This window comes from Nonomuraea sp. bgisy101, from assembly GCF_057708945.1.
Genome location: NZ_JBYITD010000054.1, coordinates 1 through 51,331, shown reverse-complemented (window position 1 = coordinate 51,331; position 51,331 = coordinate 1). Strand labels below are relative to the sequence as shown.

Here is a 51,331-nt window from a genome sequence, read left to right as displayed (position 1 = left end):
GGCGATCTGCTCGCGGAGGGAGGCTTCGACGGTGTGCAGCGCGTTGTTGGTCATGAAGCCATCGTCGAAGGTTGCCCCTGGGGCAAGGTCAAGCCAGGAGCAGAGAGAATCGGTGAGCTTCTTTGTCGTCGAGGCGAACGCTGACATGGAGACCGATCGGGCCGGCAAGGTCTGGATCCCGCGGCCTCCCGTGGCCTGACGGCCACCCTGGAACCGCGACCGGGCACGGGCACTGGCAGCGGAGTGCGACTTCGCGCGGGCCGTTGAACGGCGCCAGCGACAGCACCGTCTTCGAGGGCCGCAGCCCCTCGTTCTCCGCGAACAGCTTCCGCGCCGCGTCGAAGGGGACGTCGTCACATGCCACCAGGGAGGCGTGGTCGTACAGGTCGCGGATCGCGTCTGTCACCTCGCCGTCGGCGCCCCTTCCCGTCCCCCAGGTGTCCCACAGCAGCGGCTCCACCTTGCGGTCGCGCACTTCTCAACCGCAAAGCATCTACTTGAACGATAGTTGAGTACATGCTAGCTTGGCGAGTACATGATCAAGGGAGGAATGATGAACGCCCCTTCACCGGCTCAGGCACTGCAGGAGATCCAGCGCGTCGAGGGCCGCGTGCGCGCCGCCGAACGCCGTTTCGGCGCGATCTGCCTCGCGAGCGGCATCGGCGCACCGCTGTACTGGGCCGGGATGCTGTTCGCCCCCACGTTCCGCACTCCGGTCACGCTCGCCTGGATGCTGCTCACCCTGGTGCTGTGCGGCCTCATGCTGCGCATCGGCGTCACGGGCCGGCGCCTCACCCAGATCGCGTACTGGGTGGCGGGCGGCGACCTCGTCCTGTTCCTTCTCCCCGCGGCGCTGTTCTTCCTCTACGGGCCCGCGCCTCTCCCCTCATCGTGGACGGTGGCCGGCGTCGCGCTCTGCGTGGCCAGCGGGCTGCCGATGCTCTACGCCGCCCGACGGCTGACGAGGGCGTGATGAGCGCACATCCACGGCACGAACTCGACGAGATCATCCACGCCCCCGTCCGCCTGTCGATCATGGCGGCGCTCGCCGCCGCCGACCGGGCCGACTTCCGTTTCCTCAAGGAGACGATCGAGGTCAGCGACTCGCTGCTGTCCAAGCACATGCTCATCCTCGAGGAGGCCGGCTACGTGAAGGTGTCCAAGGGCTTCGTGGGAAAACGGCCCCGCACGTCGCTGTCCCTCACCGACGAGGGCAGGGCCGCGTTCGCCACCTACACAGCCGTCCTACGGAGGATCACAGGTGCCTGACCTCGCTGCCGGAGGACCTCAACCGCTTCCACCAGGCAGTGCTCACCGGCCGGCTGATCGGCCAGGCCCGGTCGGCCGAGATGCGCACGACACCGAGGACGGGGACAGGCAGGCCTCCTCCGACATCACCATGACCTGGCACCCGCCGTGAAGCGCCGACCTTCACCCGAGAGGCCGCGGTCGCGGCTCATGACTCCTCCGTGTCCGGCGCCGGAGCGGTCGTGGCACCGGCCGACAGCAGTCTCTCCGCCAGCACGCGACAGCGGTTCGCGAGCTCTGGAGGGTCGAGCACCTCGAAGTCGTGCCCCAGCAGGAGCACGTGCATGAGCACGAAGTCGAGGCTGACCGCGCCACTGAGCACCTCGCACCGCTCGCTCCCTCGCCGTCGTACGACGGCGGCCGACGCCGGAATCTGCGCGCGCACCGTGTCGGCCGGCGCGTGCACGAGGAAGCGCGCCTGGTGCGGGTAGACGCGGCTCGCCACGGCCTCCTGCACGTACGGCGCCGCGTCGGGCGCCGCGCGCGGGCGGAAGCGCCAGGTCCGTGCGCACACGTCGGACATCCGGTCGACGCGGAAGCTGCGCCAGTCGTCGCGATCGAGGTCGTAGGCGAGCAGGTACCAGCGCCGGTCGGAGGCGACCAGGCGGTAGGGCTCGACCCGTCGCGGTCGTACCTCGCCACCGGACGGGTAGTCGAAGCCCGCCTCGACCTCGTCGCGGCAGGCTCTGGCCAGCGCCATGAGCACCTCCGGGTCGACCGGTATGCGGCCTCCGCCGAAGGACTCCACCGAGCCGGAGAGCGCGCGCACCTCGTGCCGCAGCCTGGTGGGCAGCACCCGGTCGAGCTTGGTCAGCGCCCGCAGCGCGGCGTCGCCGGCGCCGGCGACCGCGCCACCCGCGCCGGCGAGCAGCGAGACGGCGGTGGCGATCGCCTCCTCGTCGTCGAGAAGCAGCGGCGGCAGGTCCTGCCCAGGGCCGAGCTGGTAGCCGCCGCCGACACCCTGGCTGGCATGTACCGGATAGCCGAGCGCGCGCAGCCGCTCCACATCACGCCGTACCGTGCGCGGCGTGACCCCGAGCCGGTCGGCGAGTTCGGGGCCGGTCCAGACCTGGCGCTGCTGCAGCAACCCGAGGAGGGTGAGCACCCGCTCCGTCGTCCCCCGCTCCTCACCGCTCGCCCCGTCCATGCCGCCCACCCTGCCATAGATAGCGGACCGATCCTGTCCGCTAGCGGTGTCAGAGTGGCTCCATGGATGCAGACGAACTCGACTGGAACCGGACGCTGCGCGAACAGTGGGAGTCCCACTGGGACCGTCAGCTCCGAGCCCGGCTCGACGGCCTCACCGATGACGAGTACTTCTGGTCACCGGTGCCGGACGCCTGGAGCGTGCGGCCGCGCGGCAGCTCGACAGCGCCCGTGCAGGCCGGTGCCGGGGACTTCACGGTGGACTACGCCTTCACCGAGCCGGTCCCCCCGGCCTTCACCACGATCGCCTGGCGACTCGGTCACGTCATCGTCGGCGTGCTCGCCGCGCGCAACGCGGCGCACTTCGGCGCGCCTGCGGCGTCGTACGAGACCTGGGAGTACGCCGGCAGCGCGGCCACCGCGCTCGACCAGCTCGATGCCCAGCTCGACGTCTGGCTGGCCGGGGTGCGCGACCTCGGCGAGGCCGGGCTCCGGGTCCCGGTCGGCGCGAAGGAGCCGTATCCCGAGGCGTCCATGGCCGATCTGGTCCTGCACATCCACCGCGAGCTGATCCATCATCTGTCCGAGGTCTGCCTGCTGCGCGACCTCTACCTGCACACCGACCCCGCCACGAAACGAGCGCCCCGATGAGCCGCCACATCCAGATCACCTTCGACGCCCACGACCCGCGGGCGCTGTCGTCCTTCTGGCGCGACGTACTGGGCTACGTCCACCCCGGCCCGCCCGGAGTAGACCTGCCCGAGGGCGCCGACCCGCTTGCCGCGTGGGACGACTTCCTCGCGCGGGTCGGCGTACCGGAGGAGCAGCGCAACACGAGATCGGCCATCGAGGACCCTGACGGGCACGGCCCGCGGCTGTTCTTCCAGCAGGTGCCGGAGGACAAGGTCGCCAAGAACCGCGTCCACCTCGACGTCCGTGCGGCTCCCGGACTGCAGGGAGAGGAGCGGATGGCGGCGCTGGAGGCCGAGTGCGACCGGCTCGTCGCGCTGGGAGCGAAGCGGATAGCTCGCCACGAGCCCGCTCCCCCGATGAGCGCCGGCTTCATCGTGATGGCCGACCCCGAGGGCAACGAGTTCTGCCTGGACTGACGCGGCTCGGCCGTGGTCGCCGAAGCCTCGGGTCTTTCGAGCGACGGGCATGGATTCGGGGGCGGCGCCTTCCTGCGCCGCCCCCGAACCCTGCGGCGTTATCGGGACGCGGTCGGGCAGAACTCGGCCGACAGCACGTCGGTGAAGACGCTCAGGCCGCTCCAGTCGCCGTTGAGCTGGCTGGTGAGCAGGTGCTCGCCGTCGCGGGAGCCCATGGCGTAGGTCCACGATCCGTAGGTCGCGCCGGCGTTGCCCCAGACGGTGACGCCGCAGGGCAGCTTCTGGGAGAAGACGCCCAGGCCGTAGCGGGTGTCAGGGATCCAGGGGACGGGGCCGGTGGTCGGGACGGTGGTGAACATCTCGCGCTGCTGGTCGGCAGGCAGCAGGCGGCCGCCCAGTAGCGCGCCGAAGAAGCGCTGCAGGTCGCCGGTGGTCGAGATGATGCCGCCCGCCGCCCAGGCGAAGGACTGGTCCATCTCGGTCGCGTCGTAGATCTTGGGCGTGGCATCGGCGGAGAACAGGGTGGAGTAGTGCGCCGGGTGAGGGCCGTCGATCTTGGGGTCGGTTCCGGGCAGCGAGGTGCCGGTCAGGCCGAGGGGGCGCAGGACGGTCCTGGTGAGTTCCTGGGCGAAAGTCCTGCCCGTCGCCTTTTCGACGATCAAGGCGGCCAGGAAGTAGTTGGTGTTGGAGTAGAGGAACGCCTCGCCCGGCTTGAAGGGCGGCGGGGTGGCCAGGCCGATCCTCACCAGCTGCTCGGGGGTGTAGGTGTCGTAGCGGTGCTCGAACCAGGCGGCGCCCACGCCCTTGGCGAAGAATTCCGGGTCGTTGCCGTAGTTGAAGATGCCGCTGGTGTGGTTGAGCAGCTGCCGGACGGTGATCTCGCGGCCGTCGTAACCGTTGCCCTGCACCAGACCGGGCAGCCACTCCTCCACCGTGTCGTCGAGGCTCAGCTTGTCCTCGGCCGCCAGCCGCAGGATCACGGTGGCGGTGAACGCCTTGGTGGCGCTCCCGATCCGGAACCTCTCGTACGGCCGGCGCTTCTGTCCGGTTTCGGTGTCGGACACACCCGCCGAGCCGAACCATCTGCCGCGGCGGTCGCGGACCTCGGCGACCATGCCGGGAGCACCGCCGGCGACGGCGCTGTCAAGAGCGCGTTGCACCTCGGCGTGGTCGGGAGCGGAGGGTGTGGCTGCCGCGGGGGCCGCCACGGCGCCCCCGGTGATCATCACGGTGGCGAGGAGCAGTCCCGCCTTGGCGGAGTAGGACGCGGTCATGTCAGTCTTCCTTCAGGGGTCGGTTCTTCAAGGTCAAGAGAGCTGGTCAGTGCGTCATCTGGTGGTGCCGGGGGGCCTGCACGGCGCTCGCGCGCCTGGCGCTGACGATCACCCCTGCGGTGGTCGCCGCCGTGAGCAGCAGCACCGCGGCCAGGGCGAGGAGGGTGCGGGCGTCCGGGTGGATCAGGGACTGGCCGCGCACGGCCTGCCAGGTCACGACCGCGACCAGCCCGGTGTAGCCGAGGGCGGCGCTGCCGACCAGGCGGGCGCGGACCTTCTCGGCGCGCAGCCAGGCGTGCTTGGCGGCCAGCGCGGCCAGTACCGCGGCGAGTACGAGGAGCACCTGGATGCCGTGCAGAGCGAAGAAGTGCGGTACCCGGAAGTCGCCGCCGGTCACGCTCCAGCCGGTGAGCGGCATGCCGTGGCCGTCCGGGTCGCCGATGCCGTGGCCCTGGTACATCGGCACCTGATGGCCGTTGGCGTCGGTCACCGTGCGGGGGGTGATCTCGGCGACCAGCCAGTAGACCGGCACGAGCATGCCGAAGACGGCCAGCCCCAGCCCGGCGCGGATCGCTCGGTTCAACGCGGCCCCGCCGGTGCGCTGGATCAGCAGGACGATCGCCAGGATCAGTTGCGTGACGAGGATGATCATCACGCCGAAGGTGAGGATGGGGACCAGGGCCACGGTGACCGGATCGGTCTGGTCGGCGTTGAAGTGGCTGAAGGTGCCGCGCGCCGCCTGTGCGGTGATGGCGCCGACCTCGACGGTCGCGGCCAGCGCGAAGACGCTGCCGACCCACCAGCCCAGCCGCCTGCCCTTGCGCAGCTTGGTCAGCAGCCAGGCCAGCGTGCCGGCGTAGAGGGCGAAGGCGAAGCCGAACTTCAGCGGCTTGACCCACACCGACTCGTCCAGCAGGGTCCGGCCGTCCACGACGAGCCCGACACCGGCCGCGAGCACCAGAGCCAGCATGAGGAGCGCACAGGCCACCAGGGGACGGTGCCAGGTGCGCACGGGGGTGAGGAAGGACGACATAGGGGGCTCCGATCACAGCTCGCCAGTTTGCGAACAGGTCCGTTCGCTTGTTTGCGAATACCTAAAAGCTAATTTGCTTTCACAGATCAGTCAATGTCAGATAGGCGAACTGCTCACCTATTCCCAGGTGAAAACCCACATATTCTTGCAATGACGATGAAGGTGAGCGCAAAAGCAAGTACGGGCGACTTGCAATGGTGTGACGGCGAACGCAATACTGGCCGCACCGCAAGACCGATACGGAAGGCAGAACCGATGCCCGGAGGCAGGCTGACCCACCAGGACCGGCAGAAGATCGCCGAGGGACTGGCCGCAGGACTCACCTACACCGAGATCGCCGGCGGTCTGGGCAGGCCCATCTCCACCATCACCAGGGAGGTGGCCCGCAACGGCGGCCCCGGCGACTACCGGGCCGGGCGGGCACAGCAGGCGACCCAAGGACGGGCCCGCCGCCGCAAAGCGAGCCCGGTCAAGGCCTCGCCCGCACCCGCCGCCACGGACCACGGGCGCGACCCGCAGGCGGTGAACGAGCTGGAGGAACAGTTCACCACGATGCTGGTCGGCACGGGTCTGCCGCGGATGACGGCCAGAGTGCTGACCTGCCTGTACGTCACCGACGGCGGCAGCCTGACCGCCGCCGAGCTCGTCCAGCGCCTCCAGGTCAGCCCCGCCTCCATCTCCAAGGCCGTCGGCGAACTCGAACAGCAGGAGCTCATCAGGCGCGAGCGCGACCCCCGCCGGCGGCGCGACCGGTACGTCATCGACGCCGACGCCTGGTTCCGCGGCTGGATGGCCAGCGCCCGCCAGAACACCATGCTGGCCGACTTCACCCGTCGAGGCGCGCAGATCCTCGGCGCGACCACACCCGCAGGCACCCGGATGCAGGACATCGGCCAGTTCTTCGAGCACGTCGGCACGGCCATGATCCAGGCGGCCGAGGAATGGCGGCGGGAGCATGCCGCACGGCGAACGCCACCCGATCCGACGGGACCGTGAATCCGTCGGATCACGCCGGACCCGTCGGGGCACGGCAGGCCGAGAAGTAGGCGACCGCGCCGTCGTGGTCGAGCTCGACACGGTCGAAGCCCGCCTCTTCCAGCCAGCGTGACAGGTCACCGGTCGTACCCACGGTGGCGAAGGCGCCGATACGGCGCATGACCCGGATCCACGTGTCCTGGCGCAGGCCGCTGCCCCGCACGATCGCGTTCCCCCGCAGCCGGCCCGCGGGGCGCAGGACGCGTGCCATCTCGGCGAGCGCCGTCGCAGGATCGGCGAAGCAGTGCAGGCCGAAGTAGCTCAGGCACCGGTCGAACTCGCCATCCCCGAACGGCAGCCCGGTCACGTCCGCCTGGAGGAGGCGGATGCCGTGCAGCCCTCGCCGCCGCGCGCGCTCCTTGGCCATGCGCAGCATCAGCGGGGACAGATCCAGCGCGACGTAGCCACCGGCCCCGGGCTTCAGCCTCCTGAAGGCGGTCCCGCCTCCGCAGGGGACGTCGAGGATCCGTTCGCCGTCCGCCGCCTTGTGGAGACGGTCGAGATCGCGGTAGAAGCGCCGCATGTCCGTGCCCCACAGCACCCTGCCGCCGAGCCTGCCGATCGGTTCGTGCGTGATCCCGAAGTCGTAGACCATCGCGGTGAGGCGGGCCCGACGCCAGTGGTTCATCCGATACCTCCACGCCACGCCGCTCTCGCGTCCCGGAGTTCGGCGACCCTCGCGGCACGTGTCCATCAGCTCTCCTTCAGTATGCGAGCCCGGCTCACCCCACGGCATAGGGTGTCCGACACGCATTCGACGAGGATCGCGCCCGGGAGCGGCCCGCTGACCCTCACCGCCTTCCGCGGACGGCCGGATCGCACCGCGAGTCGAGGCCTGGGAGATCAGCATGGCTCGACGGCCTCTGGGGAGGGACAGCGTGAAGGTCACGAGAGACGCACCGTCGAGCGTAGGGGAGCGGCGATGAACTCCGAGGCTTGGATGGAGGCGTCACACGCGGACTACCCGTCGATGGCCCGGCTGGCGCGGGCGCTGTACGAGACAGGGCTCGGCCCGCGCGAGGTGCTGCGCGAATGCTACGGCGTCACCTTTCCCGAGGAGCTCTTCGTTGTCGTCGACGCCGGGCTGTGGTCCCTGGACCTGCTGGCGTACTTCACCGACCAGCCCTGGGAACTGGCCATCCCACCCGACCGGGGCGGCCCTGCGGACACGCCCGGCTCCATGGCCGACACCGAGTCGCTCATCGTGGCCCGCGACCCCGACCTGATGCCGCTCCTGCAGATTCCCGCCGCCCAGGCCCACGAGGAGGACCGCATCGTGTGCTACCGGCTGGAGGAGCTCAGGGCGGGCCGTCCCACGGTCTTCTGCCTCGGGGCGGAGGCCTACCCCAGCGGGCAGGTGCGCGAGGGTGAGGCGGTGCGCTGCGGCGAGTCCATGCTCGCGGTCCTGTACGAGGAACACGCCGCCTCCCTCCGCTCGCTGGAGGAGGAGGTGCACCGTCCGTGGAACCGGGGTGCGGGCTCGGTCTCCTGGGACGAGGTCGAGCAGGCGCGCGAGTCCCTGGCACTGGTCGCGGAACTGCGAAGGCGAGCGGTGGTCAAGGACGACGGCGCCGGACTCCAGCCCCATCCGGCCACTCCGGTGGGACCGCGGATCGGCCCCGCGGGCCGCTAGTCCTGACGGCCGAGGTCGATGCCCGGCAACTCGGCGCGCGACGAGATGCCCAGCTTCGGGAACACCTTGTACAGGTGGAAGCCCACCGTCCGTGGGCTCAGGAACAGCTGGGCGCCGATCTGCCGGTTGGTCGCGCCGGTCGCCGCCAGCCGTACGACCTGCAGTTCCTGCGGGGTCAGCGCGTCCAGCGGCCGGACCTCGGCGCCGAGTTCCGGCAGGTCGGCGCGGGAGCCCGTCGCGGCCAGCTCCGTGCGGGCCCGCTCGGCCCAGGGCGCGGCCCCCAGCGCGGCGAAGCGGCGCATCGCGGCGCGCAGCCGCGCTCCCGCGTCGGCCCGCCGGCGTTCCCGCCGCAGCCATTCGCCGTACAGCAACTCCGTCCTGGCCTGCTCGAACGGCCGCCCTTCCCTGGCGTGCCACTCCAGCGCCGCCCGGTAGTGCGGCTCGGCCTCGCCGCGCGGCGCGAGGAGGGCGCGGCAGCGGTGGGCGACCGCGGCGGCCCATGGCTGCCCGCTGGCCGAGGCCCAGGCCTCGAACCGGGCGACCTCCCCGGCCAGCCGCAGGCACGTCTCGTCCTCGCCCCGAAGGGCGGCGAGCCGCGCCAGGACGCCTTGCAGGTGCCGCAGCCGTCCCGCCTGCCCGGTGTCGTGCGCGATCTGCCACGCCTCGGCGCCCGACCGCGCCGCCTCCGCGTACCTGCCGCGCAGGATCTGCGCCTGGGTGAGCAGTTGCAGCGCGTGCGGCAGCGCCCCGATCTGTCCCTGCTCGCGGCAGGTGTGGACGCGGGCAGCCGCCAGCTCGCACGCCGCGGCGTCGTCGCCGGTCATCAGAGCGCAGAACACGGCGTACGTCCCGACGACCCGATCCGCGGCCGTGCGCAGCGAGGGGATGGCGGCGCGCAGGAGGGGCAGCCCCGCTTCGGGTCGCCCGAGGCGACCCGTTCCATACCTCGTACCGCCTGCGTCAGTGGCGCCAGCCGGGGGCCGGGCCTGAGGGATTCGAGCTGCTCCGCGGCCTGCCCCAGCGCGGCGTGGTCGCCGGCGAACCACGCCTCGCCTGCGGCGGTCGCGAGCAGGGACGTGGCGTCGTCCGGCGCGCTCGCGGCGATGCCGGCGGCGGCGTCGATCAGCGTGCGCGCGGGTGACGCAAGGCCCGCATGCTCGGCGTCGACCGGCGTGCGCGCGGGTGACGCAGGGCCCGCGTGCTCGGCGTCGACCGCGGCGCGTACCGCGGCCAGCCGGGCCACGACCGCGGGATCGCCGGTCAGGCGCCGGCCCCGGTCGGCCGCCGCGCCGGCGCGGGCCAGCTGCCCGGCCCCGATGGCCGCCTCGGCGGCGTCGGCCAGCCACCGGGCCCGCCGCTGCCGGTCCACGGTGAGCTGCGCGGCACGCTCGTAGGCACCGGCAGCCGAGGCGTGGCTGCCCCGCCGCCGCGCCCGCTCCCCGGCTGCGGCGAGCACGGCCGAGATCTCCTCGTCCGGCCCCAAGGCCGCGGCCGACAGGTGCCAGGCCCTGCGGTCGGCGTGCTCGTCGTCGTCGAGGGCGGCGGCCAGCGCGCGATGGGCGGCCACCCGCTGGGCGACGGGCGCCTCATGGTAGGCCGCGGTCTTGACCAGGGGATGGCGGAACCGCAGCCGGCCGCCGGCGACTCCCACCAGGTGGGCGCGCTCGCCGGGCTCCAGGTCCTCCAGCCGGTGCGCGCGCTCGCCGGGCTCCAGGTCCTGCGGCCCGGCCTCGAAGCCCTCCGCCGCCCGCAGTACCAGCTCCAGGCTGCCGCTGCCCTCCGCAGCGGCGATCAGGAGCAGCACCTGTGTACGCCGGGGCAGCCGCCGGATCGCCGTCCGCAGCGACTGCTCCAGCCGCCCGGACAGGGAGAGTCCTGGCGGTTGCAGGGGCAGCGGATCGAGCTGTCCCGACCGCTGCTCGGGCGTGAGCGTCCCCGCGAACTCCAGGAGCGCCAGCGGATTGCCCTCGGCCTCCTCGATCACCCGATCGCGCACGTCAGGTACCAGGTCGGCGGCCGCCTCGGCGAGCAGCGTCTCGCAGTCGGTCCGGGCGAGGCCGGCGAGCCGCAGCTCGGCGACGCCTTGGCAGGGCGACTCCGCGCCGTCGTCGCGCACGGCGAAGATCATGGTGATGCGCTCGGCCCCCAGCCGGCGGGCCGCGAACACCAGCGCGTCCACCGAGGCGCGGTCCAGCCACTGCACGTCGTCGACGAGGCACAGCAGCGGGCGTTCGTCGGAGAGGTCCGCCAGCAGGGTCAGTACCGCGAGCCCCACGAGGAAGCGGTCCTGGGCGCCGGTCCTGCCTTCGCCGAACGCGCCGAGCAGCGCCTGCCGCTGCGCCTCCGGAAGCCCCTCGACGAGATGCCGAGCCGGCCGCAGCAGCAGGTGCAGGGCCGCGAAGGGCAGTTCGGCCTCGGCCTCGACGCCGGTGACCCGCAGCACCAGCAGGTCGTCGCCGGCGCCCTGAACCGCTTCTGCCAGCAGCGCCGACTTGCCGATCCCTGCCTCGCCGTGCACGACGACCGCGTGGCCCCGCCCCTCGCGGGACTCGGCGATCAGCCTCTTCAGGGCGGCGATCTCCGCGTCTCGGCCGATCATGATGCCCTGACCCTACCTAAGCGGTGACCGATCCCCGGCAGGAGCCCGGTCGCCGTGACTTATCCGGCTCCCGAGGCCCGCCGCTACGGTCGTGAGCAGTCGCCCTGACCTCAGGAGGAAGCCCGTGAGCGACATATTCGCAGAGCCCGTGGGAACCGTCGTCGGCGGGCGCACCGAGGCGTTCGACGACGACTGGAACACCGAGGAGGCGCTGATCCGCCTGGACGGGACACGCTTCGGGCCGGACTCGCTCGCGGGTCTCGACGCGTTTTCGCACCTGGAGGTGGTGTTCCAGTTCCACCTCGTGGATCCGGCCTCGGTCCAGACGGCGGCCCGTCGTCCCCGGGGCAACCCTGACTGGCCCCTGGTGGGCATCTTCGCGCAGCGGGGGAAGAACCGGCCGAACCGGCTGGGCGTCTCCCGCTGCCGCCTGCTCGCCGTGGATGGTCTCGACGTGCGCGTGCGCGGCCTGGACGCCATCGACGGGAGCCCGGTCCTCGACCTCAAGCCGTACATGGCGGAGTTCGGCCCGCAGGGCGAGGTCGTGCAGCCCGCGTGGGCGACCGAACTGATGCGCAACTACTACTGAGCCGAGGGGATGTCGATGGAGCTTCCTGCGCGCACGGACGTGCTGATCGTCGGCTCGGCGAGCGACGAGCTGGTGGCGCGCGGCATCACCGTGCCGCGGTTCACGGTCCGGGACCGCGACCGGGTCCTGCTGACGGTGGCGTTCGACACGTTGCCGACCGATTTTCCGTACACGCTGCTGGTGCCCCAGGACGTCACCGAGCGGGTGCTGCTGGACCGGCTGCGGGCCGCCGGCTGTACGGTGCACCGCCCGTACGAGGTGAGGGCCGTCGAGCAGGACTCCTCGGGGGTCACCGCCACGACGGCGGACGGCCGGCTGATCCGCGCCTCCTACGCCGTGGGCGCCGACGGCATGCACAGCACGGTGCGCGAGCACGCCGGGATCCCCTTCACGGGCGACACCTACGCGCAGTCGTTCGTCCTCGCCGACGTCCGGCTCGACTGGGCGGGAGCCTGTGACGAGGTGGCCCTGTACTTCGCCCCGGAGGGGGTGACCGTGATCGCCCCGCTGCCTGGCGGCCGCCACCGGATCGTCGCGACGGTCGAGGAGGCTCCCGAGCACCCAGGCGTCCCCGACATCCAGGCGCTCCTCGACGGTCGTGGCCCGCGGGCTCATCCGGCCACGGTCACCGACCTCGTGTGGAGCTCCCGGTTCCGCGTCCACCACCGGCTGGCCGACCACTACCGGTCGGGCCGGTTCTTCCTGGCAGGGGACGCGGCCCACGTGCACAGCCCGGCGGGCGGGCAGGGCATGAACACCGGCATCCAGGACGCGCTGAACCTGGCGGGCAAGCTCAGCGCCGTCCTGCGCGACGGCGCGCCCGAGACGGTGCTGGACGAGTACGAGGCCGAGCGCCGCCCGGTCGCCGAGGAGGTGGTGGCCTTCACGCACAAGATGACGAGGATCGCCACGGTGGGCAGCGGCCCGCTCCGCTCCCTGCGCAACACGGCGCTGAGGGCTCTGGACTGGATTCCCGCCGTCCACCGCACGATGGCGATGAACCTGTCGGAGCCGGCGACCGCGGACAGGCACTGAGACGGCCGGGCAGGGCCGGCTGCAGGAGCTCACCGGGAGACGCCTGCCCTGCCCGTCGCCCTGCTAGGCCGGGCGGAGGAGGAACGTGACGCCCTCGTGGCCGGGCTTCTCCACCACGAGTCCCGTGTCGGCCAGCACCTCCGCGATCAGCTCCCTGTCGCCGGCCCACTGCAGCGCGAGGACGTCGACCAGGTCGCCCCTGGCGTCGAAGCACGACGTGTGCGCCTGGGTGGTCCAGAAGACGGCCTTGGGCGGTTCCCCTGCCCTGGTCACGTCGTGGACCTGCTGCCAGCCTCCGGAGGAGGTCGGCCACAGGTCCGGCTCGGCGAGGTAGCCGTGCGCCGCCAGCCGGTCGAAGGCTCGCACGATCCGGCAGAGGTCGGAGGGCCGGTCGGTGGCCAGGCAGGTCACGATTCCTTCCTCCGGCTTGTTGAGGCCGTGGACCGCGGCGAACAGCGCGTCCATCGCGGCGTCCGCCTGCCTGCTCAGTTCGTCGGCGTCCATGTCCATCAGCGCGTCGTCGTCGCCCTGGTCGGCCTGCCAGGGAACGGAGAGCACGAGGGCCTCCCGGGCGAACACCGACTGGATCCTCGAGGGGAGCCCGCCTCTCCACGCGATCGTGACGTCCTTGACGAGCGCGCCGTCCGGAGCGAAATGGTCGGCGAGGTCCGCGGGCGGGCTGAGCAGGCCGCTGGTCTCCGTGGCGGACGCGAACCGCTCCGCGTCGACGATCTGCCAGCCCTCGTCCTCCAACCGGCTGAGCGCCTGGTCGAAGCCCTCGCGGTGCGACCGGTGGGACGGGACGGACGCGGGCGCGGTGGCCTGCCCGGACGGCGCGCCGGCGACCTCGGCACGGCGCTGCGCGAGGAACGCGCGGGTCTCGGCGATGAAGCCCCGGTCCATCAGCGTGTCCATCACCATCGACCACCAGGATTCGGCGCCGCGGAAGGCGTCAGGGTCCAGCTCCTTCAACGAGAGCCACAGCTTCTCCGTGTACGGCTTGGCGACGTCCGGAGACTCGCCGTTCAGTTCCTGCTGGCGCAGCCTGAGCCGGTAGAGGAACTCGACGAAGTGCTCCAGTGAGCTGTTGACCTTCTCCGCCTGTGGCTCGTCGTCGAACGAGAGCAGGCCGACGACGCCGTTCCCGATGTCGAGGAAGTAGCGCATGCCCGTGTCCCCCGACGTCCCGCCGAGCGTGAGGACGTCGACGTCCCCGCCGCCCGTCCGGAACACCACGAGTGAACCCACCCGCGGCTCGTCGGCGACGGAGGTGGTGAATGCCAGGTCGGCGCGTACCGGCAGCCCGACCTCGCAGAGGATTCGCGCGTCCTCGTCGGAGAGCCCTGTCTCGCGGCACCACTCGCCGTCCATCAGCAGCAGGCCCTCGTCACCGAATGCTTTGATCATCTGTTCGCGTGTGACCACGATGCGGCACCTTGTCGTTGCGGGCGGCCCGCGGTGTCCGACGCCGGGCCTGAAGATCAAGTTCGCGTAAAGCGTACTGAAGAACGATCACGGACTTGAGCGGAAGCCTCTAGCTGCCGATATTCGTGTTGCGCGTGGCCATGACTGCTGATGTCATGACCACCGGCCGGGGCGCCGCGCCGCGGAACACCCTCACAGGTCACTCCCCCCGGAATTCATGGATGATCACATGCCGCGCCGTTCGCGCGGAGACGAAGGAGAACAATGACGATCGACCACGTCGGTGTCGCCGGTGGGCGGCTCGTCGTCGAGACGGCCGGTGCGGGCGAGACCACGGTGGTGCTGCTCCACTCGGGCGTGACCGATCGCGCGATGTGGGACGGGGTCGTGCCCGCCCTGCTGGAGAGCCACCGAGTGGTGCACTACGACCTGCGCGGCTACGGCGCCTCAGCGCCGGCCGCGGCGCCGTACCGGCATACCGACGATCTGCTGTCCGTGATGGACGCGCTGGAGGTCGGGCGCGCCGTGCTGGTCGGAGCCTCGTACGGCGGCCGGGTGGCTCTGGAGTTCACCGCCTCGCATCCCGGCAGGGTCGCCGGGCTGGCGCTGCTCGCCCCGCCGCTGCCCGGATACGACTGGTCCGCGGTGATGCGCGGCTATGGCCAGGCCGAGGAGGCCGCGCTGGAGAGCGGCGACCTCGACGCCGCCGTGCAGATCAACCTCGACATGTGGGTACGCGGGCCGTCGCGCGCGTGGGACGAACGGCTGCGCGATCACGCCGCGTCGGTACGGGAGGCCCTCCGCGTTTCCCTGGCCAACCAGCACCTCTCCGACGAGTGGGAGGAGAGCGGGAAGCCGGACCTGGTCGAGGTGCTCGGCGAGATCAGCGTTCCGGCACTGGTGGCGGTGGGGAATGACGATGTTCGGGACTTCCAGGACATCGCCGAACGGCTGGCCGTGACGCTCCCCCAGGCCCGCCTGGAACGGCTGCCTCACACCGGCCATCTGATCGCCCTCGAACGGCCGGCGGAAACCTCGCGACTGCTGCTCTCCTTCCTCGCCGAACTCGGCACACCGTGACGACCACGCCGCGGGTATGTGACCGGTGCCGGCGGATGGGATGACGGTGCTGATGGCGGTGGGGGATACGGTGGTGGATCTGGTGCCGGGGCCGCCGGGCTCTGGCTGACCCGGCGTCCGGAACGGACAGGAAAGGGGGGCCTGTTGTCCCGCGTGAGCTTGCGTCCGATCGCCGTCCACGATCAGGACGAGTTCCTCGAACGGGTCCGTGACAGCGTGGACCTGCACCATCCGTGGATGTCCCTGCCCGCCACACCGCAGGAGTTCAAGGCCTACCTCGAACGGTTCGACGACCCGCGCTCGTCCGAGGGCCTGCTGGTGTGCGTGCGCGAGACCGGTGCCATCGCGGGCATGGTCAACATCAACAGCATCATCCGCGGGCGCCTCCAGGGCGCCTCCCTCGGCTACGCGGCCTTCGCCCCCACCGCCGGCCAGGGGTACATGACCGAAGGCCTCGGCCTCGTGCTGCGCCACGCGTTCGAGGAGTTGCGCCTCCACCGGCTGGAGGCCCAGATCCAGCCGGGCAACGACGCCTCCCTGAAGCTGGTCCGGCGTCTCGGTTTCCGCTACGAGGGCTACTCGCCCGGCCTGCTGTTCATCGACGGCGAGTGGCGGGACCACGAGCGGTGGGCGATCACCAGCACGATGGTCGACGGACTGTCCTACGAGCCGCACCCGAGCCTGCCCGCCCGCTGACCCCGGCCGCGGGATCCGCCGGCAGGCCCGGCGCCTCAGGTTCCCGCGGGGCTGTCGGGGCAGGTCGTGTCGCGGGCCGGCAGGACGCCTTCGATCAGGTAGCGGTTGACGGCCGTGTCGATGCAGGCGTTCCTGGGGGCGAACAGCCCGCCGTACACGGTGTGGCGGAAGGCGCCGCGCAACGTGACCAGCCGGGATCCTGTCAGGGCGCGGTGCGTGACGAGCTGGCCCTCGTAGGGGGTTCCCGGGTCGCCGGTGGTGCCGACCATCAGGAGGGGGACGGAGTTGCGGACCGCGGTGGGAGGTTCGGCGGGGGCGGCCGGCCAGAACGAGCACGGGCTGATGTTGCGGATCAGCGGGCCGAACAGGGGCTCGTCGGCGCGATGTGCCTGGATGTCGCGGTAGTACGTCTCCGGGTCGCGAGGCGCCGCCCGATCGGCGCACATGATGGCGGTCTGGGCGCTGACCGATCCGTCCGCGTCCGGGGAGGACAGGCCGGTCAGGACCGCGTCCAGGGTCGGGGTGGGGGTGACCGTGAGGCCGCGGGCCGCGTCGTGCAGGACCCGCAGGTCGGCGGCGAACCCGGCGTACGACTCCTCACTGTCCCCCGCGGTGACGCCGAACAGGATCACCGGCAGGACGCGTGCGTCGACGCGGTGGCGGCCGACCTTCAGCGGGGCGCGGGTGACGGCGTGGTCGATCCGGTTCACGGCGGCCAGGACGGCGGTGACGCTGTCCCCCAGGCGGTAGCGGCGGTGGTGGCGAGCGGTCCAGGCGGCCCAGTTCTCCAGGACGGCGGCCAGGGCAGGGCCCTGCGTGCTCGTCAGGTCGGGGCCGAACAGGTCGGTGTTCACGGCGCTGTCGAGGACGACCCGGTCGGCACGGCGGGGGAACAGCTGCAGGTAGACCGCGCCCAGGTAGGTGCCGTACGAGGAGCCGAGGTAGGAGAGTCTCGGCTCGCCGAGGGCGGCCCTGATCACGTCCATGTCCCTGGCGGTGTTGCGGGTGGAGGCGTACGGCAGCGCGTCCCTGTGGCGGCCGCACCGGGCCGCCAGGTCCCTGGCCAGCGCGACGCCCCTGTCGAAGGTGCGCCGGTCGGGACCCGCCGAGCCGACGGCGATGGTGGGCCACGCGCAGTTCAGCGGGGTGCTGCGGCCGACGAAGCGCGGGTCCATCCCGATCAGGTCGTAGCGGGCCGCGACGGCGGGGGCGGCCTTCTTGACCAGGAGCGTGAGGGACATCGCGGGGACGCCGGGACCTCCGGGGTTGTACAGCAACGTCCCGCGCCGGCGGGCGGGGTCGGTGGCTGTCAGCCTGGACATCGCGACCTTGATGGTCCGCCCGCCCGGACGGCTGTAGTCGAGCGGCACGGTGACCTCGGCGCACTGGGCCTTCGCGTCGTCGAGTTCCTTTCCGGTCGTGTCGCCGGGACCGCTCTGGCAGCGGTGCCAGGCGATCTCCTGCTGGTGGAACCGGGTCATCCCGTCGGCCGACGCCGGCCGTACACCGATCACGGCGGCGCATGCCAGGACCGCTGTCACGGTCCCGGCCACGGCCGTCCTTCGTCCACGCATCGCGGTCTCCCTGTCCTGCTCGATCTGTCCTGCTCGATCACGGCCCGTGGGATCACGAGCCGTGTCGAAGGTAGGGCGCGCGGACGGCCGGGCGCGTCCGCTCCCGGTCGGGCTTCCCCGGCCCTCCCGCGAGGCGGGAAACAGACCGTCACGCTGCCTCTGAACAGGGATTTCTTCCATGCCCCGCCCGGCCCGTGTACGACCACAGGCTGATATCGCCTGTTCTGTCCGCCGGTTTCCCTGGCAGGCCCACTAGGTTGGCGGCATGAACCCCGGCACCATGATCCGGCTCGCCGGGCGACGCGGGCCGGGCGGCTCGTGAGGTACGCCGCCTTCGCCTCCGCGCAGGCGGCGCGGCCGGTTCGGGCGCTGCTGCGGCTCGGCGGCCGGGTCCCGTCGGCGGCCTTCGACGCGCTGCTCGCGGCCGTCCTCCTCTTGGCGTGCGTCGGGCTCAACAACCAGGTCTACCGGGGCCCCGCCGGGCCTCTGATCCTCCACGCCGCCCTGGTGCTGCCGCTGATGTGGCGGCGGCGGGCGCCGCTGGCGGCGTTCTGCGCGGTGGCGGCCGTGGCACCGCGTCATCCCCCGTGCGGCTCGCGCGGGTGCGGCTCGATCAACGAGGCGAAGCGGCTCGCCCTGTCGGGCGAACTCATCGGGAAACGGTTGCGGCGATCTGTGGTGTTTCGAGAGGATCATCGTCTCCTGTCACCCCCCGGAAGGACGCGCGTGAGACGCCTGACGCTGGTGGCCGCCATCTCGGTGGCCGGGCTCTTATCCCCGGGAACCGCCCACGCGGCGGACGGGGTCCAGGGAGTCGACGTGAGCAACTGGACCGGCGACATCGACTGGAACAAGGCCAGGGACGGCGGCGCCAAGTTCGCGTTCGTGCAGGCCAGCGAGGGCGTCGACTACCGCAACCAGCGGTTCGACGCGCAGTTCGGCGGGGCCTCGGCGGCGGGACTGCTCAGGGGCGCCTACCACTTCGCCCAGCCGCACGAGACGGACGGCGCCGCCCAGGCCGACTTCTTCGTCGACAACGGCGGCAACTGGACCGCGGACGGCGTGACGCTGCCCGGCGTCCTCGACGTCGAGGACAACCCGTACAAGGACAAGAACGGCAAGAACAACTGCTACGACCTGTCCCCCGAAGACATGGTCACCTGGATCGGCGACTTCACCAGGCGCTACCGCGAGCGCACCAGGCGCCACGCGATCATCTACACCACCACGAGCTGGTGGAAGACCTGCACGGGCGATTCCACCAAGTTCGCGAAGAATCCTCTCTGGCTCGCCCGCTGGGGCACCGAACCCGGCGAACTCCCTTCAGGATGGAAGAAGCACTCCTTCTGGCAGTCGGCCGACAAGGGCCCCATCGTCGGCGGTCAGAACGAGTTCAACGGCACGGAGTCACAGCTCAAGGCGCTGGCCAACCCGCCTGCCGAGGTGACGGTGACCGGTGCCGCAAAGAGTAGGAAGCTCTACACGATCACGCTGAAGAACACCGGTGTCCACCCCGTCACCGACGTCAGGCTCGCGGGCCGCACGTTCGGCGGACAGAAGGTGGTCAAGGCGGGTCCCGGATGCTCGTTCAGCGGTACGGCGGTGCGATGCCTCATCCCCAAGGTCAACCCAGGACACTCGTTGCGGATCACCATCGCGACCAAGCCCGCGAAGACCAGGGGCACGGTCGGAGTCAACGTCACGGTCGGATCGGTCGAGCTCTCGCTCTCGGCGCGTTAGCCGTCCTTCTCCTGGCGGTGCCGGCGTCCATGCCGCTCCGCCAGCTCGCCATGCCGCGCATCGTGCTGCTGGCCTATCTCTACCAGGGCATCCCGTACTCGTGGGGCGGCGGGCACAAGGAGGACCCGGGGCCGTCGACTGGAACGTGCCAGGGGTACACCGGCAAGATCAAACCCTGTCCGGCGAAGCGGACGCGGGGGCTGGACTGCTCGGGGCTGGCGCGCGCGGTGTACGCGCGGGCGTACGGAGAGGACGTGCTCGGCCCGGGGAACACCGACGAGCATCTGCGGAGGATGCGTAGAGTCGAGGAGCCCAAGCCCGGGGACCTGGTGTTCTTCGGCCGGCCGCGCACCAAGCACGTGGGGATCTACATCGGGAGCGGGCGCATGATAAACGCCCCCGAGACGGGGGCCGTCGTACGCGTGGACGACGTCGACCGCCGCGACGACCTCGTCGGCTACTACCGCTTCTGAACAGCCCGCCACTGCCGCACCCCCTTCTCGCACGGCGCCTTCGCGTGCCGCTCGCGAGCGCCTCCTCCGATGTCCCACGCGCCTGTCACCCGCGTCGCCTCGCCGTGCGGGTCTGGGCGCGGGCCACGCGCCGACCCCTTGCCGCCTGCCCGCCTGCCCGCGTGTCGCGGGGCGGCAGGGTGGCCACGGAGGTCACACGCAGGCGTTTCGCGGCTTCGGTACGACATGTATCGACTTGGTATGGCTGTAACGGGTGTCACCTACCGAAAAATGAGAGACCTGAGGTCTACTCTGTGCCGCTATGGACAGGCGCTGGGTGGGCCCGGAAGGGCTGGAGATCGTTCCCGCGGTGCGCGCGGGACAGCAGGTTCTCCGCATCCGGAGGAACGGCTGGCTCGTGGCCGACTGCTTTTCGGTCGAAGCGGTCGCGATGCACGTGGATCTCGCGGATCTGTGCGAGGTGGTCGACTTCGCTGGTCGAACGAGTTCGCATCATCGCTGAGTGCCGTGTATGGTTACACCTGTCCGCAGCGCCGAGAGGCGAGACGGACAGGCCCCTATAGCTCAGTCGGCAGAGCGTCTCCATGGTAAGGAGAAGGTCAACGGTTCGATTCCGTTTGGGGGCTCCGAGTGCGAACGCCCGCTCCTCCCTGAGGTCGGGCGTTTCTTGTATGGATTTCAGGTGCGGGGGGTTCCTGAGGCATACTGGGAAGCACCTCACTCGACCCGGTGAAGTCGTGGCATGTTCGTGACTACTCCGAGGGTCGGGTATCCTTCACTGGCCGGGAGTTTCGACCGGCAGCAAGGCGGAGTAGCTCAGTCAGGCAGAGCAAACGGCTCATAATCGTTGTGTCGCCGGTTCAAGTCCGGCCTCCGCTACTACCCAAACCCGAGTCCAACGCTCGGGCACGGGTGTGTCCCAGTCCCAAACGTAGAAAGGCACTCCCACGTGGCTGCCACCGACGTTAGGCCGAAGATCACGCTGGCCTGCCAGGAGTGCAAGCACCGCAACTACATCACGCGGAAGAACCGGCGTAACGACCCGGATCGGCTTGAGCTGAAGAAGTACTGCCCCAACTGCCGCTGCCACCAGGCGCACCGCGAGACCCGCTAGATCCGCGCCAGTGGGCGCTGCACCAGAAGTACTGCCCACTGTGTCCCCGGAATCGGGCCGCTGCCACCAGGCGCACCGCGAGCACCGCGAGACCCGCTAGCCGCCGTCACCAGGCGCACCGCGAGGCCTCGCCGGGTCGCCGGTGATCCCTGAAAGGGGCAGCCGCGCTGGGGTTCGGAAGTCCAGCCCAGACGCACGGCACGGCAGACGGTGACCGGGCTCACCGCCCGGCGCTCCTGACGCAACCGAACAAACGGCGTCCTCCTCGGAGGGCGCCGTTCGTCGTTCCCGGGGAAATCCACCAGCGACAGCCGAATGTTGTTCTGTTACCGTCGGCTCAACAGCCCAGAACGCATCTAAGGAGCACGGGCACTGATGGCCTTGAACCGTGATTTCGTGGGACGGACGTACAAGTCCACCACCTCGTACGAGGTCAGCCGGGTGAAGATCAAGGAGTTCGCCGCGGCTATCGGTGACAACAATCCCATCTACAGGGACAGGGACGCCGCGCAGGCCGCCGGGCATCCCGACGTGGTCGCCCCGCCGACCTTCCCCATCGTGTTCAGCCTGCAGAGCGGCGGCGACGCCCTCGGCGACCCCGACCTCGGCCTCAACTTCGCCATGGTGGTCCACGGCGAGCAGCGCTTCGAGTACACCCGCCCGATCTACCCGGGCGACCAGCTCGTCACGACCTCGACGATCACCGAGATCCGCAGCGCCGGCCGTAACGAGCTGCTGACGATCAGAAGCGACGTCACGACGGTGACCGGCGAGCCGGTCTGCACCACCTACAACACGATCGTCGAGCGCGGAGGGGCGGGCTGAGATGGCTGCCACGGTGAAGTACGACGAGGTCGAGGTCGGCCAGGAACTTCCCGCCGTCGACTACCAGGTCCGCCGCGTCAACCTGGTGATGTACGCGGGCGCGTCGGGCGACTTCAACCCCATCCACTGGAACGAGCGCTTCGCCAAGACGGTCGGCCTGCCGGACGTCATCGCGCACGGCATGTTCACCATGGCGCAGGGCGGCCGCTTCGTCACCGACTGGGCGGGCGATCCGGGCGCGGTCGTCGACTACGGGGTCCGCTTCTCCTCGATGGTCGTCGTCCCCGACGACGACACGGGCGCGACGCTCACCGTCAGCGGCGTCGTGGAGGAGAAGCTGGAGGACAAGCGGGTGGTCATCGGACTGACCGCCAAGACCGGCGACACGCGCGTGCTGTCCAAGGCCAGGGCGATCGTCCAGCTCGTCTGATCGCCGTGACCCGGATGACCCCAGGTCACGGCGGGACCCAGGTCACGACCGGCCCAGGTCACGACCGGCCCAGGTCACGACCGGCCCAGGTCACGACCGGCCCAGGTCACGATGGGCGCAGGACCCGGGTGGCGCCCGCGATCAGTGCCGTCGCCAGGATCCAGCCGGAGGCGATCAACGCGTAGGCCAGCCCCTGTGTCCATCCCGCCGGGTCGAACAGCTCGCGCTGCCCGAAGGTGGGGAACGGCAGCAGCAGGTCGAAGGTGTAGGCGAAGGACTCGAACGCCGGGCTCTCGGCCGGTTTCAACGCCCTGGGCGGCACCAGGCCGTACACCACGGTCCCCACCACCAGCAGCAGCCCGAACCACAGCGCGGCCAGCCAAGGGCGGTAGCCGTACCCGACGGTGATGTCGAGCAGGCGGCCCCACAGCCGCCCTCCGGCGCTGAACGTGCGGCGGCGGGCGCGTTGCTTGGCCAGCAGGGTGCGGCGGGCGAGCGTGTCGTTGCCGTCGCGCAGGTACCAGGCGGCGAGCTGCTCGTACGGCTGCGGCAGGAACCCGTACGGGTCACGCTCGATCCACTCGACCCGGCGTCCGACGCCGCCGCCACGCAGCGTTTCGTAGACGAGGCCGTTCAGCCGGAGCCTTTCCGGCCACGTGTCAGGGTCGTCACTCAGGGTGCCGATGCGGGAGTGGGCGAGGCTGACGACCCCGTCGACGGGCTCGGCGTACTTCAGGTGGACCTCGCGCGCCTCGAGGTGGCTGGCGTGCAGCGCGTACGGGGTGTCGGGACTGCGCAGGACGCCGTTGATCGACAGGCTGCCGTTGACGCGTGCGCCGCGCAGCCTGACGCAGCCGAGCGCGGTGAACCCCTTGCCGGCCTGCATGACGTCCTCGACGACCATGCTGTCGGCGGTCAGCGCATTGGCGCCCGGGTTGGTGAGGGTCGCGCCGTTCATGAACAGGCCGCCGTTCAGCCGCGCGCCGACCAGCCTGAGCCCGCCGGTGACCTCGGCGTTCTCCAGGTAGTAGCCGGCGTCGACGGTGAGCGCGCCCGTGTACACGCCTCCGTCGATCTTGGTGCCGCCCATCCACAGGCCGTTCTCGAACGTCGCGCGGGCCAGCCGTACGGTGCCGGTGACATGCGCCCCCGACAGGCTGAGGTGTCCGGCGACGCGCATGCCGCCACCGCTGAAGCCGGGCATGTGGCAATCGGTGAAACGCATCGTCCTGGTGACGCTTCCGCCGAAGTCGGGCGCCTCGTCGAGATAGCAGCCGCTCAGCGCCAGTTCGTACTCCACGTTGCCGCCGCGCAGCTCCAGACGTCCGGTGATCCTCGCGCCGCGCAGCCGTACGGCGGGCACGCTGCCCACCCCCGGCTCGCGCGCGCCGAGCAGCAGCGCCACGATCACCTGCGCCCTGACCGTCCGCTCGGGGCCCCACGTCGCGCCGTCGGCGGGCGCGTTCTCCCCCGCGGTACGGCCGATGCCGACCGGATTGTTCCCCAGCTGAACCTGCGTGCCCGCGTGGAACGCTCGCCAGAGCCTGCGTTCGGCCTGGGTCATGCGCAGGCGTAATCCGTTCTGAACGACCATGGCCTGATTGTTACGCAACCTTTCGGCGGCCCGGCGCATCTACCCTGTGACGAAAGGAAGAACGATGAACCGTTCTCGCGGGTTCGCGCTGCTCGCCGTGGCTACCGCCGCCTCGGCACTGATGGTCACGCCTGCCCAGGCCGCGGCGAAGACCGAGGTCAGGTACGGATGGGTCGGCGCCTGTGCCAAGAAGGACTACTCCGTCCCGTGCGGCCCGTGGCATCTCGCGCTGAGCGGGGGCAAGGACGTCCAGCTCAAGGACGCGGTCGTCTACCCCACCGCGGCGGGCGGGAAGATCGACAAGGAGTCGAGCGCGCCGATCTCGATCAGCGGCGACGGCCGGTTCGTCGGCTACTTCCGCGCGAGCGACCGCACGTTCGTCGTCCGCGACATGGCTTCGGGCTCGGTCAAGGTACTACCGGGCAAAGCGGCGGTGGCGCCCAAGAACGTCGGCATGCTGAACGTCGATCCCACCTTCTCCCCCGACGGCCGCCGTGTCGTCATGGACTACTACGACGACGACGCCAAGCTCCCCTCGCTGCTGGTCGACCTCAAGACCGACGCCGTTCACCGGATCCCCGGCAACGAGACCGTTCAGGGCTTCAGCCCCGACGGCTCGCACCTGCTCACCACGCGCGGCACCGACGACAACACCACGGAGCTGGCCGTCTACGACGAGTCTGGCACGGAAGTGCAGAGCAGGGTCGTACCGCAGGTCGTGGCGAACAACGCGCCGATCGGGCTGGCCGACGACGGCGTCACGGTCGGGCTGGTGATCGTCAGCCCGCAGACGAACGGCAAGACGCGGCTGCGCACCTACGACCTGTCCACGGACGCGGTCTCCGACGCCGTCACCCTGCGCCTCCCCAAGGGCGAGTCGCCGACCAAGCTCGTGTGGAACACCTCGGGCGACGTCACCCTGTGGACGCTCCAGTCCGATGCCGAGGGCAACACCTCCAAGGCCGTCAGGCGCTCGCTCAACGCCGAGACGGGGGCCACGGCGGTACGGGACTCGTTCCGCATCAAGTCCGGCATCTGGACCTGGTGGTTGCCTGGAGACTGATCACAGTTATCGTGATTTATGGCGAAAATCTACGAAAAGCTCACAGATCGGCTGCGTGAGTTCATTTCCGCGCAGCCGGTCTATTTCGTGGCCACAGCCCCCGAATCCGGAGGGCACGTCAACGTCTCGCCCAAAGGCTACGCCGACACCTTCGCCGTCCTCGACGATCTCACCGTCGCCTACCTCGACCTCGACGGCAGCGGCGTCGAGACCATCGCCCACCTGCGCGAGAACGGCCGCATCACGGTGATGTTCTGCGCCTTCCAGGGCCCACCCAAGATCGTCCGCCTGTACGGCACCGGCCGCGTCGTCACGCACGGCGACCCGGAGTTCCCCGGCCTGCTCACACGCTTCGGACCGCATCCAGGCGTGCGGTCGATCATCGTGATCGGCTGCGACCGGATCTCCGACTCGTGCGGCTACGCCGTACCCTTCATGGCCTTCGAAGAGGACCGCGCACTGCTCGACCAGTGGTCGGAACGCAAGGACGTGCTGCAGAAGCGCGCATACCGGGCCAAGAACAACAGGGAGAGCATCGACGGCATCCCCGCCCTCCACCCCGCGGAAACCGACCCCGTATCCACCCACTCCTGACACCTCGCCCTCACGACCACCCGCTCTGACGCCCCTCGACGGCTCGGGCCCGGCCGGCTCTCGCCCCCCTTCAGCGGCTGAGTCGGAGCCGCCCAGCGGCCACCCGTCGAGCCCCTCAACGGCTGAGCCGGAAACGGCCCAGCAGCCACCCATCGAACCCCTCAACGGCTGAGCCGGAAACGGCCCAGCAGCCACCCGTCGGGACTTTCAGCGGCTGGGCCAAGGCGAGTCCAGCCGGTGTCCGTCGGCCCTCTCACCCACTGGCCGCTTCCTACTCCCCCGCTGCGGCTGGGCCAAGGCGGGTCCAGCCGGTGTCCGTCGGCCCTCTCACCCACTGGCCGTTTCCTACTCCCCCGCTGCGGCTGGGCCAAGGCGGGTCCAGCCGGTGTCCGTCGGTCCCCCTCACCCACTGGCCGCTTCCTACTCCCCCGCTGCGGCTGAGCCAAGGGGGCCAGCCGGTCACCGTCGCTCCCGCCCCTCAGCGGTTGGGCGTCCAGCCGACGCCCGCGCCCCCTCGGCGGCTGAGCCGAAGTGATCCACCGCCGCCTCCAGACCCCTCGGCGGCTGCGCCCGAGCGGTCGAAGCCGCCGAGAAACCCGGTCCCGGCGTTGGCCCTGTGGTTAGGGTGACGCCATGCTCGTCCCCCTCCTGGCCACCGCCTCGCTCCTCCTCAGCACCACGCCACCCGGCACAGCCACAGCCACAGCGCCCGCGACGCCCGCTGCGGCCATCCCCGTGTCTCCCGCTGCGCCCTCCCCCACGTCGCCGGCCGTGCCCCCAACTGCGCCGCCCGCTGAGACGCTTCCTGCGCGGCCCGCCGCCCTGCCTGCCGCATGGCTCGGCGCGGCGTTCCCCACGTCTCCCGCTACGGCGTCTCCTGTTACGGCGTCTCACGCATCGGGCGCCGCGGCTCCGGCTGCACCGCCCACCGGGGCACTTCCTGCGCGGCGGCCTGCGGCATCCACCGCGCTGCCAGACGCGGCCTTCCCGGCGTCTCCCGCTACGACGTCTCCCGCATCACGCGCTCCGTCGGAGGTCGCGTCGCCAGGGGCCGGCCGCGGGGCCGTTCGGTATGCGGGGTTGACGTCCTGTCCGGGCGCGAACGGCAAGCGGCGCGTCTGCGGTCCGTGGCGGTTGTGGTTGCGGGGCGGCGGGACGGTCGCCCTGCCCGACGCTCAGGTTCGTTCGCTCGATGCCAACGGACGTGAGGAGGCGCTGCGGGCTCCTATCGCTGTCGACCCTTACGGCCGATATGTCGCCTATTTCGCGGCTTCTGACCGCCGCCTGGTGGTCCGCAACGTCGCGTCGGGCAAGCGAACCCCTGTCCCAGGAGACGCAGGCCGCCTCCCCTCCGGCCTTCGCATGTCGGACGTCAAGCTACGAACAGGCCCGAACGGCCGCTTCCTCGTCCTCGATCCGACCCTCAACACCACACGCACCCCTTCCGTCATCGAGGTGGCCACGGGCAAGGCATGGACCCTTCCCGCGTATGCCGGCGTGCAGGGGTTCAGCCCCGACGGGCGGCTGCTGCGGGTGGTGCTCGACATGGAGGAGACGGCCGTCTACCGTCCTGGCGGCGCCGTACCGTCGGGTGGGGTCACGGTCACGGGCTGGAGCGCCCTGGCTCCCGACGGCGCCACGCTGGCCGGAGCCGCCCGCGAGGGTTCGCGGGTTGTCGTACGGTTCTACGCCACCGCCAACGCGATGGAGTCGCGGGCACCCGTACGTGTGAAGGCCTCTTCCCCTGAGGAGCCCCGCATGCTCACCTGGGACTCCTCCACCCGCCTCACCCTGCTGACCTACGACGAGCCGCGCACGTACGTCGCGCGCTCGGTCAGCGCGAAAACCGGCTCGGCGCGCATCGTGGACCGGTTCACTCTCGGCCGGCACACCTGGGACGTTCATCTCGCCGGCGACTGACCGCCCTACCGGTATCCCTTGGCCCGCCCCCGGCCACCCACGTCAGAGGTCAGCGCCGGTAGCCCGCCATGCGCTCCAGGCGGGCGACGCGCTCCGCCGTGGACGGGTGGGTGGAGAACATCCGGCCCAGCCCGCTCCCGCTGAACGGGTTGGCGATCATCATGTGGGACGCCGACGCCAGCCGGCTGTTCTCCGGCAACGGCAGCCGCCGAGCTCCCATCTCGATCTTTCGCAGCGCCGACGCCAACGCGAGCGGCTCGCCCGTCAGCCGCGCCCCCGACTCGTCGGCATGGAACTCCCGCGAGCGCGAGATCGCCATGTGCACCATGCCTGCCGCCACCGGTCCGAGCAGCATCATGAGCACCGCCCCGAGGAACCCGGGCCCCTCGTCGTCGTCCGAGCCGCCGAAGAACACCGACATGTAGCTCAGCCACGTGATCATCGTCGCCAGTGCTCCGGCGACGGACGAGATCAGGATGTCCCTGTTGTAGACGTGGGACAGCTCGTGCCCGATCACTCCGCGCAGTTCCCGCTCGTCGAGCAGCTTCGTCAGCCCGTACGTCACGCACACGACCGCGTTGCGGGGGTTGCGCCCGGTGGCGAAGGCGTTCGGCTGGACCGTCGGCGACATGTACAGCCGTGGCATCGGCTGCCTCGACTCGGTGGAGAGCTCGCGCACGATCCGGTAGAGGGTCGGCTGCTCGACCTCGCTCACGGGCCTGGCGCGCATGGCGGACAACGCGATGCGGTCGGAGAAGAAGTAGGCGACGGTGTTGCCGACCAGGGCCACCGCGACCGCGAAGAGGACGCCTGTGCCGCCGCCCACCCACGCCCCCACCATGACGATCAACGCGGAGAGCAGCCCCAGCAGGAGCGCCGTGCGCAGGCCGTTGTGATGCAAGGGTTCCCCCCTTCCGTGGTGTGGGCTCACCTGTACCAACGTCGATGACCGCGTCCAGCGTTCCCAGTCACGGTGACCTGTGGGAGGGGAGGGGTTACAGCGTGGCCATGCCGAGGACCAGTTGGGGGGCGACGGAGAACAGCAGCGCCACGACGAACGTGGCGCCGACCGCCACCCACACGGCCGTCGGCCGGCCGCCGCGGAGCTGGGCGTCGCCGGATGGTTCGACGGTGGGTGTGAAGAGCCGGGCGGTCCACGCGACGTAGTAGTACAGGCCGATGACCGTGTTGATCGCCATGACGACGGCCAGCCAGCCGAGGCCGCCGTTGACGATCTCGCGGAAGACGACGACCTTGGCGAACAGACCGGCCAGGCCCGGCGGGAGCCCGGCCAGGCAGATCAGGCTGAATGCGAGCGCCAGCGCGGCGGCCGGACGCCTGAACACCATTCCGCGGTAGTCGTCCAGCTCGTTGCGTGGATCGCTCCTGGACACGAGCATGACGACGGCGAACGCGCCGAGGTTCATGGCCGCGTAGAACACCAGGTAGGCCACGGACGCTCCGGCGGCAGGCCCGCGCTGTCCCGCCTCGGTGAGCACGGCGAGCGGAGCGAGGATGTAGCCGGACTGCGCGACGGAGGACCAGGCCAGCAGTCGTACGGCGGAGCGCTGGCGCATCGCCAGCAGGTTGCCCACCGTCATCGTGAGGGCGGAGACGACGGCGATCATCGGCGACCAGGTCGGCGCCTGGGCGTGCAAAGCGCTCAGCAGGACGAGGATGAGCCCGGCGAAGCCCGCCGCCTTGGAGACGACCGAGAGCAGCGCGGCCACGGGGATCGGCGCGCCCTGGTAGACGTCGCCCGCCCAGGCGTGGAACGGGACCGCCGCGATCTTGAAGGCGAATCCGGCGACCACCAGCACCACACCGACGGTCACCACCATGGGCAGGTCCGTGGCGATGTCGAGCGTCGAGAAGTAGGCGCTCCCGGCGATCCCCTGCGCTCCGGCGGTCCCTTGCGCTCCGGCCGTCACCGTGGCGCCCAGAGCCTCGCCCAGGCGCGAGAGGTGGACGGTGCCGCTCATGCCGTACAGCAGGGAGACCCCGAACAGCATGATCGCGGTGGACACGACGGAGACGAGGAAGAGCTTGACGGCGGCCTCGGAGGCCCTGCCGTCGTAGCGTTTGAGCGCCGTGAGCGCGAAGACCGGCAGCGACACCAGTTCGAGGGCGACGACCAGCATGATCAGGTCGCGCGAGGCCGGGAGGGTGGTGGCTCCGACCAGCGTGCAGAGCAGCAGGAAGTACCACTCGCCGACGGGGATGCCGCCGCCCGCCAGTTCGGTCATCGACAGCAGCACCACGATCGCTCCCGCGACGAGCGCGAGCCCTGCGAGGACGAGCGTGAACCTGTCGACCACGAACGAGCAGAGCGCGGGCCCCTGCCCCGCCAGGTCACCGGGGACGCAGAACGTCCGCAGTGTCCGGCCCGCGAAGGCCTGCGCGATGACGAAGCCGAACGCGACGACGACACCGGCGAGCGACACGAGGCCGAGCGCCGTCCGCAGCGACGACGAACGCGGCAGGAAGGCGTCGAGCAGCAGCACGAGGCCCGCGACCAGCGCCAGGACCAGCGGCGGCGCGATGGCGAAGTAGTCGATCGTCTGCGTCATGACGCGCCTGCCGTCCCCTGGCGAGCCGAACGAACGCCGGCCCCCATCCCACGAGCCGACCGAACGCCGGCCGACGTCCCGCGAGCAGAACGAACGCCGGCCCCCATCCCACGAGCGGAACGAACGCCGGCCCCCATCCCACGAGCGGAACGAACGCCGGCCGACGTCCCGCGCGCCGAAGAGACCCCATGCGAGCAGACCGGAGCCGCTCCGGACGAGACCCGGTGGGCAGGAAGGGACAGGGCGATCATGGCGTGCCTCCCAGGAGCATCTGTACGGCAGGCGTGGTCAGCGCCAGCAGCGCCTTCGGCCAGAGCCCGAACACGAGGGTCAGCACCACGAGCGGCACCCATGCGGCGAGTTCGTACCCGCGCACGTCGAGCCCGTCCCGGTCGAGCGTGGCGACGGCCGTGCCGTGCTCGCCCCCCGCGCGGACCGCCGCCGGGCGGCCGTGCGTGACCTTGGACAGCATGGTGAGGAAGTAGGCGGCGGTCAGCACCGCGCCAAGCCCGCCGATCGCCATGAACGCCAGGAACAGGGCCCTGGGCAGCCCGGGTGCCGGCTGGAAGGCGCCCAGGAGAGCCAGCATCTCGCCCCAGAACCCGGCCAGGCCAGGCAGCCCCAGCGAGGCGATGCAGGCGAAGGTGAGCAGCGCGCCGAGGTGGGGGTAGCGGGCGAGCATGCCGCCGCCGAGCGAGGGCATGTCGGCGGTGCCGTACCTCTCCTTGATGGCGCCTGCCAGGAAGAACAGCAGGCCGGTGATCAGGCCGTGGGCGACGTTGGCGAACAGGGCGCCGTTGACGCCGACGGTGGTCAGCGTGGCGAAGCCGAGCAGGACGAAGCCCATGTGACCGATGGAGGAGTAGGCGATCATCCGTTTGAGGTCGCTCTGGGCGAGACAGGCCAGCGCCCCGTAGATGATGCCGACCACGGCGAACGCTCCCAGCCACGGGGCGACGGCGGCGGCGCCCTCGGGCAGCACGGGGATGGCGATCCTGGCGAAGCCGTAGGTGCCCATCTTCAGCAGGACGCCCGCGAGGAGCACCGAGCCGACGGTGGGCGCCTCGGTGTGCGCGTCGGGCAGCCAGGTGTGCAGCGGCCACATCGGGGTCTTGACCGCGAGGCCGATGCCGATCGCGACGAAGGCGAGGGTCTGCACCGAGCGCGACAGTCCTGCGCCGTGAGCCTGCGAGAGGGCCACGATGTCGAGGGTGCCGGTCTGCGCCCAGATCAGCAGCAGGCCGAGCAGCAGCACGACGGAGCCGAGCAGCGTGTAGAGGATGAACTTGATCGCGGCGGCGCGACGGCCCTGGCCGCCCCAGATGGCGATCAGGAAGTACATCGGGATGAGCACGACCTCGAAGAACACGAAGAACAGCAGCAGGTCGAGCGCGAGGAACGTGCCGAGCATGCCGACTTCGAGGACGAACAGCGTGAACAGCATCGCCCGCGGCCGGACGGGCAGCCGGCCGGGACTCCAGCAGAGGTAGACGAAGCACAGGAACGTCAGCAACGCCGTGAGCACGACCAGGGGCAGCGAGATGCCGTCGACGCCCAGGTGGAGGCGCAGGCCGAGGGCGGGAATCCACGGCTGGTCGACCGTGAACTGGGGCTGAGCCGGCCGGCCGTACTCGAAGGTCGCCGCGAGCACCACCGCCAGCGCGAGTGTGAACCCCGAGACGGACAGGCCGATGGGTCGAAGGCGGTCCGCCGTGGCGGGCGCCAGCAGCGCGCAGGCGCCGAGGAGCGGCACCGCGAGCAGCGCGAGAGGCAACCAGGTCATCCGAACACCACCGCCCCCACCGCGATCAGCAGGATGCCCGCGAGCACGCCGCTGACGTAGAGCTGCACGTTGCCGTTCTGCGCCAGGCGTAGCAGGCCAGAGGCCCCCTGGGTGGTACGGCCCGAGCCGCGGACCGCGCCGTCGACCACCCTCTCGTCGGCCCGCACCACGAGCCTGGCGAGGGCAAGCACCGGCCGGACGAACAGCGCACTGTAGACGGTGTCGACGTAGAACGCCTGCTCGCTCGGCACCCTGAGCGGGCCGAGGATCCTGGCGGGATCGGCCAGCGGGTCACCCCGCCACGCCGCGTAGACGATTCCTGCGCCCAGCAGCGCGAGCGCGACGCTGATCGCCGCGGTGCCCCAGCTGACGTGGCCGAGGCCGAAGGCACCCAGCCCCAGAGCGGGGACGGCGAGCACCACGATCGGGCCGAGCATGGAGGGGGGCGCCTCGCGCGGGTCGACGACGTTGGCGGTGCCCGGCTGTGGTTCGGGCAGCGCGACGGGTCGTTCGCGGCCGAAGAAGGTGCGCAGCCACGCGCGGGTGGCGTAGGCACCGGTCACGGCGACCGTCGCGAGCGCGCACGCGTAGAGGAGCAGGCCCGCGGCGTCGGTCAGCCCGCCGGTGCCGAGCGCGTGCTCGACGGCGACCAGCACGCCGTCCTTGCTGAAGAACCCGCTGGCGGGCGGCAGGCCCATGAGGGCGGCGAAGCCGATCGTCATGGTCACGAACGTGACGGGCAGTTCGCGGCGTAGCCCGCCCATCTGGCTCATCAGGTTGGAGCCGACGTGGTGGATCACCGCGCCCGCGCACAGGAAGAGCAGCGCTTTGAACGCCCCGTGCGTCAGCAGATGGAAGATCGCCGCGGTGTCGGACCCCGCGGCGAGCGCGGCGGCCATGTAGGCGAGCTGGCTGATGGTGGAGTAGGCCAGCACCCGTTTGAGGTCGTCCTGCGCGAGGGCGGCCAGCGCCGCTCCGAGCATGCCGAGGGCGGCGAGCACCGCCAGGACGTCGAGGGTGGGCGGGGCGGCGAGGAACACGGGGAAGAGCCTGGCCACCAGGAAGATCCCGGCCGCGACCATCGTGGCGGCGTGGATGAGCGCGCTGATCGGCGTCGGGCCGGCCATCGCGTCGGGCAGCCAGGTGTGCAGCGGCACCTGCGCGCTCTTGCCCGCGACGCCTGCCAGCAGCAGCAGCGTCGCGGTGACGACCGTGCCGGTCGGCAGCTCGGGCACCTTCGCGATCACGTCGTCGATCCTGAAGCTGCCGGCGGACAGGCCGAGCACGAAAATGCCGAACAGGAACCCTACGTCTCCGAGCCTGGTGACCAGGAAGGCCTTGACCGCGGCCCGGGAGTTGGCGCGGTCCTCCCACCAGTGGCCGATCAGCAGGTAGGAGCAGAGCCCCATGATCTCCCAGCCGACGTAGAGAACCAGCAGGTCGCCCGCGTAGACGACCAGCAGCATCGCGCTGGTGAACAGGCTGATGAACGCGCTGTAGGAGGGGTAGCGGGGGTCGTCTCTCAGGTAGCCGACCGAATAGATCTGGACGGCGAGCGCGACGATCGTGACCAGGACGGCGATGATCGAGGAGAGCTGGTCGGCCTGCAGGATCAGCGCGATGGGCACGCCGCCGGTCTCGATCGTGCCGTAGCCTGCGCCGGCGCTGACGGCGTCGCCCTGCGGCCGCTCCTCAGCCAGGCGCTGGAAGAAGGCGAAACTTTGGCTCGCCGCCAGCCAGCAGGCCAGCACAGCCGAGACGGCGGTGGGAAGCACCGCGAACCAGGCGGCTCTGCGGTTGGCCTTGGCGTCCGCGGGCGCCAGGACCGGGTGGACGGCCGGGCCGTGGGGCAGATCGCCCGAGGCCGCCGCACCGCCGTCGGTACGCGGGTCGGGAGCGGGCGTGGTCCCGGCCACACCGGCGCCGGTGACGCGGGCCCTGGGCCAGCGGGAGAGCAGCAGTCCTGCGGCTGCCGCCAGGAACGGCAGGAGGATGACAAGCCCGGGGAAGGCGTCGAGGTAGGTGCGGCTCACTGTGCGCTCCCTCGGCTCGCACGCTCTCCTGGCCTGGCCGCCCCCGCCGCGCCGTTGCCCGTGGACGGCGATCTTCCCCCTGCCGGATCTGACTCGTCAGGCCCGCGCCCGGCCAGCTCCTGGGCGTCGGGCTCGGCGGCGACCACCACGTATTCCTGCTCCGCCAGGTCGCGGAGCCTGTCGATGTCGACCGTCTTCCGGTTGCGGTAGACGGCCAGGACGATGGCAAGCCCGAGCCCGAGCTCGGCGGCGGCGATCACGATGACGAACAAGGTGAGCACCTGCCCGCCATGGAGCCTGTCGCGGAGCCAGACGTCGAAGGCGACCAGGTTGAGGTTGACCGCGTTGAGCATCAGCTCCACCGACATCAGCACCAGGATGGTGTTGCGCCGGGCGAGCACGCCGTACACGCCGATGGAGAAGAGCAGCGCGGAGACGACGGCCGGGTAGACGATGTGCACTACTGCCCCCCGCTCTCAACGGTCGGGGGGGCGTCGTCTGACTTGATGTCGGTGCGCGACAGCACGATGGCTCCGATCAACGCGGCGAGCAGCAGGACCGAAAGCGCTTCGAAGGGCAGCACCCAGGTGCGGAAGACGCTGGCGCCGAGCTCGCCCGCTGCCCCGCCGCCCGGCTCCAGCGGCGTGTAGGCGGTGCGGAAGCCGTCGATGACCACCGCGACCAGCACGCCGGCCGTCGCCAGCGCCACCACGGCGGCGACGATCCTGTTGCCGCTGTCGAGGTCGGCGGACCTCCCGATGGGCGCGCGGGTGAGCATGATGCCGAACAGCAGCAGCACCACGACCGCGCCGACGTAGATGAGCACCTGGACCCACGCGACGAACTCGGCGGTCAGCACGAGGTAGCACCCGGCGAGCGCGCCGAAGGAGACCACGAGCCAGAGGGCCGCGTGCACGAGCTGCCTCGTGGTCACGACGAGCAGTGCCGAGCCGACCGCCACCGCACCCAGGAGCAGAAAGACGATCTCTTGCCCTGTGGGGGACAGGTAAGAAGGCACCGCCGCGGTCACTAGTCCTCCTCGGGCTCCGCTGTCTCGTGACGCTTCAGCCCGCCAGGCGGACGGATGGAACGCGGGTCGGCCATCCGTCGCCTGCGCGGCTCGGTGGCAGAAGTCTGCTCCTCCGATTCGGGCGGCGGCGGCGACGCGCCCGAACCTGTGGACAACTCTTCGTCAGGCTGCGGGCCTGTGGATGAACCGTGCTGTGGGGTCTCCCGCGCGGGCAGCGCGCCAGGGGGGCGGATGCCGCGAACGTTGCCCATCCGCGTCGGGCGGGCGCGCGGCTCGCGTGCCTGCCTCCGTTCGGTCGCGCTGGGTTCGGACGGTTCCTCCGCCTTATCCGACGCTTTCTCCTGAGCGGGCGCGGGGGCGCTCTGCTGTGCCGCCGCTGCTTCGCGGGCGGGCGTTTCCACAGGCGCGCCCGCCGGCGCCTCCCCCGACTCCGCGCCTGCCGTCCCGCCTTCCGCGCCCTCCGGCGGCGCGGGCTTGGCGGGTCCTTCGGTCCTGGCGGTCCTGGCGGGTCCCTCGGTCCTGGCGGGTCTGGCGGAAGTGGTGGAGCTGTCGGTGCTGGTGGGAGCGTCAGTGCTGGTGGGAGCATCGGTCCTGGCGGGCCTGCCCGGTCCCCTCTCCGCCCGGCCAGGCGTGGCGGCACTCTCGCCTGTACGGCCGGCGCCCGCCGTACGGGCGGGCCGGACGGGAGCCGCGAGCTCCTTCGGCGGTTCGGCCCCCACCTCGTGCGCGGGAGGCGGCGGCACGGCCTCCACCCAGCCGGCCAACCTGTCCTTCTCGTGCAGGAGGTTCCTGATGTCCCCCTCGGCGTACTCGAACTCCGGCGCCCAGAACAGCGCGTCGAACGGGCACACCTCGATGCAGATCCCGCAGTACATGCACAGCGCGAAGTCGATCGCGAACCTGTCGAGCACGTTGCGCTGCCTGGCCCTGCCGCCCTCGGGCGCGGGCAGGGTCTCCTTGTGCGAGTCGATGTAGATGCACCAGTCGGGGCACTCGCGGGCGCACAGCATGCAGGAGGTGCAGTTCTCCTCCACCAGCGCGATGACACCGCGGCTGCGGGGCGGAAGGTCGGGGTGGACCTCGGGATACTGCTGGGTCACGGACCGGCGCAGCATGTGGCGAAGGGTGACCGAAAGCCCCTTTACCAGCCCCACTCCAGGTATCCGTGCCATGGCTCAACATCATGTCGCACTATGCGTCGGAGGTGAATGCACCAGCCAGTTGTCCCCAGGTTTTCCACAGCCATCCACAGGATAGACGGTAGTTATCCACAGGTCTCGTCCACACCCTGCTTCTGTCGCCCTAACCGGATACTCTCTCGCCATGCCGCACAGCCACCCCCACCGCCCCAGCGCCGGAGCCTGGACGGCCGCCGTCGCCTGGGCCGTGGTGCCGTTGCTGACCTGCGGCCTGGCGACCCCGTTCACCATCGGGTTCGCCGCCTTCTGGCTGCAGAGCAAATGGCTCGTCCTCTCCGCCGCCCTCTACGGCGCGTGCGTCAGCGCATTCATGATCGTCGTGATCAGCTACGAGGACGTCAACCTCGCCCCCGACTGGCTGTTCGGCCTGGTAGGGCTGGGTCTGCTCGTGAGCTGGCTGGGCGGCGTCGTCCACAGCGGCATCCTCGTCCCCATCATGGTCAGGGGCCGTCCGCGGCCTGCCGTCCCCACGGCGGGAACACCCCCGATGCGGGTGCACGACCGCTCGACCCACCCGTCAGGCCTGACGCGCCGGGCGGGCGAGCCCGAATGGATCGGCCACTACCGCGTGCTGCGCTCCCTCGGCCGCGGCGGGCAGGGCGCGGTCTACCTCGCCGTCGCGCCCAACGGCGCCCACGTGGCCGTCAAGGTGCTCCACGACCTGGGCGACGAGTTCGCGCGGACCAGGTTCGCCCGCGAGGTCGACGCCGCGCGCAGGGTCGCCACGTTTTCCACAGCCAGGCTGCTCGACGTCAACATCACGCCAGACCAGGCCTACATCGTGAGCGAGTTCGTCGCGGGCCCCTCGCTCGAACAACTCGTCCGCGACCAGGGCCCGCGCGACGAGGACAGCCTGACCAGGCTCGCCCTGGCCACGTCAGGGGCGCTGGCCGCCATCCACAAGGCGGGCATCGTCCACCGCGACTTCAAACCCAGCAACGTCCTGATCGGCTCCGACGGCCCTCGCGTGATCGACTTCGGGATCGCGCGCTCGCTCGACCACTCGACGATGACAGGGAAGATGTCGGGCACTCCGCCCTACATGTCACCCGAGCAGCTGTCCGGCTCACCCGTCGGCCCGCCGTCCGACGTCTTCAGCTGGGCGGTGACGATGACCTTCGCGGCGACGGGGCGTCCCGCGTTCGGCGAGGACACGGTGCCCGCCGTCTTCAACCGGGTCCTCAACCTGCACCCCGACCTGTCGCCGCTCCCGCCGTCCTTACGCGGCATCGTGGGAAACGCGCTGTCCAAGTCACCCGCCGATCGTCCCACCGCGGCGGAGATCATGTTGGCCATCGTCCACTGAGCCCGGCCGCGCCGGCCTTGCCCGCCGGCCGTACGCGCCCGCTCCCCGGCTCCCTGAGGCGTACCGGTGACACTGCCACGCCCGCTCTCCGGCTCCCTGAGCCAGGCGTACCGGTGGCCCTGCCACGCCCGCCCGCGCACCCCCGCCAAGACGGCAGCGGGTCAGCCGGCGAGAACCTTGACCACGCCCGTGATGGCGAGCTGCACCAGGGCGAGCGGGACCAGCCCGACCCACGCGAGCCGCTGCAGCTGGTCCTCCCTCAGCCGGGGGAAGCTGACCCGCATCCAGATCACCAGGAACGCCAGCGCGAACATCTTCAGGAACGTCCAGACCACGCCGGGCAGCAGCGGCCCGTGCCAGCCGCCCAGGAACAGCACCGCCGTGAGGAAGGACAGCACCACGATGCCGACGTACTCCGACAGCATGAACAGGGCGAACCGCATGCCCGTGTACTCCGTCATCGGGCCCATGATGATCTCGGACTCGGCGATCGGCATGTCGAACGGCGGGCGGCGCAGCTCCGCGAGCCCCGCCAGGAAGAAGACCACCGCGCCGATCGCCTGCCAAGGCAGCCACCACCACTGCCATGCCTCGACGATCCCGCCAAGTGAGAGGGTGCCCGCCGCCATCGCCACCGAGGAGGCCGCCAGGACGAGCGGCAACTCGTACGACATCAGCTGAGCCGCCGCGCGCATTCCGCCCAGCACCGAGTACTTGTTGGCCGAGGCCCACCCCGCCATGATCGAGCCGAGCACCCCGATGCCCATGACCGCGAGCACGTAGAACAGGCCGAGATCGAGGTCCACGCCCACGAGCCCCGGGCCGATCGGAATGACGATCAGCACGAGCAGGTACGGCACGAGCGCGACGCCGGGCGCGATCTGGAAGACGCGGCGGTCGGCCGCGGCGGGGATCACGTCCTCCTTCTGGGCGAACTTCACGCCGTCGGCGATGAGCTGCGCCCAGCCGTGGAAGCCCCCGGCGTACATGGGGCCGAGGCGTGACTGCATGTGCGCCATGACCTTGTGCTCGGTCTGGCCGACGATCAGCGGCAGGAGGAGGAAGACGAGCAGGATGACGACGAAGCGCAGGACGATGTCGAGAACGTCACCCATCGGGCTCCTCCACGGACGCGGGCGGTGCGGGATCCGACGGAGGCGCGGGAGGCGCGGGATCCGACGGAGGCGCGGGAGGCGCGGGCGCCGGCGATGACGTCGGCGCGGCGGGCGCCGGAGACGCGGACTCCTGTGACCCTGGCGGCGCGGCCTGTGATGACGCGGGCTCCCCTGGCTCCGGTCGCGCGGGTGGCCGTGACCTCGGCGCGGCGGGAGCCGACGGAGGCGCGGACGCTTGGGGTTCCGGAGGCGCGGACGCTTGCGACTCCGGAGACGCGGACGGCGGTGACGCGGGCGAGGCGGACGGCGGTGACGCGGGCGAGGCGGGCGACGGTTGCGCGGAGGGGGCGTCGGGTGGCGGCGGCTCGGCCGAGGAGGGGCCCCACTCGGCGGGAACGCCGGGCGGGAGCGTCTTGCGGCGGCTCGGCGCGCCATGGCCCGACTCGCCGGGCTCCTTCGCGCCGGGCCAGGGCTTGGCCACCCGAGCCGCGAGCACGAAGTCCTTGCGCAACGGGTGTCCCTCGAAGCCGTCCGGCAGCAGCAGCGGCACCAGGTAGGGGTGCTCCTCGAAGACCACGCCGAACATCTCGAACGTTTCCCGTTCGTGCCAGTTCGCGCCCCGGTAGACGCCGACGGCGGACGGCAGGCGCGGGTCGGCGTGGGACACCGTCGTCCGCAGCAGCAGCCGGTCGTGCGTGGACGGGTTGTAGACGTGCGCGACGATCCCGAAGACGTCGGGCGGCTCGTCCACGCCGGTCAGCCAGTCGAAGAACTCGTAGCCCGAGTCCCTGCAGAACGTCAGCAGTTCGATCCAGTCGGCGGCGTCCACGTCGACGGTGCGCTCGCCCCACGACTCGCTGATCTGCGCCCTGTCCCCGAAGTGCGCGCTGAGCGTCACGCGTCCTCCCCGTGGGATCGTGACCAGATGTAGCGGTCGCTCAGCCGTTCCTCGGCGATCTGCTCTTGAAGCTTCATGATGCCGTGCAGGAGCGCCTCCGGCCTGGGCGGGCAGCCGGGGACGTAGACGTCGACGGGGATGATCTGGTCGACGCCCTTGGTGACACAGTACGAGTCCCAGTAGGGGCCGCCGGAGTTGGAGCACGCGCCGAACGAGATGACGTACTTGGGGTCGGGCATCTGCTCGTAGAGGCGCTTGACGGCGGGAGCCATCTTGTCGGTGACGGTACCCGAGACGATCATCAGGTCCGCCTGCCTGGGGCCGTTCGCGAACGGGATCACTCCGAAGCGAATGAAGTCGTGCCTGCTCATCGAGGTGGCGATGAACTCGATCGCGCAGCACGCCAGCCCGAAGTTGAAGACCCACAGGGAGTAGCGCCGCCCCCAGTTGAGCACGAAGCGCATCGGCTTCGGCGCCAGCCGGGAGACCGGCCCCACAGTCGGCATCGGAAGATCGGCCATATCGCCATTCTCCAACGGCGGCTGCCTGAGGAGTAGGGGGCCACCCCGACATCTCGCCCGAACACCCAACGCCGGCAGCTGTGCGAGGCGAAGTGCGCCCCCACGCAACCTATGAGGCCCTCCCCGTGGACGGGCCCACGGAGCCGATGAGCTTTCGTGGCAGGCGAGGCGCGAATCCCGAGCGAACGCGCGGGCCCGCACGGGGCGCCGGTTCCACACGGGGCGCCGGTTCCACACGGGGCGCTAGTTCCGCAGGGGGCGCGGGTTCCACACGGGGTATGAGTTTCCTGCGGCCCGAGTTCCATGCGGGCGAGGGTTCCCCGCGGGGGGTGCGCATTTCCATACGAGGCGCGGGAGCGGCACAGGTCGACCTCTGCGAGGGGAGCGGGCACTACCTGCGAGGGGGTGGGCTCTATCCCCGAGGTGGGCTCTATCCCTGGGAGGAGGGTGGGTGCGGCTCAGCGCGGCTTGCTGAAGGTGAAGGTCCCGGCGACGGTGTCGGCCAGGGTGAGGGCGTCCCCCGATGCCGCGGTGTATCCCTCGGCGACGGGCCGGGCGCCGAGGCTGGCCGAACCGAGGCGCAGGCCGAGGGGACGAGACTCGCCAGACCCAGGCGGGCGGACAGAGCGGACGGCCGAGACTGGCCGACCCAGGCGGGACAGACGGGGCGGACGGCCGAGGCTGGCCGACCCAGGCGGGACAGACGGGGCGGACGGGGCGGGAAAGGCTGGTCCTGTGACCAAGGGGGCGGGAGCGGCGTGGCGAACCGTGGTCTGGCGTGGGGGAGGTCCGGCTCCGCGGCGGTGGGGGCCGCGGAGCCGGCGGAGTCAGGTCAGGAGAGGATGGGGAAGTTGGCGCGGATCACGTTGCGCGGGTCGCGAGCCCGCTTGATCGCGCGCAGCCTGGTCAGCGTCTCTTCGGGGAAGGCCGCCGCCGCCCGCTCTCCCGGCGCCAGGAAGGTGTACGGCTTGCGCCCGCTGACGTAGGCGTCGAGGTCGGCCACCAGCTGGGCCTGCTTGGCCGTCACGCCCTCGATCAGGTGCGGAAGGCCGGGCCCCAGCATGTACAGCAGGTACGGCTCGGTCACCGCGCCGCCGGCGCCGGTGCTGGGTACAGGCTCGGCCAGCGCCCCGCCGAGGTGGCGGATCTGGACGTTCATCAGGGGGTTGATCGGCTCGGTCGACAGGGTCGCCACCGCCAGGTCGTCGAGGCTGGTCAGCAGTTCCGCGCTGGTGCCGGCGGGGCTGGGGTCGACGGGCTCGGCCGCGATGCCGCCGAGGTCGGCGATCGCGACCACGCCGCGGCTGTCGGAGATGGCGCCGTCGATCTTGCTCAGGCGGGTGAGCAGCGCCGCCCCCTCGCTCGCCTCGCCGAGGTAGGTGAGGTCCAGGGCGACCATGGGCGGCCCGCCGGGGAACTGGAAGCGGTTGATCCAAATGGACAGTTCGCGCGGCGCCTGGGCGGTGAGCTCGAGGAACGCCTCGAACACCTCGGGCGTGCGGTCGCCTGGCCACATGACCCGGCCGCCGTAGACGGCCGGCGCGGGGTACAGGTCGAACTCGATGCCGGTTACCACCGCGTAGTCGCCGCCGCCGCCTCGCAGCGCCCAGAACAGGTCGGGGTCGGACTCGGCGGTGACCCTGACCTGCTCGCCGTCGGCGTCGACGACGTCGAAGGCCAGCACGCTGTCGGCGGCCCAGCCGTACTTGCGGCCGAACCAGCTGACGCCTCCGCCGAGGGTGTAGCCGGCCACGGTGACCGCAGGGGAACTGCCGGCGAGGCCGGTCAGCCCGTGCGCCCCCGAGGCGGCCTGAACCTGTCCCCACTTCACGCCGGCGCCCACCTTGGCCACCCGCTCGTCGGGCCGGACGTCCACGGTGTCCAGCCGTCCTGTGCGCAGCAGGATCACGCCGTCGGTGTCGCCGGGGGCGCCGTGACCGCTCGGCTGGGCGGTCACCGTCAGCCCGACCTGGGCGGCGTATCTGACGAGGGAGGACACATCGTCGGCGTCCTCGGCCTCCACCACGGCCGCGACGGGCTGCGGGACGGCCCGGTTCCACGGCTTGGCCGCCGCGTCGAACCCGTCCTCGCCAGGGAGCAGCACCCGGCCCCTGACCGCGCCGCGCAAACTGTTGTCACTCATGTCCATGCTCCTCAGTTGATGATCGTTGATCGATCGATGGGGTTTCACCAGGGGATCGTGCAAGGGGATCTCACCAGGGGATGGGCCCCGCGTCCTGGAGGAAGGCGCCGCCGGGACCGTCGGCGCCCAGGGTCGCGAGCCGGACGGCGATCGCCGCGCCCTGCTCGGCCGACCGGTATCCGGAGCCGCCGTTGATGTCGGTGGCGCACCAGCCGGGGTCGGTGCGGTTCACCTTGATCGGGGTGTCCCATAGCTCCTTGGCGTACGACACCGTGATCATGTTGACAGCGGCTTTCGACGAGTTGTACGGCATGTCGTTGAGCGCCCCGATCGGACTGTCCCTGACGAGCGCGTTGGTCATCGAGGCCAGCTCGCTGGAGACGTTGACAATCCGGCCCGCGGGCGAGCTGCGCAGCAGCGGCAGCATCGCGTTGGTCACCGCGATCACGCCGAACACGTTCGTCTCGAAGACGCGCCTGACCACCTCGAGTGAGGAGGTGCTCGGCAGCCGCCGGTCCTCGGGCGCGACGACGCCCGCGTTGTTCACGAGGATGTCGAGCGTGCCGTACTCCTGCTCGACCCACGTGGCCGCGGCCCGCACGCTGGAATCGTCAGTGACGTCGAGCCGCACGTACGGCTGGCCGAGGCGCTCGGCCGCGGCCTTGTCCCGCTGCTCGTCGCGGGCGCCCACGATCGCGGTGATGCCCTTCTCGGCGAGCAGCCGGGCGGTCTCGAAGCCGATGCCCTTGTTGGCGCCGCTGATGAGGGCTGTCATGCGCATGATCTCCCCTTCTGATCTGTATCACTCGTCGATCGGCCGCCGCTCAACCTCGGATGGCGCCGCTACCGCTGAACCTCAGGGGAGGCGGCTCCCGCTCGACCTCGGATGGCGCGGCTACCGCTGAACCTCAGGTGATGTGGCCGCCCCTCGACCTCAAACGGCGGCGCCCGCTGAGCCTCAGCGGCTCTCAGCCCCAGGCGCCCGCGACCTGCCTGGTGGCCGCGTTGAGCCGGTTCCAGAGGTTGACGGTGGCGATCCCGAGGATCAGCGCCGCCAGCTGCCTTTCGTCGAAGCTGTCGGCGGCCTCGTCCCAGATGGGGTCGGGCACGGCTTCGGGGGTGTCGGCGAGCCTGGTGAGGTGCTCGGCGAGGGCCAGCGCGGCCCGCTCCTCGTCGGTGAAGTACGGCGTGTCGCGCCATGCGGCCACCGCGAAGAGGCGTTCGTCGCTCTCGCCGTCCTTCCGCAGGGCCCGGGCGTGCATGTCGACGCAGACGCTGCACCCGTTGATCTGGCTGGCGCGCAGGTTGACGAGTTCGAGCAGGTTCTTGGGCAGGCCGGTGCCCTCGACGGCCTTGCCCACGGCCAGCAGTCCCTGCATCGCGCCAGGCACCACCGTGGCCGGGTTGCCCATCCGTGCTTCCATGATCGTTCTCCTTCGGGATCGTTCGCCGCGCGCCGAACCGGCCGGGTTCCTGGTCTTCGCTCCTCTGACGGACCGCGGCGGCGGAACGTGACCGGGGGCCGGGGCGGAATGTGATCGAGGACGAAGCGGCGCGGGGAGCGGCAGGTCAGAGCCGCCGCTCTCCGATCATCAGAATCGCCAGGACCGGCGAGGCGAACAATCCCGAGGTTCGGATGGATCGATCACGAAGTCCGATCGTTCACCCGCGTCTTGGCGACGTCGGCGAACGCTCTGATGCGATGGGTCTCGTCGGCGGTGCGCCAGACCAGGCCCCATTCGAGGGGCGGGGCGTCGCGGAAGGGGATGTAGACGATGCCGGGCCTGACGTAGTAGCGCATGACCTGGGCGCCGACGGGGAAGACGCCCTTTCCCGCCGCCGTGAGGGCCAGGGCCTCCTGGAGGGTCCTGATGTCGGGGCCGCGCGTGATCGGCTTGCCGCTGGGCGTGCGGCTTGGGGTCCTGTCCTCGATGAAGACCGGTGACCATGAGGACGGCATGTTCAGGACGGGAAGCTGGGCGAGGTCCTCGAGCGAGACGGAGCTGCGGCGGGCCATCCGATGGGAGGCGGGCACGGCCAGCATGCGCGGCTCGCGCAGGAGCATGGGCCCCGTGGTCAGGTCTGGTTCGTCGAGCGGGAACGGGGCGCCCATCATGTCGATCTCGCCGGCGCGCAACGGCCCGAGTCCTTCGATGACCTGGATCTCCCTGAGACGCACCTCGCAGTCGGCGTGGCCGATCCTGAACAGCTCGCCGACCTCGACGAGCAGGTCGCCCATCGCGGCTCCGACGAATCCGAGGGTGAGCACGCCGCCGATGCCCCTGCCCGCGGAGGTGGCCCTGGCGACGCCCTCCTTGATCAGGCGGTGGGCGGGCTCGATGTCGTCGCGCAGCCGCCTGCCGATGCCGGTGAGCGCGACGTGGCGGCTGCTCCGCTCGAACAGGGGGGCGCCCACCTGGCGTTCGAGCTTCTTGATGATCTGGCTGACGGCGCCCTGCGACAGCCTCAGCCGCTCGGCCGTGCGGCCGAAGTGGAGCTCTTCAGCGAGCGTGAGAAAGGTTTCGATGTCACGCTGGTCCACCGCTCACCTCCGACGATTTGTCACACTTATCGGTCCTTTCGCATTCCGGCATTGATCAGGACCCGGCTCGTGGCTGAGAGTCGGAGGAGTCGATCTGCCGGCGGCGGACCCTGCGGGATGTCGACGACGTAGGAACAGCCGGGAGCTTCGCAGCACGGTCATCGCCTCGGCGTCATGCCACGGCGTGCTTCCGCCGTACTCCCTGGGTTGTGTTCCCTCGCGCCCCGTACTCCCCCGGTCGGGTCACGCTGGTCATTGAAGCGGTGCCCGTCCGGTGAGCGCATGGGCGCTGGAGCGGAGATCGCGGGTATAGCTGGCTCTACCTTCCGCTGGTGCGGAGGTAGGCGAGCACGGCGAGGACGCGCCGGTGGTCGCTCTCGGCGGGCGACAGGTCGAGCTTGCAGAAGATGTTGGCCACGTGCTTGGCGACGGTCACTTCGGTGATGGACAGGGTCCTGGCGATGGCGCCGTTCGACCTGCCCTCGGCCATGAGCCCCAGTACTTCGCGCTCGCGCCTGGTCAGGCGGTCCATCCGGTCGAACGGCGTCGTGACGTCCCTGGCCCTGGCCCAGGACTGTTCGAAGAGGTCGACCAGCGAGGCGACCATGCTGGGCTGGCGGACCATCAGCGCGCCCAGAGGGAGCTCGTCGGGGTCGATCGGCATGAAGGCGACCCGCCGGTCGAAGATCAGCAGTTCCCTGAACTGCTCGTCGGTGACGCGGTGCAGGTCGCCGGCGGCGTGCAGTTCCCTGATCCTGGCGGCCTGGTCGGGGCTCTTGAGCACGTCGGCCCTGACGACCGTGCGCATGATCGTGCCGCGTTCGAGGGCGGCGAAGGTGATGATCTTGGCGCCCTTCTCGTCTCGCCGCCTCGCGTCCCTCGCGCGCATGGCGAGGATCTCCTCCGCCTTCTCGGTGAGGTCGCGGATCAGCTCCCAGACGGCGCCGTTGTCCTCGATGCGTTCCACGTCGTACGCGGTGACCGGCAGCGCGGCCTGGAACGCGGCGATCTGGGCGAGCTCCTTCGCGATCGACTCCAATCGCCTGCCGCTCGTTTCGACCTCGTCCATCACTCCCCTTCGCGATCGTGGCGCGCACAGTCTGCGCACACCTTGCCCGTCCGGGCAAGTCAGGGAAAGGGGCCGTTGACCTGCGTACTCTGCGGGGTGGCGCCAATGATCGGGTGAATCGGGTCGGACGCTACGTCCAGGTGAGGACGCGCTTGCGCCAGGCGTAGACGATGCCGAGCGCGATGAAGCCCAGGAAGACGAACATCTCCACCAGCGTCGTCATCCCGTAGCCGGGCGCCGCGAACACGGTCGCCCACGGGAACAGGAACACCGCGTCGACCGCGAACACCACGTACAGGTAGATGAAGACGTAGTACCTGATCTGCGACTGGGCCCATCCCTCGCCGACAGGGTCGACGCCGCACTCGTAGGTGGTGAGCTTCTCGGGCGTCGGGCGTGTGGGGCGCAGCAGGCGATTGGCCATGAGGGCGCCGGCGACGATGGCCACGCCGATGACGAGCAGCGCGAAGACCAGCGCGTAGGAGCCGAAGTAGCCACCCATGTGCTGATCGTAACCCCGGCCAAAGCCTCTGTCCTCTTAATCCCAAATCGGGGCAAAGCAGGATTGATCCCCCATAACCTGGCCTGCATGCACAAAAGGCGATTCTTCGGAGGAATCGCGCTTATAGCCGCCGCCACCACCGGCTGCGGCATGGCCACCGCCTCCCCCGAGCGGGAACTCCACGTACCCGCCGAGCCCACGATGATCAGCTTCGTCGACCCCTCTGCGGTCCCAGGTCTCACCACCAGGACACTCACGCTGGGCGACTCAGGAGACAGGGATGTGCACATTGTCTATCCGGAGCTGAAAGGCGCCACCGAGCTCAACCACAGGCTCGGCGAGCTGGCCCAGAGCCAGCTGCACCGCTTCGTGGAGGCCACGAGCGCCGCGGCCCTCGAACCGCGCCCCGAGTTCAACGTGGACTGGCAGCTGACCGCCGCCACAGGCGACATCGTCGGCGTGCGGCTGCGCACCGGCGAGTTCGCCGGAGCCAGCTGGGCCAACTCGCTGCGGACCATCTGGTACGACAAGGTCACCGGCAAGGTCGTCGACTCCCCCGGCCTGGTCACGACCCTGTACCCGCTGGCGGCCATCGTCAGGTCCGAGCTCAGGCAGCGCGGCTCCGAGGTCGACTACGACGCCGTGAAAGCCGACCCCGGCCTGTTCGACTCCATGGCCTTCAATCGCGAGGGCGACCTCGTCGTGGAGTTCGACGACTACCAGGTGGGGCCGGGGGCGCTGGGCAGGGTGGCGGTCGCCGTACCGGCGAAGCGGGTCGAGTCGCTGCTGTCACCGGCCGGCTGGCGGGCACGGGCCGCCGCCAGGGACGCCCCGCCCTCGCCGGCGGTCAGCGGGACGCCCGTCAAGAGCCCGCCGGCCACGAGCTCCAGGGCGGGCAGCGTGAACTGCGACGACGCCATGTGCATCGCGCTGACGTTCGACGACGGGCCGGGACCCCACACCGGCCGGCTGCTGGACGAGCTGGAGAACGCGGGCGCGAGGGCCACCTTCTTCACCGTCGGGACGAACGTGGCGGCCCGCCCCGAGCTGGTCTCCCGCATGCGCGAGCAGGGACACCTGGTCGGCAACCACACCTGGGCGCACCGCGACCTGACGAAGCTGTCGAGCAGCAAGGTCGCCGACGCCCTCGTCAGGGCTCAGAGCGTGATCAGCGCCGAGCTGGGCCAGACGCCCACCCTCGCCCGCGCGCCGTACGGGGCGGTGAACAAGGACGTCAGGGCCATTGCCCGAAAAATGGGGATCTCTTTGGTCAACTGGGACGTCGACACCCTCGACTCACGCGACAACGACCCGCGTGCGGTGGTGCGGCGCGCGGTCCAGAGCGCGCATCCAGGGGCGATCATCCTCATGCACGACATCCACGACACGACGGTCGAGGCCGTTCCAGAGATTCTGCGGCAGTTGACCAAGAAGGGCTATACGTTTGTCACGGTTCCCGAGCTGTACGGCTCGGCCGGGATGAAGCCAGGTCGCGTCTACTCCTCGGGTAAGCAACCCCTGACGTAGGTAAGCCTTCGTGGGCGCATATAGTTAGGCAGCGTGACCCGAACCGTCCTCTTCGCCCGCCTGCACGTTGACCTGTGCCGGCTCGCGGCAGGGCTGTGTCGCCCCTTTCGTTCTCTCGCGTCTGCCTGACTTTCACCGCGTGTACCCGTGATGCGCATCACGGAAACGTGTGACCCCCGAGGACTTAGCATGGAATTTGAGAACGTGCCACGAGCGCAGTCGAGGAGGACTTCGCTGTGACCAAGCAGGTTCAGCAACTCGACAGAGTGATCATTCGGTTCGCCGGCGACTCCGGCGACGGAATGCAGCTCACCGGCGACCGCTTCACCGCTGGAACGGCGGAGTTCGGCAACGACCTGTCCACCCTGCCCAACTTCCCTGCCGAGATTCGGGCACCCGCAGGGACGCTTCCCGGTGTGTCGAGCTTCCAGCTGCACTTCGCCGACCACGACATCCTGACGCCGGGCGACGCGCCCAACGTCCTGGTCGCCATGAACCCGGCGGCGCTGAAGGCCAACCTGGGCGACCTGCCCAAGGGCGCGGACATCATCGCCAACACCGACGAGTTCACCAAGCGCAACCTGCAGAAGGTGGGCTACGACGCCAGCCCGCTCGAGGATGACTCGCTCGGCGAGTGGCGCGTCCATGCCGTGCCGCTGACCTCGCTCACCGTGAAGGCGCTCGAAGGCTTCGAGCTGTCGAAGAAGGACGCCGAGCGTTCCAAGAACATGTTCGCCCTCGGGCTGCTGAGCTGGCTCTACCACCGGCCGACCGAGCACACGATCACCTTCCTCGAGCAGAAGTTCGCCAAGAAGCCCGAGATCGCCAAGGCCAACATCGCGGCCTTCCAGGCGGGCTGGAACTACGGCGAGACGACCGAGTCGTTCTCGGTCTCCTACGAGGTCAAGCCGGCCAAGCTGGCGCCCGGCGTCTACCGCAACATCTCGGGCAACCAGGCGCTGGCCTACGGGCTGATCGCGGCCGGCGTGCAGGCGAAGCTGCCGCTGTTCCTCGGCTCCTACCCGATCACTCCGGCCAGCGACATCCTCCACGAGCTGTCCAGGCACAAGCGCTTCGGCATCCGTACCTTCCAGGCGGAGGACGAGATCGCGGGCGTCGGCGCCGCGCTGGGCGCCGCCTTCGGCGGTGCGCTCGGCGTGACGACGACCAGCGGTCCCGGTGTGGCGCTGAAGGCCGAGACCATCGGCCTGGCGGTCATGACCGAACTGCCGCTGATCCTGGTCGACGTGCAGCGGGCGGGCCCCTCCACCGGCATGCCGACCAAGACCGAGCAGACCGACCTGCTGATGGCGATGTTCGGCCGCAACGGCGAGTCGCCGGTGCCTATCGTGGCCCCCTCCACGCCGAGCGACTGCTTCGACGCGGCGATCGAGGCCGCCCGGATCGCGGTGAAGTACCGCACGCCCGTCTACCTGCTGTCCGACGGCTACCTGGCCAACGGCTCCGAGCCGTGGCGGCTGCCCGAGATCTCCGACCTGCCGGACATCTCCACCGAGTTCGCCACCGTGACGGACGAGGAGTTCCTGCCCTACAAGCGCGACGCCGAGACCCTGGCCCGCCCGTGGGCGATCCCCGGCACCGCGGGCCTCGAGCACCGCATCGGCGGCATCGAGAAGGCCGACGGCTCGGGCAACATCTCCTACGACCCGAACAACCACGACCGCATGGTCAGGCTCCGCCAGGCCAAGATCGACGGCATCGACGTGCCCGACCTCGAGGTCGACGACCCGACGGGTGACGCCAGGGTGCTGGTCCTCGGCTGGGGTTCGACCTACGGGCCGATCGCGGCGGCCGTGCGCAGGATCAGGAAGGCCGGAGGGAAGGTCGCGCAGGCGCACCTGCGGCACCTCAACCCGCTGCCCGCCAACACCGGCGACGTGCTCAAGAGCTACAACAAGGTGCTCCTGCCCGAGATCAACCTCGGTCAGCTGGCGCTGCTGCTGCGCGCGAGGTTCCTCGTCGACATCATCAGCTACAACCGCGTGCGCGGGCTCCCGTTCAAGGCCGAGGAGCTGGCCGGAGTCATCCAGGACGTGATCGACAGTGAGTGAACTCGTCAACGGCAAGGGCCTGGCCCTGATCCCCAAGGCCGAGGGCAAGCAGACCCTGAAGGACTTCAAGTCCGACCAGGAGGTCCGCTGGTGCCCCGGCTGCGGCGACTACGCCATCCTCGCCGCGGTGCAGAGTTTCCTGCCCGAGCTGGGGCTGCGGCGAGAGAACATCGTGTTCGTCTCCGGCATCGGCTGCTCGAGCCGGTTCCCGTACTACCTCGACACCTACGGCTTCCACTCCATCCACGGCCGTGCCCCTGCCATCGCCACCGGCCTGGCGGCCTCCCGGCCCGACCTGAGCGTGTGGGTGATCACCGGTGACGGTGACGCGCTGTCGATCGGTGGCAACCACCTGATCCACGCGCTGCGCCGTAACGTCAACCTGAACATCCTGCTGTTCAACAACCGGATCTACGGGCTGACCAAGGGCCAGTACTCGCCCACCTCCGAGATCGGCAAGATCACCAAGTCGACGCCGATGGGCTCGCTGGACAAGCCGTTCAATCCGATCTCGCTGGCCCTCGGCGCCGAGGCGTCGTTCGTGGCCCGCACCATCGACTCCGACCGCAAGCACCTGCAGTCGGTGCTGCGCGAGGCCACCGCGCACCGCGGCACGTCTCTGGTGGAGATCTACCAGAACTGCAACATCTTCAACGACAACGCCTTCGAGCAGCTCAAGGACCCCGAGGTCCGCGACGACATCACGCTGCGGCTGGAGCACGGCCAGCCGATCGTCAGCGCGAGCAAGGCCGTGGTCAGGGCGGCGAGCGGCGGCATCGAGGTGGTTCCGCTGGCGGAGGCGGGCGACCGCGTGCTGGTGCACGACGCGCACAACCCCGACCCCTCGGTGGCGTTCGCGCTGTCGCGCCTGGACGAGCCGGCCTTCGAGCACGTGCCGATCGGCATCTTCCGGCAGGTCGACAGGCCCGCCTACGACACGCTGATGGCCGAGCAGCTCGAGGAGGCCGTGGCGCAGAAGGGCCCCGGCGACCTCAGCGACCTGCTCATGGGCGGCGACACCTGGCGCATCGGCTGACCTGACGGGGTGCGTCGGCCCGCCACGCCGTGGTGGGCCGACGCACGGCGTTCACCCCTTGCGCAGCTTGGCGTAGTAGCCGGTGCAGTCGTCGTAGGACGGCAGCAGACCCTGCTGTGCCGCTTTCGCCAGCGAGGGGGCGGCCGCGTCCTTCGGGGAGAGCCGCGGCTCCAGATTCAGGGGCCAGCCGATCGCGAGATCGGGGTCGAGCGGGTTGATGCCGAACTCGCGTCCAGGCGCATACGGCTCCGAACAGAGGTAGACGACTGTGGCGCCGTCGGTCATGGCCATGAACGCGTGGCCGAGTCCTTCGGCCAGGTAGAGAGCCTTGCGATCCTGCGCGTCGAGGCGGATCGCCTCCCACCTGCCGAATGTCGGTGAGCCGACACGCACGTCCACCACGACGTCGAGGACCTCCCCCGCGACGCACGTGACGTACTTCGCCTGGCCGGGGGGCACCGCGGCGAAGTGCACCCCGCGAAGCACGCCGGCGCGGGACACCGAGCAGTTCGCCTGAGCGAGCCGTAGCGGGTGTCCTGCCGCCGCGGCCAGTTCGTCTTCACGAAACCATTCCGCGAAGGCTCCCCTGTCGTCTTCGTGGACGACAGGGGTGAAGACGTGAGCTCCTTCGATGGTGAGCTGTTCCATGGGCACGGGAACCATCCAGGTGTGAGCGCGGGGGGGGGGGGGGTGGGG

The 51,331-nt window shown here is 70.5% G+C and carries 49 protein-coding genes and 2 tRNA genes; 25 read left to right on the top strand and 26 right to left on the bottom strand.

The genetic code is table 11. The annotated features are described in order from the left end of the window. Positions 1–553: 553 nt before the first annotated feature. Both AC3EO4_RS51410 and AC3EO4_RS51405 read left to right on the top strand, forming a co-directional pair. Positions 554–973 carry a hypothetical protein gene (locus AC3EO4_RS51410; protein ID WP_431903424.1) on the top strand — a complete coding sequence of 140 codons (420 nt, stop codon included), beginning with the start codon at positions 554–556 and terminating at the stop codon, positions 971–973. Then, on the top strand, positions 973–1,269 hold the full coding sequence (locus AC3EO4_RS51405; RefSeq protein ID WP_379577618.1) for a winged helix-turn-helix domain-containing protein: 297 nt from the start codon (positions 973–975) through the stop codon (positions 1,267–1,269). The genes AC3EO4_RS51410 and AC3EO4_RS51405 overlap by 1 nt, the downstream gene beginning before the upstream one ends. Before the next feature lie 187 nt (positions 1,270–1,456). Here AC3EO4_RS51405 and AC3EO4_RS51400 read toward each other — a convergent pair whose 3' ends face one another. Then, positions 1,457–2,455: a helix-turn-helix transcriptional regulator gene (locus tag AC3EO4_RS51400; protein ID WP_431903420.1), complete on the bottom strand. Its 999-nt coding sequence runs from the start codon at positions 2,453–2,455 to the stop codon at positions 1,457–1,459. Positions 2,456–2,517: 62 nt separating this feature from the next. Between AC3EO4_RS51400 and AC3EO4_RS51395 the strand changes: the two genes are divergently transcribed. Continuing rightward, positions 2,518–3,105, top strand: coding sequence for a DinB family protein (locus AC3EO4_RS51395; protein ID WP_431903418.1), 588 nt, complete (start codon positions 2,518–2,520; stop codon positions 3,103–3,105). Further along, positions 3,102–3,563 carry a VOC family protein gene (locus AC3EO4_RS51390; protein ID WP_379577624.1) on the top strand — a complete coding sequence of 154 codons (462 nt, stop codon included), beginning with the start codon at positions 3,102–3,104 and terminating at the stop codon, positions 3,561–3,563. The genes AC3EO4_RS51395 and AC3EO4_RS51390 overlap by 4 nt, the downstream gene beginning before the upstream one ends. A gap of 98 nt (positions 3,564–3,661) precedes the next feature. On the opposite strand, the gene AC3EO4_RS51385 is transcribed toward AC3EO4_RS51390, so the two are convergent. After that, positions 3,662–4,837 (bottom strand): serine hydrolase domain-containing protein, encoded by a 1,176-nt coding sequence (locus AC3EO4_RS51385; RefSeq protein WP_379577626.1) that lies wholly within the window; start codon positions 4,835–4,837, stop codon positions 3,662–3,664. Positions 4,838–4,883: 46 nt separating this feature from the next. Further along, entirely contained in the window at positions 4,884–5,870 is a 987-nt protein-coding gene (locus tag AC3EO4_RS51380) for a hypothetical protein (protein ID WP_379577628.1), read from the bottom strand. Between the two features lie 255 nt (positions 5,871–6,125). Between AC3EO4_RS51380 and AC3EO4_RS51375 the strand changes: the two genes are divergently transcribed. Next, complete coding sequence (locus AC3EO4_RS51375; RefSeq protein WP_379577630.1) at positions 6,126–6,866, top strand: GbsR/MarR family transcriptional regulator; 741 nt, start codon at positions 6,126–6,128, stop codon at positions 6,864–6,866. Positions 6,867–6,876: 10 nt separating this feature from the next. Here AC3EO4_RS51375 and AC3EO4_RS51370 read toward each other — a convergent pair whose 3' ends face one another. Continuing rightward, positions 6,877–7,533: a class I SAM-dependent methyltransferase gene (locus AC3EO4_RS51370; protein ID WP_379577632.1), complete on the bottom strand. Its 657-nt coding sequence runs from the start codon at positions 7,531–7,533 to the stop codon at positions 6,877–6,879. Between the two features lie 294 nt (positions 7,534–7,827). Here AC3EO4_RS51370 and AC3EO4_RS51365 point away from each other — a divergent pair, with 294 nt between their 5' ends. Then, positions 7,828–8,538 (top strand): hypothetical protein, encoded by a 711-nt coding sequence (locus tag AC3EO4_RS51365; protein ID WP_431903413.1) that lies wholly within the window; start codon positions 7,828–7,830, stop codon positions 8,536–8,538. Here AC3EO4_RS51365 and AC3EO4_RS51360 read toward each other — a convergent pair. Beyond that, entirely contained in the window at positions 8,535–9,362 is an 828-nt protein-coding gene (locus AC3EO4_RS51360) for a helix-turn-helix transcriptional regulator (protein ID WP_431903411.1), read from the bottom strand. The two genes, AC3EO4_RS51365 and AC3EO4_RS51360, sit on opposite strands and share 4 nt — an antisense overlap. Further along, positions 9,362–11,137 (bottom strand): AAA family ATPase, encoded by a 1,776-nt coding sequence (locus AC3EO4_RS51355; RefSeq protein WP_431903409.1) that lies wholly within the window; start codon positions 11,135–11,137, stop codon positions 9,362–9,364. The genes AC3EO4_RS51360 and AC3EO4_RS51355 overlap by 1 nt, the downstream gene beginning before the upstream one ends. A gap of 124 nt (positions 11,138–11,261) precedes the next feature. On the opposite strand from AC3EO4_RS51355, the gene AC3EO4_RS51350 reads away from it, so the two are divergent. Both AC3EO4_RS51350 and AC3EO4_RS51345 read left to right on the top strand, forming a co-directional pair. Beyond that, on the top strand, positions 11,262–11,726 hold the full coding sequence (locus AC3EO4_RS51350) for an SAM-dependent methyltransferase (protein WP_379577638.1): 465 nt from the start codon (positions 11,262–11,264) through the stop codon (positions 11,724–11,726). A gap of 15 nt (positions 11,727–11,741) precedes the next feature. Next, on the top strand, positions 11,742–12,761 hold the full coding sequence (locus AC3EO4_RS51345; protein WP_379577640.1) for an FAD-dependent oxidoreductase: 1,020 nt from the start codon (positions 11,742–11,744) through the stop codon (positions 12,759–12,761). A gap of 63 nt (positions 12,762–12,824) precedes the next feature. On the opposite strand, the gene AC3EO4_RS51340 is transcribed toward AC3EO4_RS51345, so the two are convergent. Beyond that, complete coding sequence (locus AC3EO4_RS51340; protein ID WP_379577641.1) at positions 12,825–14,186, bottom strand: SUKH-4 family immunity protein; 1,362 nt, start codon at positions 14,184–14,186, stop codon at positions 12,825–12,827. Positions 14,187–14,450: 264 nt separating this feature from the next. On the opposite strand from AC3EO4_RS51340, the gene AC3EO4_RS51335 reads away from it, so the two are divergent. Both AC3EO4_RS51335 and AC3EO4_RS51330 read left to right on the top strand, forming a co-directional pair. Beyond that, on the top strand, positions 14,451–15,266 hold the full coding sequence (locus AC3EO4_RS51335; RefSeq protein ID WP_431903406.1) for an alpha/beta fold hydrolase: 816 nt from the start codon (positions 14,451–14,453) through the stop codon (positions 15,264–15,266). Positions 15,267–15,419: 153 nt separating this feature from the next. Next, positions 15,420–15,962: a GNAT family N-acetyltransferase gene (locus tag AC3EO4_RS51330; protein WP_431903403.1), complete on the top strand. Its 543-nt coding sequence runs from the start codon at positions 15,420–15,422 to the stop codon at positions 15,960–15,962. 35 nt (positions 15,963–15,997) lie between these two features. On the opposite strand, the gene AC3EO4_RS51325 is transcribed toward AC3EO4_RS51330, so the two are convergent. Next, a complete protein-coding gene (locus tag AC3EO4_RS51325) occupies positions 15,998–17,536 on the bottom strand; it encodes an alpha/beta hydrolase (protein ID WP_431903401.1) in 1,539 nt (512 codons plus the stop codon). A gap of 318 nt (positions 17,537–17,854) precedes the next feature. Between AC3EO4_RS51325 and AC3EO4_RS51320 the strand changes: the two genes are divergently transcribed. The 8 genes from AC3EO4_RS51320 (at position 17,855) to AC3EO4_RS51285 (ending at position 22,118) form a co-directional block, all read left to right on the top strand. Beyond that, positions 17,855–19,276 carry a lysozyme gene (locus AC3EO4_RS51320; protein ID WP_431903398.1) on the top strand — a complete coding sequence of 474 codons (1,422 nt, stop codon included), beginning with the start codon at positions 17,855–17,857 and terminating at the stop codon, positions 19,274–19,276. A gap of 29 nt (positions 19,277–19,305) precedes the next feature. Beyond that, a complete protein-coding gene (locus AC3EO4_RS51315; protein WP_431903395.1) occupies positions 19,306–19,749 on the top strand; it encodes a C40 family peptidase in 444 nt (147 codons plus the stop codon). A gap of 301 nt (positions 19,750–20,050) precedes the next feature. Next, positions 20,051–20,251: a transposase gene (locus AC3EO4_RS51310; protein ID WP_379577656.1), complete on the top strand. Its 201-nt coding sequence runs from the start codon at positions 20,051–20,053 to the stop codon at positions 20,249–20,251. Positions 20,252–20,302: 51 nt separating this feature from the next. After that, positions 20,303–20,375, top strand: a tRNA-Thr gene (locus AC3EO4_RS51305). Positions 20,376–20,554: 179 nt separating this feature from the next. Then, positions 20,555–20,628, top strand: a tRNA-Met gene (locus tag AC3EO4_RS51300). Between the two features lie 70 nt (positions 20,629–20,698). Then, positions 20,699–20,863, top strand: a complete 165-nt coding sequence (gene rpmG / locus AC3EO4_RS51295) for a 50S ribosomal protein L33 (protein ID WP_106397297.1) — start codon at positions 20,699–20,701, stop codon at positions 20,861–20,863. 375 nt (positions 20,864–21,238) lie between these two features. Continuing rightward, positions 21,239–21,688, top strand: coding sequence for a MaoC family dehydratase N-terminal domain-containing protein (locus tag AC3EO4_RS51290; RefSeq protein ID WP_431903391.1), 450 nt, complete (start codon positions 21,239–21,241; stop codon positions 21,686–21,688). 1 nt (position 21,689) lies between these two features. Continuing rightward, positions 21,690–22,118, top strand: a complete 429-nt coding sequence (locus tag AC3EO4_RS51285) for a MaoC family dehydratase (protein WP_379577661.1) — start codon at positions 21,690–21,692, stop codon at positions 22,116–22,118. Positions 22,119–22,224: 106 nt separating this feature from the next. On the opposite strand, the gene AC3EO4_RS51280 is transcribed toward AC3EO4_RS51285, so the two are convergent. After that, complete coding sequence (locus AC3EO4_RS51280) at positions 22,225–23,712, bottom strand: hypothetical protein (protein ID WP_431903387.1); 1,488 nt, start codon at positions 23,710–23,712, stop codon at positions 22,225–22,227. 64 nt (positions 23,713–23,776) lie between these two features. On the opposite strand from AC3EO4_RS51280, the gene AC3EO4_RS51275 reads away from it, so the two are divergent. From AC3EO4_RS51275 to AC3EO4_RS51265, 3 genes are all read left to right on the top strand, one after another. Then, on the top strand, positions 23,777–24,775 hold the full coding sequence (locus tag AC3EO4_RS51275) for a TolB family protein (RefSeq protein WP_379577664.1): 999 nt from the start codon (positions 23,777–23,779) through the stop codon (positions 24,773–24,775). A gap of 18 nt (positions 24,776–24,793) precedes the next feature. Further along, a complete protein-coding gene (locus AC3EO4_RS51270; RefSeq protein ID WP_379577666.1) occupies positions 24,794–25,369 on the top strand; it encodes a pyridoxamine 5'-phosphate oxidase family protein in 576 nt (191 codons plus the stop codon). A gap of 1,362 nt (positions 25,370–26,731) precedes the next feature. Continuing rightward, positions 26,732–27,289, top strand: a complete 558-nt coding sequence (locus tag AC3EO4_RS51265; protein ID WP_431903383.1) for a hypothetical protein — start codon at positions 26,732–26,734, stop codon at positions 27,287–27,289. Between the two features lie 49 nt (positions 27,290–27,338). Here AC3EO4_RS51265 and htpX read toward each other — a convergent pair whose 3' ends face one another. The 7 genes from htpX to AC3EO4_RS51230 all read right to left on the bottom strand — a co-directional run bounded on the left by htpX (position 27,339) and on the right by AC3EO4_RS51230 (position 35,820). Continuing rightward, on the bottom strand, positions 27,339–28,190 hold the full coding sequence (gene htpX / locus AC3EO4_RS51260; protein ID WP_431903381.1) for a zinc metalloprotease HtpX: 852 nt from the start codon (positions 28,188–28,190) through the stop codon (positions 27,339–27,341). A gap of 94 nt (positions 28,191–28,284) precedes the next feature. Further along, entirely contained in the window at positions 28,285–29,859 is a 1,575-nt protein-coding gene (locus tag AC3EO4_RS51255; RefSeq protein ID WP_379577672.1) for an NADH-quinone oxidoreductase subunit N, read from the bottom strand. Between the two features lie 247 nt (positions 29,860–30,106). Next, complete coding sequence (locus AC3EO4_RS51250; protein WP_431903378.1) at positions 30,107–31,642, bottom strand: complex I subunit 4 family protein; 1,536 nt, start codon at positions 31,640–31,642, stop codon at positions 30,107–30,109. Then, positions 31,639–33,675 carry an NADH-quinone oxidoreductase subunit 5 family protein gene (locus AC3EO4_RS51245; RefSeq protein WP_431903375.1) on the bottom strand — a complete coding sequence of 679 codons (2,037 nt, stop codon included), beginning with the start codon at positions 33,673–33,675 and terminating at the stop codon, positions 31,639–31,641. Before AC3EO4_RS51245 ends, AC3EO4_RS51250 begins: the two co-directional genes overlap by 4 nt. Further along, the gene (gene nuoK, locus AC3EO4_RS51240; protein WP_431903373.1) at positions 33,672–34,136 is read right to left on the bottom strand and encodes an NADH-quinone oxidoreductase subunit NuoK; all 465 of its coding nucleotides are present in this window, start codon (positions 34,134–34,136) and stop codon (positions 33,672–33,674) included. The genes AC3EO4_RS51245 and nuoK overlap by 4 nt, the downstream gene beginning before the upstream one ends. After that, positions 34,136–34,705, bottom strand: a complete 570-nt coding sequence (locus AC3EO4_RS51235) for an NADH-quinone oxidoreductase subunit J family protein (RefSeq protein WP_431903370.1) — start codon at positions 34,703–34,705, stop codon at positions 34,136–34,138. The genes nuoK and AC3EO4_RS51235 overlap by 1 nt, the downstream gene beginning before the upstream one ends. Next, positions 34,705–35,820, bottom strand: coding sequence for a 4Fe-4S binding protein (locus AC3EO4_RS51230; protein ID WP_431903368.1), 1,116 nt, complete (start codon positions 35,818–35,820; stop codon positions 34,705–34,707). The genes AC3EO4_RS51235 and AC3EO4_RS51230 overlap by 1 nt, the downstream gene beginning before the upstream one ends. A 208-nt stretch (positions 35,821–36,028) precedes the next feature. On the opposite strand from AC3EO4_RS51230, the gene AC3EO4_RS51225 reads away from it, so the two are divergent. Further along, positions 36,029–37,210, top strand: a complete 1,182-nt coding sequence (locus tag AC3EO4_RS51225; protein ID WP_431903365.1) for a serine/threonine-protein kinase — start codon at positions 36,029–36,031, stop codon at positions 37,208–37,210. A gap of 161 nt (positions 37,211–37,371) precedes the next feature. On the opposite strand, the gene nuoH is transcribed toward AC3EO4_RS51225, so the two are convergent. The 9 genes from nuoH to AC3EO4_RS51180 all read right to left on the bottom strand — a co-directional run bounded on the left by nuoH (position 37,372) and on the right by AC3EO4_RS51180 (position 46,000). Further along, entirely contained in the window at positions 37,372–38,325 is a 954-nt protein-coding gene (gene nuoH / locus AC3EO4_RS51220; protein ID WP_431903363.1) for an NADH-quinone oxidoreductase subunit NuoH, read from the bottom strand. Next, positions 38,318–39,223, bottom strand: a complete 906-nt coding sequence (locus tag AC3EO4_RS51215) for an NADH-quinone oxidoreductase subunit C (protein ID WP_431903360.1) — start codon at positions 39,221–39,223, stop codon at positions 38,318–38,320. Before AC3EO4_RS51215 ends, nuoH begins: the two co-directional genes overlap by 8 nt. Further along, positions 39,220–39,744, bottom strand: a complete 525-nt coding sequence (locus AC3EO4_RS51210; RefSeq protein WP_431903358.1) for an NADH-quinone oxidoreductase subunit B — start codon at positions 39,742–39,744, stop codon at positions 39,220–39,222. Before AC3EO4_RS51210 ends, AC3EO4_RS51215 begins: the two co-directional genes overlap by 4 nt. Positions 39,745–40,576: 832 nt before the next feature. Then, complete coding sequence (locus tag AC3EO4_RS51205; protein ID WP_431903355.1) at positions 40,577–41,887, bottom strand: FAD-binding oxidoreductase; 1,311 nt, start codon at positions 41,885–41,887, stop codon at positions 40,577–40,579. Positions 41,888–41,957: 70 nt separating this feature from the next. Then, a complete protein-coding gene (locus AC3EO4_RS51200; RefSeq protein WP_431903352.1) occupies positions 41,958–42,668 on the bottom strand; it encodes an SDR family oxidoreductase in 711 nt (236 codons plus the stop codon). 187 nt (positions 42,669–42,855) lie between these two features. Continuing rightward, positions 42,856–43,311: a carboxymuconolactone decarboxylase family protein gene (locus tag AC3EO4_RS51195; RefSeq protein ID WP_379577692.1), complete on the bottom strand. Its 456-nt coding sequence runs from the start codon at positions 43,309–43,311 to the stop codon at positions 42,856–42,858. Between the two features lie 221 nt (positions 43,312–43,532). Then, positions 43,533–44,429, bottom strand: a complete 897-nt coding sequence (locus AC3EO4_RS51190) for a LysR family transcriptional regulator (protein ID WP_431903348.1) — start codon at positions 44,427–44,429, stop codon at positions 43,533–43,535. 319 nt (positions 44,430–44,748) lie between these two features. Then, positions 44,749–45,498, bottom strand: a complete 750-nt coding sequence (locus AC3EO4_RS51185) for a LuxR C-terminal-related transcriptional regulator (RefSeq protein ID WP_379577696.1) — start codon at positions 45,496–45,498, stop codon at positions 44,749–44,751. 130 nt (positions 45,499–45,628) lie between these two features. Beyond that, positions 45,629–46,000, bottom strand: coding sequence for an NADH-quinone oxidoreductase subunit A (locus AC3EO4_RS51180; RefSeq protein ID WP_431903345.1), 372 nt, complete (start codon positions 45,998–46,000; stop codon positions 45,629–45,631). 87 nt (positions 46,001–46,087) lie between these two features. Between AC3EO4_RS51180 and AC3EO4_RS51175 the strand changes: the two genes are divergently transcribed. The 3 genes from AC3EO4_RS51175 to AC3EO4_RS51165 all read left to right on the top strand — a co-directional run bounded on the left by AC3EO4_RS51175 (position 46,088) and on the right by AC3EO4_RS51165 (position 50,635). Further along, positions 46,088–47,527: a polysaccharide deacetylase family protein gene (locus AC3EO4_RS51175; protein ID WP_431903342.1), complete on the top strand. Its 1,440-nt coding sequence runs from the start codon at positions 46,088–46,090 to the stop codon at positions 47,525–47,527. Between the two features lie 236 nt (positions 47,528–47,763). Further along, complete coding sequence (locus AC3EO4_RS51170) at positions 47,764–49,599, top strand: 2-oxoacid:acceptor oxidoreductase subunit alpha (RefSeq protein ID WP_431903339.1); 1,836 nt, start codon at positions 47,764–47,766, stop codon at positions 49,597–49,599. Continuing rightward, positions 49,592–50,635 carry a 2-oxoacid:ferredoxin oxidoreductase subunit beta gene (locus AC3EO4_RS51165; RefSeq protein ID WP_379577704.1) on the top strand — a complete coding sequence of 348 codons (1,044 nt, stop codon included), beginning with the start codon at positions 49,592–49,594 and terminating at the stop codon, positions 50,633–50,635. The genes AC3EO4_RS51170 and AC3EO4_RS51165 overlap by 8 nt, the downstream gene beginning before the upstream one ends. A 51-nt stretch (positions 50,636–50,686) precedes the next feature. Here the strand turns inward: AC3EO4_RS51165 and rfbC are convergent, their stop codons facing one another. Beyond that, positions 50,687–51,283, bottom strand: coding sequence for a dTDP-4-dehydrorhamnose 3,5-epimerase (rfbC, locus tag AC3EO4_RS51160; protein WP_379577706.1), 597 nt, complete (start codon positions 51,281–51,283; stop codon positions 50,687–50,689). Positions 51,284–51,331: the final 48 nt, after the last annotated feature.

Coding starts and splice junctions, on each gene's coding strand:
- AC3EO4_RS51405 (WP_379577618.1), top strand. CDS start 973: ATGAGCGCACATCCACGGCACGAACTCGACGAGATCATCCACGCCCCC.
- AC3EO4_RS51195 (WP_379577692.1), bottom strand. CDS start 43,311: ATGGAAGCACGGATGGGCAACCCGGCCACGGTGGTGCCTGGCGCGATG.
- AC3EO4_RS51315 (WP_431903395.1), top strand. CDS start 19,306: ATGCCGCTCCGCCAGCTCGCCATGCCGCGCATCGTGCTGCTGGCCTAT.
- AC3EO4_RS51360 (WP_431903411.1), bottom strand. CDS start 9,362: ATGACCGGCGACGACGCCGCGGCGTGCGAGCTGGCGGCTGCCCGCGTC.
- AC3EO4_RS51325 (WP_431903401.1), bottom strand. CDS start 17,536: ATGCGTGGACGAAGGACGGCCGTGGCCGGGACCGTGACAGCGGTCCTG.
- AC3EO4_RS51390 (WP_379577624.1), top strand. CDS start 3,102: ATGAGCCGCCACATCCAGATCACCTTCGACGCCCACGACCCGCGGGCG.
- AC3EO4_RS51210 (WP_431903358.1), bottom strand. CDS start 39,744: ATGGCCGATCTTCCGATGCCGACTGTGGGGCCGGTCTCCCGGCTGGCG.
- AC3EO4_RS51230 (WP_431903368.1), bottom strand. CDS start 35,820: ATGCTGCGCCGGTCCGTGACCCAGCAGTATCCCGAGGTCCACCCCGAC.
- nuoH (WP_431903363.1), bottom strand. CDS start 38,325: ATGGGTGACGTTCTCGACATCGTCCTGCGCTTCGTCGTCATCCTGCTC.
- AC3EO4_RS51380 (WP_379577628.1), bottom strand. CDS start 5,870: ATGTCGTCCTTCCTCACCCCCGTGCGCACCTGGCACCGTCCCCTGGTG.
- AC3EO4_RS51355 (WP_431903409.1), bottom strand. CDS start 11,137: ATGATCGGCCGAGACGCGGAGATCGCCGCCCTGAAGAGGCTGATCGCC.
- AC3EO4_RS51255 (WP_379577672.1), bottom strand. CDS start 29,859: ATGACGCAGACGATCGACTACTTCGCCATCGCGCCGCCGCTGGTCCTG.
- AC3EO4_RS51410 (WP_431903424.1), top strand. CDS start 554: ATGAACGCCCCTTCACCGGCTCAGGCACTGCAGGAGATCCAGCGCGTC.
- AC3EO4_RS51280 (WP_431903387.1), bottom strand. CDS start 23,712: ATGGTCGTTCAGAACGGATTACGCCTGCGCATGACCCAGGCCGAACGC.
- AC3EO4_RS51270 (WP_379577666.1), top strand. CDS start 24,794: ATGGCGAAAATCTACGAAAAGCTCACAGATCGGCTGCGTGAGTTCATT.
- AC3EO4_RS51205 (WP_431903355.1), bottom strand. CDS start 41,887: ATGAGTGACAACAGTTTGCGCGGCGCGGTCAGGGGCCGGGTGCTGCTC.
- AC3EO4_RS51265 (WP_431903383.1), top strand. CDS start 26,732: ATGTCGGACGTCAAGCTACGAACAGGCCCGAACGGCCGCTTCCTCGTC.
- AC3EO4_RS51335 (WP_431903406.1), top strand. CDS start 14,451: ATGACGATCGACCACGTCGGTGTCGCCGGTGGGCGGCTCGTCGTCGAG.
- AC3EO4_RS51185 (WP_379577696.1), bottom strand. CDS start 45,498: ATGGACGAGGTCGAAACGAGCGGCAGGCGATTGGAGTCGATCGCGAAG.
- AC3EO4_RS51375 (WP_379577630.1), top strand. CDS start 6,126: ATGCCCGGAGGCAGGCTGACCCACCAGGACCGGCAGAAGATCGCCGAG.
- AC3EO4_RS51200 (WP_431903352.1), bottom strand. CDS start 42,668: ATGCGCATGACAGCCCTCATCAGCGGCGCCAACAAGGGCATCGGCTTC.
- AC3EO4_RS51370 (WP_379577632.1), bottom strand. CDS start 7,533: ATGAACCACTGGCGTCGGGCCCGCCTCACCGCGATGGTCTACGACTTC.
- AC3EO4_RS51285 (WP_379577661.1), top strand. CDS start 21,690: ATGGCTGCCACGGTGAAGTACGACGAGGTCGAGGTCGGCCAGGAACTT.
- AC3EO4_RS51345 (WP_379577640.1), top strand. CDS start 11,742: ATGGAGCTTCCTGCGCGCACGGACGTGCTGATCGTCGGCTCGGCGAGC.
- AC3EO4_RS51400 (WP_431903420.1), bottom strand. CDS start 2,455: ATGGACGGGGCGAGCGGTGAGGAGCGGGGGACGACGGAGCGGGTGCTC.
- AC3EO4_RS51180 (WP_431903345.1), bottom strand. CDS start 46,000: ATGGGTGGCTACTTCGGCTCCTACGCGCTGGTCTTCGCGCTGCTCGTC.
- AC3EO4_RS51310 (WP_379577656.1), top strand. CDS start 20,051: ATGGACAGGCGCTGGGTGGGCCCGGAAGGGCTGGAGATCGTTCCCGCG.
- AC3EO4_RS51290 (WP_431903391.1), top strand. CDS start 21,239: ATGGCCTTGAACCGTGATTTCGTGGGACGGACGTACAAGTCCACCACC.
- AC3EO4_RS51385 (WP_379577626.1), bottom strand. CDS start 4,837: ATGACCGCGTCCTACTCCGCCAAGGCGGGACTGCTCCTCGCCACCGTG.
- AC3EO4_RS51250 (WP_431903378.1), bottom strand. CDS start 31,642: ATGACCTGGTTGCCTCTCGCGCTGCTCGCGGTGCCGCTCCTCGGCGCC.
- AC3EO4_RS51275 (WP_379577664.1), top strand. CDS start 23,777: ATGAACCGTTCTCGCGGGTTCGCGCTGCTCGCCGTGGCTACCGCCGCC.
- AC3EO4_RS51395 (WP_431903418.1), top strand. CDS start 2,518: ATGGATGCAGACGAACTCGACTGGAACCGGACGCTGCGCGAACAGTGG.
- AC3EO4_RS51365 (WP_431903413.1), top strand. CDS start 7,828: ATGAACTCCGAGGCTTGGATGGAGGCGTCACACGCGGACTACCCGTCG.
- AC3EO4_RS51225 (WP_431903365.1), top strand. CDS start 36,029: ATGCCGCACAGCCACCCCCACCGCCCCAGCGCCGGAGCCTGGACGGCC.
- rfbC (WP_379577706.1), bottom strand. CDS start 51,283: ATGGAACAGCTCACCATCGAAGGAGCTCACGTCTTCACCCCTGTCGTC.
- AC3EO4_RS51175 (WP_431903342.1), top strand. CDS start 46,088: ATGCACAAAAGGCGATTCTTCGGAGGAATCGCGCTTATAGCCGCCGCC.